Origin of the sequence: Thermogutta terrifontis, from assembly GCF_002277955.1 — a bacterium.
Taxonomy (GTDB): Bacteria; Planctomycetota; Planctomycetia; order Pirellulales; family Thermoguttaceae; genus Thermogutta; species Thermogutta terrifontis.
Genome location: NZ_CP018477.1, coordinates 1,845,490 through 1,903,160 on the forward strand (window position 1 = coordinate 1,845,490; position 57,671 = coordinate 1,903,160).

General features: G+C 57.2%; 42 protein-coding genes and 1 pseudogene (2 of these 43 only partly in view). 16 read left to right on the forward strand and 27 right to left on the reverse strand.

Translation table 11 applies throughout. The features are described from left to right. From THTE_RS06955 to THTE_RS06975, 5 genes are all read right to left on the reverse strand, one after another. On the reverse strand, positions 1-1,437 hold the 5' portion of the coding sequence (locus THTE_RS06955; protein WP_095414749.1) for a glycosyl hydrolase. Its footprint begins 1,272 nt before the window's first position; 1,437 of the gene's 2,709 nt are visible here — the first part of the coding sequence; the start codon lies at positions 1,435-1,437; its stop codon lies off the left edge, out of view. Between the two features lie 123 nt (positions 1,438-1,560). Then, positions 1,561-2,523, reverse strand: a complete 963-nt coding sequence (locus THTE_RS18380) for a protein-L-isoaspartate(D-aspartate) O-methyltransferase (RefSeq protein WP_237260223.1) — start codon at positions 2,521-2,523, stop codon at positions 1,561-1,563. A gap of 168 nt (positions 2,524-2,691) precedes the next feature. After that, positions 2,692-4,200: a Gfo/Idh/MocA family protein gene (locus THTE_RS06965; protein ID WP_095414750.1), complete on the reverse strand. Its 1,509-nt coding sequence runs from the start codon at positions 4,198-4,200 to the stop codon at positions 2,692-2,694. Positions 4,201-4,386: 186 nt separating this feature from the next. Beyond that, positions 4,387-5,448, reverse strand: a complete 1,062-nt coding sequence (holA, locus tag THTE_RS06970) for a DNA polymerase III subunit delta (protein ID WP_095414751.1) — start codon at positions 5,446-5,448, stop codon at positions 4,387-4,389. A gap of 107 nt (positions 5,449-5,555) precedes the next feature. Then, positions 5,556-6,212: a bifunctional 4-hydroxy-2-oxoglutarate aldolase/2-dehydro-3-deoxy-phosphogluconate aldolase gene (locus tag THTE_RS06975; protein WP_095414752.1), complete on the reverse strand. Its 657-nt coding sequence runs from the start codon at positions 6,210-6,212 to the stop codon at positions 5,556-5,558. A 375-nt stretch (positions 6,213-6,587) separates the two neighbouring features. Between THTE_RS06975 and THTE_RS06980 the strand changes: the two genes are divergently transcribed. Together THTE_RS06980 and clpX are read left to right on the forward strand one after the other, a co-directional pair. After that, entirely contained in the window at positions 6,588-6,845 is a 258-nt protein-coding gene (locus THTE_RS06980; protein ID WP_095414753.1) for a hypothetical protein, read from the forward strand. Between the two features lie 284 nt (positions 6,846-7,129). Further along, positions 7,130-8,431 (forward strand): ATP-dependent Clp protease ATP-binding subunit ClpX, encoded by a 1,302-nt coding sequence (clpX, locus tag THTE_RS06985; RefSeq protein ID WP_095414754.1) that lies wholly within the window; start codon positions 7,130-7,132, stop codon positions 8,429-8,431. A 79-nt stretch (positions 8,432-8,510) separates the two neighbouring features. Here clpX and THTE_RS06990 read toward each other — a convergent pair whose 3' ends face one another. The 5 genes from THTE_RS06990 to pdxA all read right to left on the reverse strand — a co-directional run bounded on the left by THTE_RS06990 (position 8,511) and on the right by pdxA (position 15,317). Then, positions 8,511-9,626, reverse strand: coding sequence for a pyridoxal phosphate-dependent aminotransferase (locus THTE_RS06990; protein ID WP_095414755.1), 1,116 nt, complete (start codon positions 9,624-9,626; stop codon positions 8,511-8,513). A gap of 360 nt (positions 9,627-9,986) precedes the next feature. After that, positions 9,987-11,285 carry a DUF11 domain-containing protein gene (locus tag THTE_RS06995; RefSeq protein WP_157731868.1) on the reverse strand — a complete coding sequence of 433 codons (1,299 nt, stop codon included), beginning with the start codon at positions 11,283-11,285 and terminating at the stop codon, positions 9,987-9,989. A gap of 35 nt (positions 11,286-11,320) precedes the next feature. Further along, positions 11,321-12,142 (reverse strand): hypothetical protein, encoded by an 822-nt coding sequence (locus tag THTE_RS07000; protein ID WP_157731869.1) that lies wholly within the window; start codon positions 12,140-12,142, stop codon positions 11,321-11,323. A gap of 517 nt (positions 12,143-12,659) precedes the next feature. Then, on the reverse strand, positions 12,660-13,814 hold the full coding sequence (locus THTE_RS07005; RefSeq protein ID WP_207651800.1) for a hypothetical protein: 1,155 nt from the start codon (positions 13,812-13,814) through the stop codon (positions 12,660-12,662). A gap of 441 nt (positions 13,815-14,255) precedes the next feature. Further along, on the reverse strand, positions 14,256-15,317 hold the full coding sequence (gene pdxA / locus THTE_RS07010; protein ID WP_095416806.1) for a 4-hydroxythreonine-4-phosphate dehydrogenase PdxA: 1,062 nt from the start codon (positions 15,315-15,317) through the stop codon (positions 14,256-14,258). A 348-nt stretch (positions 15,318-15,665) separates the two neighbouring features. Between pdxA and dtd the strand changes: the two genes are divergently transcribed. Next, a complete protein-coding gene (gene dtd / locus THTE_RS07015; protein WP_095414758.1) occupies positions 15,666-16,148 on the forward strand; it encodes a D-aminoacyl-tRNA deacylase in 483 nt (160 codons plus the stop codon). A gap of 49 nt (positions 16,149-16,197) precedes the next feature. Further along, positions 16,198-16,749, forward strand: coding sequence for a CvpA family protein (locus tag THTE_RS07020; protein ID WP_095414759.1), 552 nt, complete (start codon positions 16,198-16,200; stop codon positions 16,747-16,749). A gap of 572 nt (positions 16,750-17,321) precedes the next feature. Here THTE_RS07020 and THTE_RS07025 read toward each other — a convergent pair. From THTE_RS07025 to THTE_RS07060, 7 genes and pseudogenes are all read right to left on the reverse strand, one after another. Then, a pseudogene (locus tag THTE_RS07025) lies at positions 17,322-18,272 on the reverse strand (acetyl-CoA carboxylase carboxyltransferase subunit alpha); the annotation flags it as partial. Positions 18,273-18,438: 166 nt separating this feature from the next. Further along, entirely contained in the window at positions 18,439-19,314 is an 876-nt protein-coding gene (locus tag THTE_RS07030) for a serine/threonine protein kinase (protein WP_157731871.1), read from the reverse strand. 214 nt (positions 19,315-19,528) lie between these two features. Beyond that, positions 19,529-20,740, reverse strand: coding sequence for a glycosyltransferase family 4 protein (locus THTE_RS07035; RefSeq protein ID WP_338064587.1), 1,212 nt, complete (start codon positions 20,738-20,740; stop codon positions 19,529-19,531). Between the two features lie 97 nt (positions 20,741-20,837). Continuing rightward, positions 20,838-21,704 carry a tRNA pseudouridine(38-40) synthase TruA gene (truA, locus tag THTE_RS07040; protein ID WP_207651801.1) on the reverse strand — a complete coding sequence of 289 codons (867 nt, stop codon included), beginning with the start codon at positions 21,702-21,704 and terminating at the stop codon, positions 20,838-20,840. A 75-nt stretch (positions 21,705-21,779) separates the two neighbouring features. Beyond that, entirely contained in the window at positions 21,780-22,790 is a 1,011-nt protein-coding gene (locus THTE_RS07045; RefSeq protein ID WP_095414762.1) for an aspartate-semialdehyde dehydrogenase, read from the reverse strand. 597 nt (positions 22,791-23,387) lie between these two features. Further along, positions 23,388-24,209, reverse strand: a complete 822-nt coding sequence (locus THTE_RS18565; protein WP_157731873.1) for a TIGR03000 domain-containing protein — start codon at positions 24,207-24,209, stop codon at positions 23,388-23,390. A 282-nt stretch (positions 24,210-24,491) separates the two neighbouring features. Then, entirely contained in the window at positions 24,492-25,778 is a 1,287-nt protein-coding gene (locus THTE_RS07060) for a protein-L-isoaspartate(D-aspartate) O-methyltransferase (protein WP_207651802.1), read from the reverse strand. Positions 25,779-26,127: 349 nt separating this feature from the next. Between THTE_RS07060 and THTE_RS07065 the strand changes: the two genes are divergently transcribed. From THTE_RS07065 to THTE_RS07085, 5 genes are all read left to right on the forward strand, one after another. Then, positions 26,128-27,930 carry a TIGR03960 family B12-binding radical SAM protein gene (locus tag THTE_RS07065; RefSeq protein ID WP_095416810.1) on the forward strand — a complete coding sequence of 601 codons (1,803 nt, stop codon included), beginning with the start codon at positions 26,128-26,130 and terminating at the stop codon, positions 27,928-27,930. Positions 27,931-28,203: 273 nt separating this feature from the next. Beyond that, positions 28,204-29,091, forward strand: coding sequence for an HAD family hydrolase (locus THTE_RS07070; protein ID WP_157731875.1), 888 nt, complete (start codon positions 28,204-28,206; stop codon positions 29,089-29,091). A gap of 61 nt (positions 29,092-29,152) precedes the next feature. After that, positions 29,153-29,506, forward strand: coding sequence for a MazG nucleotide pyrophosphohydrolase domain-containing protein (locus tag THTE_RS07075; RefSeq protein WP_095416811.1), 354 nt, complete (start codon positions 29,153-29,155; stop codon positions 29,504-29,506). A gap of 105 nt (positions 29,507-29,611) precedes the next feature. Further along, entirely contained in the window at positions 29,612-31,957 is a 2,346-nt protein-coding gene (locus THTE_RS07080) for a hypothetical protein (protein WP_157731877.1), read from the forward strand. A 48-nt stretch (positions 31,958-32,005) separates the two neighbouring features. Further along, on the forward strand, positions 32,006-33,022 hold the full coding sequence (locus THTE_RS07085) for an ABC transporter ATP-binding protein (protein WP_237260224.1): 1,017 nt from the start codon (positions 32,006-32,008) through the stop codon (positions 33,020-33,022). 90 nt (positions 33,023-33,112) lie between these two features. Here the strand turns inward: THTE_RS07085 and THTE_RS07090 are convergent, their stop codons facing one another. Continuing rightward, positions 33,113-33,895, reverse strand: a complete 783-nt coding sequence (locus tag THTE_RS07090; protein WP_095414768.1) for an HpcH/HpaI aldolase family protein — start codon at positions 33,893-33,895, stop codon at positions 33,113-33,115. A gap of 295 nt (positions 33,896-34,190) precedes the next feature. Here THTE_RS07090 and THTE_RS07095 point away from each other — a divergent pair, with 295 nt between their 5' ends. After that, positions 34,191-34,562, forward strand: coding sequence for a Rieske (2Fe-2S) protein (locus tag THTE_RS07095; RefSeq protein ID WP_157731879.1), 372 nt, complete (start codon positions 34,191-34,193; stop codon positions 34,560-34,562). 189 nt (positions 34,563-34,751) lie between these two features. On the opposite strand, the gene THTE_RS07100 is transcribed toward THTE_RS07095, so the two are convergent. The 3 genes from THTE_RS07100 to THTE_RS07110 form a co-directional block, all read right to left on the reverse strand. Beyond that, positions 34,752-35,438: a metal-dependent hydrolase gene (locus tag THTE_RS07100; RefSeq protein WP_095414770.1), complete on the reverse strand. Its 687-nt coding sequence runs from the start codon at positions 35,436-35,438 to the stop codon at positions 34,752-34,754. A gap of 324 nt (positions 35,439-35,762) precedes the next feature. Continuing rightward, the gene (locus tag THTE_RS07105; protein WP_095414771.1) at positions 35,763-37,178 is read right to left on the reverse strand and encodes a glucose-6-phosphate isomerase; all 1,416 of its coding nucleotides are present in this window, start codon (positions 37,176-37,178) and stop codon (positions 35,763-35,765) included. Between the two features lie 284 nt (positions 37,179-37,462). Beyond that, the gene (locus THTE_RS07110; protein ID WP_095414772.1) at positions 37,463-38,476 is read right to left on the reverse strand and encodes a hypothetical protein; all 1,014 of its coding nucleotides are present in this window, start codon (positions 38,474-38,476) and stop codon (positions 37,463-37,465) included. Positions 38,477-38,797: 321 nt separating this feature from the next. Here THTE_RS07110 and THTE_RS07115 point away from each other — a divergent pair, with 321 nt between their 5' ends. Together THTE_RS07115 and THTE_RS07120 are read left to right on the forward strand one after the other, a co-directional pair. After that, a complete protein-coding gene (locus THTE_RS07115) occupies positions 38,798-39,019 on the forward strand; it encodes a hypothetical protein (protein WP_095414773.1) in 222 nt (73 codons plus the stop codon). A gap of 448 nt (positions 39,020-39,467) precedes the next feature. Next, positions 39,468-40,307 (forward strand): TrmH family RNA methyltransferase, encoded by an 840-nt coding sequence (locus THTE_RS07120; protein ID WP_095414774.1) that lies wholly within the window; start codon positions 39,468-39,470, stop codon positions 40,305-40,307. 83 nt (positions 40,308-40,390) lie between these two features. On the opposite strand, the gene THTE_RS07125 is transcribed toward THTE_RS07120, so the two are convergent. Beyond that, on the reverse strand, positions 40,391-44,386 hold the full coding sequence (locus THTE_RS07125) for a hypothetical protein (RefSeq protein WP_095414775.1): 3,996 nt from the start codon (positions 44,384-44,386) through the stop codon (positions 40,391-40,393). Positions 44,387-44,402: 16 nt separating this feature from the next. Between THTE_RS07125 and THTE_RS07130 the strand changes: the two genes are divergently transcribed. Continuing rightward, positions 44,403-44,588 carry a hypothetical protein gene (locus THTE_RS07130; protein ID WP_095414776.1) on the forward strand — a complete coding sequence of 62 codons (186 nt, stop codon included), beginning with the start codon at positions 44,403-44,405 and terminating at the stop codon, positions 44,586-44,588. A gap of 368 nt (positions 44,589-44,956) precedes the next feature. Further along, positions 44,957-46,612 (forward strand): outer membrane protein assembly factor BamB family protein, encoded by a 1,656-nt coding sequence (locus THTE_RS07135; protein WP_168175805.1) that lies wholly within the window; start codon positions 44,957-44,959, stop codon positions 46,610-46,612. A gap of 178 nt (positions 46,613-46,790) precedes the next feature. Here THTE_RS07135 and THTE_RS07140 read toward each other — a convergent pair whose 3' ends face one another. The 3 genes from THTE_RS07140 to THTE_RS07150 all read right to left on the reverse strand — a co-directional run bounded on the left by THTE_RS07140 (position 46,791) and on the right by THTE_RS07150 (position 52,441). Further along, the gene (locus THTE_RS07140) at positions 46,791-47,441 is read right to left on the reverse strand and encodes a hypothetical protein (protein ID WP_157731881.1); all 651 of its coding nucleotides are present in this window, start codon (positions 47,439-47,441) and stop codon (positions 46,791-46,793) included. Positions 47,442-47,669: 228 nt separating this feature from the next. Further along, positions 47,670-48,977 (reverse strand): nickel-dependent putative hexonate epimerase, encoded by a 1,308-nt coding sequence (locus THTE_RS07145; protein WP_095414779.1) that lies wholly within the window; start codon positions 48,975-48,977, stop codon positions 47,670-47,672. A 395-nt stretch (positions 48,978-49,372) separates the two neighbouring features. Then, a complete protein-coding gene (locus THTE_RS07150; RefSeq protein WP_095414780.1) occupies positions 49,373-52,441 on the reverse strand; it encodes a hypothetical protein in 3,069 nt (1,022 codons plus the stop codon). Positions 52,442-52,903: 462 nt separating this feature from the next. On the opposite strand from THTE_RS07150, the gene THTE_RS07155 reads away from it, so the two are divergent. Further along, positions 52,904-54,664 (forward strand): NADPH-dependent assimilatory sulfite reductase hemoprotein subunit, encoded by a 1,761-nt coding sequence (locus THTE_RS07155; protein ID WP_095414781.1) that lies wholly within the window; start codon positions 52,904-52,906, stop codon positions 54,662-54,664. A 109-nt stretch (positions 54,665-54,773) separates the two neighbouring features. Here THTE_RS07155 and THTE_RS07160 read toward each other — a convergent pair whose 3' ends face one another. Then, positions 54,774-55,304, reverse strand: coding sequence for a helix-turn-helix domain-containing protein (locus THTE_RS07160; RefSeq protein ID WP_157731883.1), 531 nt, complete (start codon positions 55,302-55,304; stop codon positions 54,774-54,776). A gap of 342 nt (positions 55,305-55,646) precedes the next feature. Between THTE_RS07160 and THTE_RS07165 the strand changes: the two genes are divergently transcribed. Continuing rightward, positions 55,647-56,201, forward strand: a complete 555-nt coding sequence (locus tag THTE_RS07165; protein WP_095414783.1) for a hypothetical protein — start codon at positions 55,647-55,649, stop codon at positions 56,199-56,201. Positions 56,202-56,227: 26 nt separating this feature from the next. Here THTE_RS07165 and THTE_RS07170 read toward each other — a convergent pair whose 3' ends face one another. Continuing rightward, a protein-coding gene (locus tag THTE_RS07170) for an ATP-binding protein (RefSeq protein ID WP_095414784.1) crosses the window boundary here: on the reverse strand, positions 56,228-57,671 show its 3' portion. It continues 317 nt past the right edge of the window; only the last 1,444 of its 1,761 coding nucleotides appear in the window; its start codon lies beyond the right edge, outside the window; its stop codon occupies positions 56,228-56,230.

The following is a 57,671-nucleotide window of genomic DNA, read 5'->3' on the forward strand; positions in this document are numbered from 1 at the left end:
CGGCTGCCAGGTGATGCGGTAGAAGCCCTTCTTACCGACGAGGAGGCCATCGAAGACCTTTTCCACGCGTGTGTCGGGTGGGATTTCCACAGCCACGGTTTCCGTGTGAACTGTTCGGTCGCGGTAATCATCGATCAAGAGCTTTCCGCGCAGTTGCTGAGTTTTTGAATCGGCATTGTAGGCCCGCAGCCGAAGGGTCAAACCTCGGTCGGGGGCTGTGAAAATGTTACCCGGCTGATCGGTCACCATGCACGACTCGACCAGTCGAGCGGGGGCATAGGGGAGCGAACTTTCTTGAGAAGACAGGCATCGGAATTGAACGGCATCAATCCAGAGAGTTGTATCCTCGTCAGAATTGCTCGCATCCAGCCCAATGGCGCCATAGGCGAACGCGCCTTCGGCTGTAAAGCGGACACTCAACCGTTGCCATTCACTTCCCGCTTGAAGATTCCACGTTCTTGTGCGCTCATCCTGTTTGATCTGCAGTATAACGGGAACGGCGGAGCGGTTTGCCTTGACCGCTGCCGAGAACTCGTAGGTTTTCCCGGGTTCGAGTGGCACCCAGCCTTCATGGGCGACGAGAATGCGTCGAAGTTCCGTGACCGAGGGATCAAAATAGTCGAAGTAGGTGAGCAAACGGTTCTCGCGGGAAACCGTCAGCTTCCAGCTTCGGCGCCCGTGATATGCCTGTGATTCGTCAAGCTCACCTTCCAGACGAAAAAGATTTGCTGCCCAGGATGTTCTGCCCTGGCCGAGACTTCCCCAACCGAAACCTCCCAGTTCAAAACTGCTGTTGGGAAGGAAATTCTGATCGACGCTCGCAGCAAGCTGCGGAAGTCTCCGCGGTCGGAAATCTGGAACCGGAGTCAACTCCACATCGTCCAACCAGAGTGTGCCGGTGCTTTGAAAGTAAATTTGAAACCGACTCTCCTCGGCCGGGAGGTCGGTTGTGGCGCGAAAATAGAACTCGAACGATTCCCACTCGCTCGTGGGCGAAAAGATTTCCTGCAGGCCGGTGGGAGTCCAGTTGCGATAGTTGACCAGTGCGACGGAGACACTTCCCGCGACAAGCTCCTCAGCCCTGGCCCGCAGCCGCAGCCGGTACCATTGTCCACGTTTCACCGATACGACATTGAGCTGGCAAAGCATGGCGTGGCTGTCGGGGAAGCCGCCTTCGAATTTTGTGCACGTGAGTCGCGCCACGTAACCGCCCTCAGACAAGGGTACCCGTTCCAAGCGCTGAACAATCGTCCCTCGGCCGGCCGTTCTCCATCCGTCTGGAACGCCGTCACCATCGCTATCCTGTTCGAAAGAGCCGTTGAATACGCTCTCCATTGCCAGAAGCGAAGACGCTTGCCAGCCTGCAAGTCCGACAAGGATCACCAGGACGTACCATGTCCGGAAGGTCGAAGCTCGGTCACGATGCCGCGCCACCATGAGTACCCTCCGTTTTCTTCGTGTGCTGACGGGCAATTGTCGCGAACCCGAGAGTCCGGCAAGGTGTGAGAGTTTGTTCCCAAGAACCTATGGGTCCACGCACCGGGAAGGCACGGAAAACGATCATCGCGGCCGCCGCTGGGCTTCGCCCGTCATGGGGACAAACAGGACCGGTGCCACGCTCTCGCGACGAATGGAACCATCCGGCTGTTTCTCGATCACGAGGAGCTGTTGTTCAACACGACCCACGGGAATCACGAGCCGTCCGCCCACCGCAAGCTGGTCCAAGAGGGGTTGCGGTACATGATCAGGCGCCGCTGCCACGATGATGACATCGAACGGAGCCTTTTCCGGCCAGCCGCGGTAACCGTCACCGGTCTTGACGACCACATTCGTGTAGCCGAGACGTTTGAGACGCTCGGCCGCCTCCCTGGCCAGTGGTTCCACAATTTCGATGCTGTACACTTCCCGACACAATTCAGCGAGAATCGCCGCCTGATAACCTGAGCCCGTTCCAATGTCCAAAGCTCGGTGGTGCGACTGGGGTCGCGCCAACTGCGTCATGAGTGCGACGATATACGGCTGAGAAATGGTTTGATGGTAGCCGATGGGCAGGGGATGGTCGTCGTAGGCCTCTACGATGACGTCCTCCGGTACAAACTCGTGCCGCGGAATGCGGCCCATCACATGGAGAACCCGCGGGTCGCTGATGTCACGGGAACGCAGTTGAAATTGGACCATTTTCTGCCGAGCCAGGCGAAAAGCCTCCGGTTCAGGCGGAAAAACGGGATGGCACGGTCCCGGCTTCAGCTCGGATGTTTCCTTCTGGCCGCCCGCGGTGGAGCTTTTCCCGTGTGTCGCCGATTGGTGCGGATGGGATTCCGCAGGTTGTTCCGATGCTCCTCCCGAGGAGTCATGACTTGCATCCATCCAGGTCATTGCCGGCTCAGAATCTGACACTAATTCAATTTGTTCAATTTGCTGCGGTGGAAAGAAAACGGCTCTCAGGACACCCCCCGCCGTCAGGATGATTCCTGCGATCACGACGCCATATACGGTAAATCGCCCGACCGATCTGTCCAGCATGGCGATCCTCCCAGCTGGACTTGGAAGCCACCACCCACCACTTTTCGAAGCATCACCTGGCCCCGCCGTGGCTTTCGCATTCACCCGGCTAACGTGGTCGCCAAATACCCTTCACCGCGACGGGGCCCCGGATCGCATTTCGGGCAGAACGCGGTTCTGCCAAGTGCTTCACACTTTGTCCGCTGTAGGACAAACGAAGGGTGGTCGATATTCCCGCGTCGTCAGCGCCGTCGCTTCCGGTGAATCCGGGAAGATTTCCTTCTCGGGGTCGAACTTTAACAGCGGTCCCATGGAGATGGGATACTTCTTCAAATCGACGCCGTTGTCCACGAGATGTCGGAGCGTCCGTTCCAGCGTCGCAATATTGTCATCCAGGCTTTTGACGTTGGCCAGCACGCGTTTGGCTTCCTCGGGTGAAACCTTGTTGTTTTCACCCAGGTAGTACGAGATGTTGCCCAGATGACTGATGGCCGCCGAAAGGTGCCCCTCCCACGCGTCGGAATTGAGATCTTTGGGGTTGCGGCTGAGGCAGGCGTCGATAAAGTTGGCGAAGTGATTGCCGGCTCCTTTGAATTCCTTGATCGGCTTCTTGTTTTTGTCATAGGCCACGCAGTGGGTGTACGTCCGCTGGACGAGATATCCATCGGACCCATAAAAGATTACGCCGATCTTGTTCTCGGCAATTCCCTGGAAGAAGAAGTTGATTTCTTCGTCGGCAGAGTTGGCCACTGACAGACCACGAGTTTCAAAGACGATGCACTTGTCGCCGTAGTCGTAAATGGAGACCTCGGTGTTGGCGGTATCGCCAGCATCGACGTAGTTATCGTCGTTCCGCTCCGCCTGGTACCCCAGACGGCCCCCGTAGGAAATCACGCTGATTGGATGACTGTTAATTCCGAGTCCCCAGCGCGCGATGTCCGTCTGGTGAGGCCCCTGGTTGCCCAGATCGCCGTTACCGTACAATCGCTGCCAGTGCCAATCATAATGGAAATTCGGTCGCGTGCACCGCGGGGTGGTGTAAGGCGCTGGACCGCTCCAGAGATTGAAGTCCACTTCAGGTGGGATAGGATAATCCCCTTTCGGACCGATGGATTTCCGCCGCTTGTAGCACAGCCCGCGAGCAAATTTCACCTCTCCTATGCCCCCGGAGTGAAGAAATGCCATCGCTTCCCGAATTGCCGGATTCGAGCGGCACTGCGTCCCTACCTGGCAAATCCGCTTGTACTTTTTCGCCGCTGCTACCAGCGCTGCACCCTCTGCGATGTCATGGCAAATGGGTTTTTCGATGTAAGCATCCTTCCCGGCCTGCATCGCCCATACTCCGCAGAGGGCATGCCAGTGGTTCGGCGTGGCCGTGCTGATGGCATCGACCGCCTTATCGTCCAGGGCTTCACGAAGGTCGCGCACGAATTTGGGACGGAAACCCTTGGCCTTGAAGATCTGCTCGACGCGGCCCTGACCGACTTTCTCATCGGCGTCCACGATGTACAGGATTCGCACACGTGGATCGCTGAGGAAAGCGTCGATGTGCTCACCTCCCCGACCGCGAACCCCAATGATGGCGAGCCCGATTTTTTCGTTGGCTCCTTCAGCTCTCACAAATGTGGGAACAGCCCAGGCCGAAGCAAGTGCCCCCAACGAGGTCCCAATAAACGCACGACGAGTCACACGGTTCATAGCGCTGATCCTTCCTCGATCACAACCGATCAAAACATTTCTGGGGGAGCGACGAACGTATCGCGACGCCTTGGCATTCCGGATGCCTTTTCTAAAAGCTCAAGTCTACTCGTTTTGAGGGCCTGTGTCTAGAAAGCGACACCCTGAAATAACTCCACGAGGAGACCGCGTGGGGCTGACTCCGCGTCACACGGGAGCTGCCCGGCCGTCCGCGGTTTCGGGATGTCCCAATACAACAATGAGCCGTTCCAGCACGATCCTGGGGTCAGTTGCAAGACCCCCTTTCATGGCGGCATCTGCCATGCGGAGCCAATGGACAAGCCGCGCGGCACGGTGGCGGCCCAACCGACGGAGCCGCATTTCTTCATCTTTCAAGGCAAATGCAGGCACGCCTGATTCCGAGAGCGCCCCCTGAAGTGTCACGCGAGGTTGACCGGGGACGGGATGCAGATAGCGATGGGTGGCCAGGGTGTAGCGTCGGAGCGTGCCGGCCATCATTCCCAGAATCCCCAGAGGTGTTTCTCCGGCTTCGAGCAGCCGGTGGACCTCGGTCAGTGCGGCAGCTGTCTTTCCCTCCAGCGCTGCGTGAATGATTTCCCACACCGTCTTCGTCCGCCACGTGCCCGTCAGTTCCCGCACCATCTCTGTGGTGATGGTTTTCTTTCCCAACCCGGCCAATTTCCGCAATTCCTGGTCAACCAGACCGGAGACGGGCCCCACCGATTCCAGGAGGAGTTCCGCAGCCTCGGACTCTAATGTCAGCCCATATTGCTGCCTCCCCCATTTCCTGATCCACGCTACGAGTTCCGGACGCTTTTTCTTGCTGAAAGAGCACTCGACGGCCACGCCCTTTTCCGCAACGAGCTTGGCGAGTCGCGTTTGTGGCGACCACTGGTGCACAGAGATCGCAAGGATGTTTCGGCGGGAACTCTCGCTCACCCATTTTTCGAGTTCCGCCCGGTGCCGAGTCACAAAATTATCAGCCTGAGTAACGATCACCACGCGGGGATGCGTGGTGAACATGCTGACCGTGACCAGTTCACGATAGACGTCTGCCCAGGTTACGTCATCTCCACAAAACTCTGAAAGATTGAGCTCATCCTCTGGTTGGGGCAGCCAGACCTTCCGAAGCTTTTGCAGGGTGAGTGTATGGAGATATTCATCATCTCCGTAAGTCACCCAGATAAAGCTCTCCGGGACGTTCTCCTGCAGGAGAAATTCGAGGGCAGAGAGAACTGAGGGTCGCATATGCAATCGTTCAAGTAGTCAAGAACGGGTATCTGCTGGTCTGGCCAAGTTCAGCTTAGGCCCACGGTTTCGTAAAGAATTGTTCTGCAGACGCAGAGCAGATCCATTTATCCTCGTTGCGCGCTCTCGCTGCGGGCCTGTCTCACAATCTCCACGAACTGTCGCGCCAGCGACTCAATTTCTCCCAGATTGCCCGCGCGAACGAGTTGGGGGCGAACGAGAGCGGTCCCCACCCCCAAAGCGCAGGCTCCCGCCCGAATGAAATCAGCGGCCGTATCCAGGTCCACACCCCCGGTCGGCATGAGTCGAATGGAAGGGAGAGGACCATGAATCGCCTTGAAATACGCTGGCCCGCCCACGTCCGCGGGAAAGACTTTCACGATGTCTGCCCCCGCCTGCCAGGCGGTCAAAATCTCTGTGGGAGTGAATGCCCCAGGGAAAACAAGTTTCCCATAGCGCTTACACATTTCAATCACTGCCACGTTGAGTGTTGGACTGACGATGAATTCCGCCCCCGAAAGAATTGCGATGCGGGCGGTTTCAGGATCAAGGACCGTTCCAGCGCCAAGCACGATCCGATCCCCCAACCGGCTCGCGACCGATTCCAGCACTCGGTGTGCCTGGGGCACGGTGAAGGTCACCTCTATAGCGATGACACCGCCGGCGGCTAACCGTTCCGCCACGTCCGCCAGGACGTCCCCGCGATCAGATCGCATCACTGCCACCACGCCGCAATCGAGAATTCGCGTCAGCACCGCCGACATATATGGCTCCTTATCATCCGTTGTACTCGTCTGTACTCAGCCCTATTCGACTTAGGCCGTGTCTCCAATGATCGTTGAGCATAGCCCTTGTTGAGCATCCATGTCAACAAGCCGCGTTTTGGCACGGGGACAAGCCGAAGTGGTGGGCAACTAACGCACACGACGCCGAGAATCTCGTCTTGGTGTGAAACCGCTCGCGCAGCACCTGACACGCTGGCAGCCTGAAATACGGTACAATTCAGATGAGGCTCGTAATGGCCCCGATTTACCGTGATCCTGGTGGGAGGGAAGCAGGCGAGGCGCCCACCGCTGCGAACCGGCGCTCCATGAGCTGCAGCAGGCATTCCGAATATTTTGCCCAATTTGGTGTTGCTTATGCTTCAGACCTTTCAACTCATTGTGACTCTTTTGCCGTGGCTGGCGGCGCTCGTTGCCTTGATCGCGGTGGGGATCTACGTTCTGCAAAAACTTCGGCGGGAAGTGACCGGCGACGACGTGTTGGACCGTGGGGATACACTTCTCGACTTGGAACGCTTGAAAAGAGAGGGCCGATTGAGCGATGCCGAATACCGGGCAATTGCGGAAAGGTTGAAGAATTCGGTCCAAGGCCGGGGAAAAGTGGTTCAGAAATGAAACTCATAAATTGGTCACCCTGCTCATAGGGGGGATGAGATCAACATTAAGTGTGTGAATATTTTCGGGGAGTGCCCGACGTTCTGATTAGTCAAATAACATCCATTGTCCGCCTTGCGTACCCGATTTGGCGACCGGATAGCCGATGACCAATGAATGTCAGGGGGACACCTGGAGCGTTGGGCCCGGCACAGAACAATCGGAGGAGCGGTGTCCTGTCGCGAGTGGTGCGAGGTCGGGTCTGGAGTCCATAAGAATTGCCGTAATCACCGGGGATCATGAGCATGCCAACAGGACGGGACTTCACCTCGGGTCGACGAAATGCCAGTGCGAGCAAAAAGAGCGCGTTCTGTTCCTTTTGCCGCAAAAGCTATCGGGACGTCGGCCCCCTCGTGGAGGGGCCCGGTGATGTCTACATCTGTGGCGACTGTATCGATCTTTGCCAGTCGATCCTGGAGCAGGAGCGGCGCCGCACCGGGACAGCGCGGCCTCTTTTTGCCCGGGTCCCCACACCGCGCGAAATCGTGGCCAAGCTCGATGAGTTTGTCGTTGGGCAGGAGGAAGCGAAAAAAGTCCTTGCGGTGGCGGTGTACACGCACTACCGCCGACTGATGCATCGCGGGACGTCGGACGTAATGATTGATAAGTCCAACATTCTCCTCATCGGTCCGACGGGATCAGGGAAAACACTCCTCGCGCAAACGCTGGCCAAGCTCCTCGATGTTCCCTTCGCCATCGGGGACGCGACGACGCTTACCGAAGCAGGTTATGTGGGAGAGGACGTGGAAAATTTGCTCCTCAAGTTGCTTCACGCGGCAGATTTTGACATTGAGGCGGCTCAGCGGGGAATCGTATACATCGACGAAATCGACAAAATCCGCAAAACCAGCCACAACCTTTCAATCACGCGTGACGTGTCAGGGGAGGGAGTGCAGCAGGCCCTGCTCAAGATGCTGGAAGGGACGATCTCCAATGTGCCCCCGCAAGGCGGCCGCAAGCATCCCGAACAGCAGTACATCCAGGTCGATACGACAAATATTCTTTTCATCTGCGGTGGCACATTTGTAGGGCTGGAAGAAATCATCGCCCGCCGGCTGGGGAAACGATCCATCGGATTTGCCTCCGGAGTCCCGGGCCAGCAGGGGGGATTGTCGGAAGACGAGCTCCGGCGCGAATATCTCCTGTCACACGTAACAAGCGAAGACCTGGTGGAGTTCGGAATGATTCCGGAATTCATCGGTCGGCTACCGGTGGTGACGGCTCTTCGTCCGCTGGATGTTCCGGCCATGGTCCGGGTGCTGACCGAACCGAAAAACGCCCTCGTCAAGCAGTATCAGGAGCTTTTCGCCATGGAGAACGCCGAGCTGGAGTTCACCGACGAAGCCCTCCAGCTCATTGCCAAGAAAGCCTACGAGAAGGGTACCGGCGCCCGCGGTTTACGCTCGATCGTCGAAGGCATCATGCTGGATGCCTTGTACTCTCTTCCCGATCAGCCGCCCGGCTACCGCTACATTGTGGACGTCGACGTCGTGGAGGGGCGGAAGCCACTTCTGGGACATCCCGTGGCAAGGCAGAAGACGGCCTGAGAACGCCGTCAGGTTGGTCGCCGCTTTTTAACTGGTGGGCCGCTGTCTGGCGTAACGAAGGCTATCCTCTCTTGACGGTTTAAACCTGCCTGACCATTCGACGCAGGACCTCAATGCCGCGCTCAATGACCTCATCTGGTGCGGCATAGGAAATGCGGAAGTGGGTATCACGCCGGCTGAACACTTTACCGGGGATGATCAGCAGGTGGTGTTTTTCTATTGCTTCCATGACGAATTCTGTAGCAGTTCCCCGGGGCGCTTTTGGAAAGGCATAGAAGGCCCCGCGAGGTGTAACCAGTTCATAGAGGTCGCGGAGCCCCTCAACGACCAGATCGCGCTTTCGCCGATAGGCGGCAAAATAGGCCGACATATCCACATCCAAAGCCGTTAAAGCCGCCCACTGAAATGGTTGCGGCGCACAGACGAAGCTGTACTGCTGGAGCTTGAGCATTTGCTGGATGATCGCGCTTGGCCCATGCGCGACTCCTACCCGCCACCCCGGCATTCCGTGGCTTTTACTGAACCCTTCCACGACGATCGTGGAGGGATTGAACTGGGCGGGGGAAACGAACGGCTGGTCATAGCAGAAATCGCGATAAATCTCGTCACTCAAGAGCACGATCCCACGCCTCTGCGTCAAATCGGCGAGATCTCGAAGCTCTTGCTCGCTTGCCACAACGCCGGTTGGATTGGCCGGACTATTCACGATAACCATTTTTGTCCGCGGGGATAGAGCGGCTTCTACTCGGCTGACGTCGATCCGAAAATCCGGATATGTGTCCACCACCACAGGCACTCCTCCCGCGATGTGGATGAGCGCCTCGTACATAACAAAATACGGGTCAAAGATGATGACCTCTTCGCCTGGGTTCACCAGCGATAGGATGGCCAGCACCAGACCACCGCTGGTCCCACTTGTCACGAACACCTCGCGGTCCGGATGTCCATAGCGCCGAGCGATGAGCTCCTGCAACTTCTCCCGCAGGGGTTCGATCCCCTGGGTTACCGAATACCCGTTTTTTCCCGTTCGAATGGCTTCAATCGCAGCCTGCTTGACCGTCTCGGGGACATCGAAGTCGGGCTGTCCAATTGAGAGATTGATAGGATTCTTCAAACGAGCGCCCAGTTCAAAAACCTTACGAATCCCGGACGCATCAAACTGACGCATACGGTGGGCGATCCAGGAGTCGAGCATAAGCCGTGCCTCTATCCACCAAAAGGGAAAACCCGGTTGACATGCAAACTCTGTATGTTACCACCACGCAGCTTGGCTCACTACGCTCCCCGTGTGGCAATTTCTATTTGGACGTAGGGGCGATTTATGAGTTGCCCTTGCGACACATTAGCGGCGTGACGTCTCCCAGGCGTTTATAAAAGCTCGGGATAGGTCGGCTTGCGTTACCCTATTCGGAGCGGGTGAGTGTCGATCAGTGTTGGAAAAAAAACGATGCGACGGGCCAACTCATTGGCATCGCTAGGAGTGGCGGTCAGCTGTCTCGCGTGGCTGACAGTCTCAAGTTTCTGTGCGGGAAGGTGTTCGGGAGAAGCGGGTGGACTATCTCACCCGGCACTGGAACCGAATGATGCCGCCTTCTCCGGGTGGCAGTGGTTCGGTCAAACGCCACTGGAGGGTCAACGAACCTGCCTCGTTGGGCTGGACGGAGAATTCCACCGCCTTGCTCGCCTGCGACGATCCATCGACGTACTCCAATCGCGTGGAGAGATTGTCGATGATGAGGAGGTCTGTAATCGGGACTGTGCCCACGTTGTCGAATCGGAGCGTGAAATCAACCGTCTCGCCAGGGAGCGCGGTTGCCGTCGATGCGACTTTGACCAGTCGCAGTTTGCTTTCGCCATAACGGCTCTGCACCCGATAGAGGCTGTGCACCCGGCTCACGCCGACTTCCTCAGACGCGGCACGGCCGTCCACCACCACCTGGACCTGGGAATCGGCGGTCCAAGCGACGGCGGCCTGGACACTCTGGGCCAGTGTGGGCATTTCGTCGGCCACCATCTGGCCTTTGACGATCAAGCTGAAATTCTCGTAAGGCTTGAAAGCGTCGGAGAAGCCACGCGGTCCCAGTGCCTGAGAGACGGCTCCATCGCGCTGGCCACTCTGGAAGATCGCCAGACCGCGACGTTGCACCTCTGCCCGGGCCTGGTAGTTTTGCGTTCCCATTCCCACGGATTGGACTTCTTCGATACGAGCCATGTGGGTCGGGGTGGAAACCCCCATCACTTTTTCTGCCTGTTCATCCGCCCGCAGGCCCACCACCTGGCGGACCGAAGCGAAACGTGGGCTGTAAATGAACACCCGATTAAAGGGCTGGACGCGGCTTTTGCCGTCAGCCGTTTGAAACCTTGCCACGGTATCCTCGGGGTTAATTCCGGTCACACCGTTCTCGGCGAGTCCGGCAAACGGGGGTAAGTCGCCCCCATCTGCCAGAAACTCGTCCTGCGGCCAGGGACCAGCAATACCGGGGGGAGTCCACGCACCGGTTACCACACCCGGTGGTGTCCCACGAGGAAGCACATTTCCTTGCGCATCCACGTAAATCGGTCCCTGGATTGGGGGAGGAACCGACGGCGCAGCCACCGTCAGCGGGGAACCTCGGTCAGAAGCTTCCGCAGCTCCTACCGTCGACGAATTTGCGGAGCCGACATCTCCGCCAGAATAGGCCACCTGCTGGACTGGATTGAAAACCGAATTTGCGGCGAGTTGGGCCGTCTTGGCGTCGGGGGAGGGCAGGGGAGGACGTCCAGCAACCTGAGCGGTGTCTTGCGACACGGTTCTGCAAGAGCAGAAAATGAGCGTGCAAATCGCGATTAACAGTAATCGTAGCCAAGGCGACATGCCTGTCTCCCCGTCAGTCCGATTGACGCTCCCATTCATGGACGACGGCCCTCCGGTGTCGGCTGTGGTAGCGTGGCCGGGGAATTCCGCGATGGAGGACCAGGCAACACCTTCACCTTGGGTGGGAAAACAACCAGGGGCGGTGAGCCAAACAAAAAGGCCGGGTCGGATTCCTCTTCCGGAAGCGGAATGCGACCGCCCAGCCGTACAATCACCAGCGGACGCCCCAGCGCATCTGCCACCGCCAGAGGATCCTGGTCGGGACGTACTTCGAACCAGAGTTGGCCGCTGTTTCCCTCCGCTACGGGAAGTGCCTGCTGCGGATCCTCCAAATAGATAACTCGGGTGACATATTTCCCCGCCGTGGCCAGCCGCAAGTCGTCGGGATGCAGCTCCACGATGATCGGAAAATGACGTTCCTGCCCCGGTGGCGGATAGAGCCGATCAATCACCTCCAGGGAAGGGAAAAGTTCAACGCCCTCAGCCTGAGGAATGCCTGCGACCTTTAACCGGTAAACGCGACCGACCAGCAACCCCACGGTGACGGGGAGATTGTGGAACTCGGTGAAGCCGTTCCTATCCGCGAAGGCGATTTGTAAGCCGTGTGGACCGCGAATTTCCACCGGCTGAAAATAATTGGCCACCGGCCCGGGCCCTGCCGCTCGGGTGGCCCCCACCAGCCCCGGCGGCGCTTGAATTGAAAAAACTGGTTGCGAGCCGGTCGTCTGAGCGGAGGCGACGCCCCAGAATGGGGCAATTACCAGGCAGCAGACCCACCCCATCACCAGGAGAGCGACGATAGTCGGGCTCCGGTGGCTGAACCGGGGGGGACGTGTGCCTGTATGAACCGCCTGCACGGTCAGACCTCTCCGTTGTTGGACATTCGCGGCAGAACTGTTTTGACCGGATTCACCCTTAAAGTCGGCAAAAGTGGAGCCTTTCCATCAACAAATTTGCGTCCATCGCGAGTGTCCTCTCATCTCGTCCAATTGCCATGCGTCTTGAAAAGTTCCGGTTGTTCAACCTCAGAAGCACCTGAGTCATCACCACCTGTGTGCTCCTAGAAACAGGCACGGACCTGGACAGCGCCTTGGGCAGGGGCGAGTTTCAGCCCGGAGGCCGGAGGGACCTGCTTGTCAGGTCCGCCTGTCAACGTTGGATGCTCCATTCCGTGTCGGTGGGCACGACGAGCGTGCCCCTCCGGTTCGACGGACGCCGGGGAAGGCGCCACCGACAGGCCCAAGTTTCACGCCAAGCGAGCGTCCGGGTGGCATCCGACTGCCAACAAAAAACCCGTCGTGCCGGACGGGCACGACGGGCTGGTGCTTCCCGTCGGAGGATAATCAAAGGGTGTGCGTGAAGGGCTGTGCCGGGTTACTGCTGAGGGGGGCTGCTCGCCGTGGAGCCGTTCGCGTCTACGCCGGGATCGACGTACATGGGCTGATCAACCGGTTGCCCCGTGGCATCGATCACCTCATGCCCATAAGAGTGCGGTTGCCGGAAAATGGTCATACCCGGTGTTGTCTGTTCATGGATATAGGCGTGATTGGCGGGTTTCGGGTAGTTAATTCCCGGAGACTGCTTGACATCAATCCGCACTTTTTGGGTAGGATGCGGGATGTGGACGAATGTGTGATTCCGCATCACGTGTTTCTGGAGACCGGCTGGACCTCCCAGCGGCACATGGGGTGGTCCTGGTAGACCGATGGGTGTGCCACTCATGGGCATGCCGTATTGAGGCCCCGTCACGCCCGAAATGTAGTTCATCGGGACTGTGCCGCCCCCGGCCATTGCAGGACCAGCGGCGAACGGGGTCCCCTGGAGGCCCATTCCGTTGGCCTGACCACCCGCAGGAACGACGTCCTGTCCGACGCTTGCCACATCCCCGGGCACCTGAAGGTCGCGGTTTCCCATGCGGATGATCGCAAGGATCGACCCGCGGCGATCGGCCTCGACGATCGGGTCCACTCCTGGATCCAACCGGGTGCTCACAAGGGTTTCTGCCCCTGCAACGGCAAGCTCCTGATAGTTGGGATCAGGGAGGTAAACCACCTTGGTGACAAAATTCCCGCTCAGGACCTGATCGAAGTCCTCATCCGTGAACTGCACGGGAATCGCATTGTGGGCGATGAATGCCTCGGTCCGCGGCATTGCGGGGGCCACTTCCAACGTGGGATACAACTCAACGCCCGGCCGACCGGGAATATTTGTCAACTTCAACCGATAAATGGCGCCTTGCGGAAAGTTGTACCGCCCCGGGCAAACCAGGGGTTCCGAGTCAAATGCGCCGGGTGCAGAAACGTCCCAGGTGACCTGCATTCCTTCTGGACCAATAAAGTTAATCTGTGAGACCGGCACTTGCGCCGGCATCAGCATAGGGGCGTACGGTGGCTGGACGCCAGGACCCGGGCCTCCCACCCCAGGACCCATTTCCATAAGTTGCTGGGTAGGCGGAAGGTTTTGTTGGAACGGGCCCTTGCAACCTGCAACGACCGCTAACACCACACAAAGGGCAGCTCCGCATCTCATCGGGTTATCCCCCTCACACACCAGGATGTCGGTGATCCCGTAACTGCTCGTTCCTCTCGATGGTGACCCGCGCTGAGCGACAATAATTGACGACTCTCCGCATTCGGTAGGGCCACGCAGGGTCCACAGCCGGATGCTTTCAACGCGGTCTTCCTGAGGGTATTCTTCGACAGCCCCGCGCGGTTCTCTTTGGTAAATCCGGCAAATGCGTCACATTGCGCATACCAGAGCCGATGCGCAGCATGTATACTTTGGCCAAATTTGCTCACTTAACGACACATTAGCCAGATTATCGCCCTTGTCGTTTCGCAGCTCCGACGGGAGGAGCCCGCATAACAACAGTCGATTGGGGAAGCGAGAAGCTGACGGAATCGGATTGGAGTCATCCGGTTCGCGCACGCGCGGCCAGGTTCCACCGGGCGAGGAATTGCGACATCCTTTTTATGCTGTGCCGGAGGGCGATCTACTCTGACGCCGGTGCCGTGCGAGAAGGGCGGCCACGCGAATGGCCTCGATCAGGCTTCCCGGGTTGGCTTTCCCTTGCCCGGCGATGTCGAATGCCGTCCCGTGCGCCACACTGGTCCGGATGATGGGGAGTCCCGCCGTGATGTTGACTGCCCGGTGCATGCCCAACAATTTGAGCGTAATATGGCCCTGATCGTGATACATGGCCACCACCCCGTCGAACCGGCCATCACGCGCCTGCACCATCAGGGCGTCGGCGGCGACCGGACCTTCCACGGGAAGTCCCTCGTCCTGGGCACGACGCACCGCGGGTGTAATGAGGAGGTTTTCTTCATTGCCGAATAGACCGTTTTCGCCAGCATGGGGATTGAGAGCACACACTCCAATCCGTGGCGCGCCGTTTTTCAGACACCGGGTCAAATCGTAGATGAGGCGGATCTTGTTGAGGATGGCCTCAGCCGTAAGATGGCGAAAGATTTCCTTCATCGCCATGTGCAGGGTGACGTGCACGATTGCCAGCCCAGCCGGCCCCTTCAGCGGTGCCCCTGGCCCGAGGTAGAGCACCATCCCTACCTGACTGACGCCGCACAGCTCGGCGAGAAGCTCGGTATGTCCTGGATAGCGATGCCCCGCTGCGTGAAGGGCCTCCTTGTTGATCGGAGCCGTCACGAGAGCATCGACCTTCTCGGCGAGCGCCAGTTCTGTGCCAAGCAAGATCGCTTCGTAGGCGGCCTGACCGGCTTTAGGATCGATGCGACCCATTTGCACAGCCGGTGCCCGATCGCTGCCCGGTGGAATACAAACCAGAGTTTCCGGTGAGGGTTGGGCTCGCGCGGGTTCGTCACAGCAGGTGATTTGAAGCTGCAAGCGTCGCAGTGCCGCTGCCCGTCGGAGAAACTCCGAATACCCGACCACCACCGGCCGACACACTTCGTGAACGGTCGGATCGGACCACGCAGCCGCGACAATTTCCGGACCGATGCCAGCCGGATCCCCCGTCGTGATGGCGATGATCGGTCGTTCGTCAATCGGGCTCATGATACCCTCCCCCGGCTCCTCGATGCCGGACAGCCTCTCATGGCGATCTTCCCACATTTCTGCCCCTCATTTTATCATGGCAAGTAGCAAAGAGTGATCAAAGGGCGGCAACACAGGATGAAAAATCGGTCAAAAAACCCGCGGTGATTGGCGACCACTGAGAAAACGGGGCTATTTCCGACTCCCTGAAAGCGCGTGCCTCTGACCAAGACAGTATTTCCCTATATTGGCGGTGCCGTCTTCTGTTTTTGGCTGATGTTTTTAGCTGGGTATTTTTGGTTGAAACAGAAAGCATTGACCACCGCCCTGCTTTCTCCTGATTGAGTTCTTTAGCGGAGGATTGATGCCATGAGAGCGTGTATCCAGCGCGTCCAGTGGGCGCGAGTAAAAGTCAATACGGAAATTGTGGGCGAAATAAAGAAAGGGATCCTTGTACTTTTAGGTGTTGCCGTCGGAGACACCGAAAAAGAAACAAAACTGATTGCTGACAAAGTGGCTCAATTACGAATATTTGAGGATGCACAAGGCAAAATGAATCGGTCCCTGGCCGAGGTGGGAGGGGCCGTTCTTGTAGTCAGCCAGTTCACACTGCTGGCGGATTGCCGCAAAGGACGTCGTCCCAGTTTCACAAAGGCCGCGCCGCCCGAGGATGCCGAAAAACTGGTGGATCAGTTTGTGCAGATCCTGCGGGAGTATGGCCTGCCGGTCGCGACTGGACGCTTTCGCGAACACATGGAGGTGGAACTGCTCAATGATGGTCCCGTGACAATCCTCCTGGATAGCGATGAATTGAGCCGTCCCCGAAGGGCCGGGCCGGGTGTGGTAGAATGACTGAGAGGGCTGAAGCGAATCGCTTCACGGTTAAAGGAGGGAAGAAGCGGTGATAGGCGGGATTCCTATTTATGATCTGGTGATTGGCCTCATTCTTTTATGGACGACGGTCTACGGAGCAATACGCGGATTCGCCTGGCAGGTGGCCTCGTTGAGCTCACTTGTCGTCAGCGCCTGGGCAGCCGTGCGATGGAGTCCCTCCGTTGCGCCCCATCTCAGCCGCCAGGAACCATGGAATCGTTATCTCGCGATGTTGCTCATTTTCGTCGTGTGCTCGCTGATCATCTGGCTTGTGTTCCGTTATGTGGCCAAGTGGATTCAGCGGGTGCGATTGGAGGGGTTTGACCGGCAAATGGGGGCTTTGCTGGGGTTAGCAAAAGGGATTCTTTTGTGTTTTGTGTTGACCTTCTTTGCGATCACACTGTCGGAGGGAACGAAGCGGCTGGTGCTGGAGTCGCACTCCGGACCCTGGGTGGCGGCCTTGTTGCCGCGTGCGGTGCGAATTCTTCCGCCGGAGGTGCGGAACTCGGTAGGGGAGACCATTCACAAATTCAAGGAACAGTTTTCAGAGCCGCCGGCGTTCCCGCCCACCGTACCGTGAAAAACTTCTGGCTTGTCGTCACACTCTGATCGAGATCGCTGAATTGTTCAGGCGAATCGGGAGCGGTTTGGCCGCAGAATCGGCACCGAACAGCCTCTTGTTCAGCGGGACGCGTTAAGCCGAGGACTTTTAATGGGCGACGGTCCAAAAAGCTTACAAAGTGGCCGAAAAACGGCCTATCTGACCGAACATAAGAAACATTATCGGACGTTGTAAAGCCGGTGTTGTGACGGTCTTCGGCTGTTTCTCCTGGCCATAAGTTTCCCTCCGATCGCCCGCCAGTCACGGCTCTTGCGAGGACACCAATGATCCAACGTGGAAAAGCCGGCTCTGACAGGTGGCACCCAAGTTATGTTCAGAGGAGCACGACTGTCGTGCCCGTTCAATGCACGGGCACGTTTCCGGGGTTCCGGCTAGGTTTGTCGGATCCGCGCCAGCCCAGTCTTGGCTTTTGCGTTGGTCCGGGGTCACGCGTCGCCTGCTGCTCCCTCGTCGGCAATTTCCTGCGCAGGAGAATACGCGTCGCTGTTCGCGGCGGCTGGTTGCATCGCGGTACTGACCGCCTCACCACCTTCGAGATAGACGCCCATGCGGCGAAACTTCTGGTAGCGGGCTTCCAGAAGTTCGGGGATCGGTATGGCGGTCAGTTCCTTCAGGGTGTTTCGCAGGTAAAGTTTCAGCCGCGAGGCCATCTGGAAGGGATCGCGGTGAGCCCCGCCGAGCGGTTCCGGAATGACGTCGTCGATCAATCCGAGCTGAATGAGGTCCTTGGAGGTCATTTTCAGCGCCCGCGCGGCTTCCTCTTTGTACTGCCGGTCCTTCCAGAGGATGCCGGCACATCCTTCGGGGCTGATGACCGAGTAATAGGCGTGTTCGAGCATGGCCACGCGGTCGCCCACCCCTATGGCAAGCGCTCCCCCGGAGCCGCCTTCGCCGATCACGACGCAGACGATCGGCGTCGGCAATTTGGACATCAGAAACATCGACTCCGCGATCACCTGGGCCTGGCCACGTTCTTCGGCGCCAATGCCAGGATATGCTCCCGGTGTATCAATCAGGCATACGATGGGCAGCCGAAACTTAGCCGCCAGCTTCATCTTGTGCATCGCTTTACGGTAACCTTCAGGATGGGCGCAGCCGTAATTGCACGCCAGGCGTTCCTTGGTGTTTTTGCCCTTTTCGTGACCGATGACCATCACCTTAAACGTGTCGAGTTTGGCCCAGCCCGTGCGAATGGCTCGATCGTCGCCAAAACACTTGTCCCCGTGAAGTTCTACAAACTCGTCGAAGGTGAGCTGGAGATAGTCGCTCGTCTTAGGCCGGTCGGGATGCCGAGCAACCTCCACAACTTCCCATGGTTTCAAGTTGGAATATATTTGGACCATCAGATCGATGAGTTCCTTGCGTTTCTGCTGAAGTTCTTCCCGCGCCGCGGGGTCCGTTTGAGCAAGCCGTTCCAGTTTTTCCAGACGAGCTTCCAGTTCGTAAATTGGACGTTCAAAAGCCAGTCGATATTCGCTCATAGAACAACTCTTCCTTTTCAAATTGGGGTTAAAGCTATCAATTTAATACTGAACAATCTGGACTGCTGTTAAATCGTCACTGGTTTGCCATGTCCGAACAAACAGACGCGACTCTTATTCCCCAACGAAAAAACTTCCGACAAATATGCATGCGGAATACTCTTTTCTAAACACTGACCATCTCCGGCGTTACTTCCCCCACCGGTGGTTCTTTGAAAATCTGGACGTCGTAAAGTGCGCCGGCGAACTCCCCTATCGTTTTGAACCGGTCCGCCGGTCTCTTCGCAAGGGCCTTTTGCAAAATTCGCGAGAACTCCGGGGTCAGATTGGGGTTATACGCCTCCGGTGGCGGCGGCGCGGCCTTGAGGTGCTTGTTCAGCAACTCGGTTTGATTCTGTCCGGTAAACGGGGGCTTCCCGCACACCAGCTCAAAGATGGTACAAGCCAGGCTGTACAGATCTGCCCGTCCATCGAGCGGTTTGTTGAGAATCTGTTCCGGCGACATGTAGCTGCACGTGCCCTGAATTTTGGCCTTCGGCCGAAGATACCACAGAATCCGGGGAGCCATTTTGCGGCACAAAGCAAAATCGATGAGCTTCACATCGCCCTGGTTGGATACGAGAAAATTCTCGGGTTTGATGTCCCGATGCACATACCCCTGGCGGTGAAGGTAGGAGACGCCCTCAATGCACTGGAAAATGATTTTGCGGACCAGATGGGCGTATTCGGGCAACCCGCGGCGGATGAGAGATTTCATGTTCCCCCCGCTGAACCATTCCATGGCGAGGTACGGGATGCCTTTATCGATGTTGAATTCGTAGATCTTGATGATTCGCTCGTCGTCGAACTGGCTCGCGACCTGGTACTCCCACCGCAACGACCGAATTTGCTCCCGATCGGTGCGGAATTTTTCCTGGAGGAATTTCAGCGCGATGTATCGATGGGTGGCGTCGTGGTAAGCCTGCCACAGTTGGGTCGTTGCCCCAAAATAGACGGGATTGATCAGCCGGTAAGGCCCGATGAAGGTAGCTGCCGAAGTCACGGGATGACCTGAAACTGTTGCTGTAACAATACCCTGCTCGTTTGGCCCGATTGTCAACACCCGGTTGCTGGCTGCGGGGCGCGGCTGCCCGGGAAACCCCTGCAACTTACCATCCGCATCATCTTAACGGCTTTTTCCGAAAGAAACAATGACGAAAGATAGGCAACGCCGGCACATTTTTTCTGGTCTGTCTGTTCTAAGTATCATGCCCGACCTACTGATCTTGCCGATTTTTTAGGACATCCTCGTATACCTTTCTGATTTGCGCGGTCATCCGCTCATGGGAAAAACGCTCCATGCACAAGCGTCGTCCCCTCTCTGCGAACTGGGACCCCAGCGCTGGAGTTTCGATCAGTTGCGCGATCGCGTGGGCCATGCCCACCCAGTCGCGAGCTGGGACAAGGAAACCAGTTTCTCCAGTCTGCACAACCTCTCGTGCACCATCCACGTCGTAGCTGACGACCGGCTTTCCGGCAAGAAGCGCCTGGGGCAAAACGCGCGCGAGACCCTCCCGCAGGCTGGGATGAACCACCGCATCCATGGCTGCCAGATATTCCGGTAGCTTCTCAGGAGGGACAAGACCCACCAGACGGACGTAACTACTCCAGCCCGCCTGGCGAATCTGGCGTTCCAGCCGAGCTCGCAACAGGCCATCGCCTACCCAAAGAAAGCGGACCTGGGGAAAACGCGGGATGAGGTACCCGGCCGCCCGCAGGATGTCCTCGTGTCCTTTGAGATGGAAAAGCCGGGCAATGGTGCCCACGACAAAGTGAGTCTCGCTGTAACCGAGTTGTTCACGCATCCTATGGCGGTGTTCCCCGGCCTGGAGAAAGGGCTCGACTTCCATCCCGCTGTAGATTGTCACGAATTTTTCACGGGGAGCGACTCCCGCGCTAACAAGCAATTCCGTCATGGCATCGGCAACACTGATGAGGCGGTGGCACCGCCGGGCCGCCCACCGCTCGCAGGCCGCGATGAATAACCTCGCCAGTCGCGGCTGATAGGGATGGAAAGGAGCACCGTGCACCGTGTGGACGATCGCGGGGACGTGTTGCCTCCAGGCAGCAGCCCGTCCCAGTATGCCCGCTTTAGCGCTATGGGTGTGGACGACGTCCGGGCGAAATTCGCGAATGATGCGAAAAATTGCCCGGTACGCACGGATGTCATGGACGGGGTTAATCGCCCGACGCAATGAGGGCACAACGACCGTGGGGACTTCCCCTGCCCTTGCCCGCTCCAGAAGGCTCCCCTCTGGACCGAGTGGCGGGCCTGTGACCAGCAGGACATCATCCCCGTACGTTCGGATAAGGTCTTCACAAGTTAAAAGGGTGTTTTCCTGGGCCCCGCCGAGGATCAATCGCGTAATGATGTGAAGGATGCGCACCGTATCTTCGAACCGACGGCTAAGGAGTGCAGACTGGTTCAAGCTTCCGTTTTGACCTTACTTCCATTGTGATTATCCAACCGAAAAAACGCGATTGGTAAGCAGGGGGCGATTTCAGTAGTGGCTGAAGCTGAAATGATCAGTCGCACGATGCAGAGCTGTGCCCGCGCGTGGTGAAAAGGTCCCAGGGATCAGGACTCGAGGCAACAGGGGTGTCGCTGTACGAGACGCCGACAAGGAACAGGCCGCTGCCGGGGGCTGTTGGTCCGGCTAGCCGCCGATCCTTGCGAAGCAGGACCTGTTGCATCCAAGCTGGGGCGTATGCTCCCCGGCCAACCTCAACCAGGCTCCCTACAATGTTCCGAACCATGTTATAGAGGAACCCGTTGGCTTCGATCTCCACGGTGATAAGGTTCGGGAGTCCAGGATGGCGGCGGGTGACAGTGAGTTCGTACACGGTTCTGACGCTGGTTTTCCTTTTTGCTCCGCCTGTTTCAAACGCGGAAAAATCGTGCTCTCCCAGGAGGTAAGCCGCCGCTGCGACCATGGCCTGCACATCGAGAGGTTTTCCAAGAAACCATACATACTGGCGAAGGAAGACCGGCTTGAGCGGCGAGTCCCAGATGAGGTAGCGATAACGTTTGCGGCGGGCGTCGCGGATTGGATGAAACGAGAGGGGGACCTCTTCAACCGAGAGTACAACGATATCCGATGGCAGCAGGGCGTTGAGGGCCCGCTGGATGACCGGACAGCCCAGACGGCTTTTGGTGCGAAAGGCAGCGACCTGTCCCAGGGCGTGAACACCAACGTCAGTCCGACCGCTTGCCAGCACCCGGGTCGGAGCGCCGGTCAGTTGCTGGAGGGCCTCTTCCAGAACGCCCTGGATGGTTTTTCCCTGGGGCTGCTTTTGCCAGCCCAGATAGTGCGAGCCATCATACGCAAGGGTGAGCCTGATGCAACGTACCGCGTCGTCCGCGCCCTGCACTGTGCTGTCTTGGTGCACCACGTGATTCGTCAAACCTACATCGACCGCCGGCCTGCTATGACAACAGGATAGTGCCGCCTCTGTTGCCCAGGGCTGTCAGTTGGGCCTACCGCGAATCAGCAGCTCAACGATTTGCACGGCGTTGGTGGCCGCACCTTTGCGGAGGTTATCGCTCACACACCAGAACACCAATCCGTTTGGTGAACTGAGATCTTCCCGAATTCGCCCCACGAAGACTTCATCACGACCAGTGCAGTCCATTGGCATGGGATATTTCTTGTTGGGCAAATCGTCCACGACGACGATTCCTGGGAAGCTGGCAAAAAGTTCCCTCGCCTTTTCTACCGTGATCTTCTTTTCTGTTTCCACGAGGATGGTTTCACTGTGGGAGTTGGCAACCGGAACCCGAACACAGGTGGCGCAAATTTGGATGCTCTCATCCTCCATAATCTTGCGGGTTTCCAGCACCATTTTCATCTCTTCTGAAGTATATCCCGCATGTTTGGGGGAGCCGATCTGGGGAATGAGATTGAAAGCAAGGGGATGCGCAAACGTGGTGTACTGATAAGGACGATCTTCCAGGTAGGCTCGAGTACCCTCGATAAGATCTTTTGTCCCCCCTACCCCGGCACCGCTTGCCGCTTGATAGGTACTCACCACGACTCGCTTGACACGTCCATAATCGTGCAGCGGCTTGAGTGCCACGACCATCTGCGTGGTCGAACAGTTGGGGCTGGCAATAATCCCCTTGTGGCGGAACGCTGCGTGGGGATTGACCTCTGGTATGACCAGAGGCACCTCGGGATCCATTCGCCAGGCGGCGCTCTCGTCCACTACCACGCAACCACGCTTGACGGCTTCCGGGATGAACTCTCGCGCCACCTCGTCAGGGGTGCTGCTGACAGCCAGGTCGACGCCGTCGAAGGCCTCCGGCCGGAGTTCCTCGACCGAGTACTCGCGTCCCCGGAACGTGAGCGTCTTGCCCACCGAGCGCTTGGAGGCTAAAAACTTGATATTCTCAAATTGAAGCGCGCTCTTTTCCAATAATTCGACCATAATTCGGCCAACAGCGCCGGTGGCACCTACGACGGCCAGCGAACGAAACATGGATCCTCCTTCCTCTTTCACGGTACGGCTCGTGTGTTTCCAGTTCACCAATGTCCCTGCCACCACCTGACACCACGAGTGGGGCAATTGTTCGCTCAGTTCGTGCGGTAAAAGTCAGATTTTCACGTGGGATCCGACAAACACTGTCGGCTCGTTCCGATCGGGTGTCTTTTAGAGGGCCTCATTTTCGAAGACCGGATCCACAAAACTTTTCCATTTTACGCGAAGGTTTGATCGCTATGGAGGCGGGGAACAATTGGCACATCCCCACTTTTCCTTCGCCAATAGGAACCCGAAGGCCCACGCGGGCATGATGGGAGCGGAACTTTGCCCGGAGGAACGGGTTGCCTGGACCACAGCCCAACGCTGGGATGACCCAATTCATCGGCTGCATCCCAACTGCTGGGTGCAGTGGCTGGTCAAAATGGCTGCGGCAATTCACGAATTGCCCCAACGAAACTCTGCGCCCGCGGGATTTCGTAGCTTTTACAAAAGTGGGGATGGTTCAGGAGACACAAAGCAAAAAGGCACCAGACGTCTCTGGTGCCATGGGAAATTCGTTTAGCCGAGCAAAGTCCGGCCAAGTTCAGTGAGGCGTCACAGGCGGTCGCCACTGGTGATTCCTGCCAGGTTTTCCGACGGAAATTGGAAGGAGAAAGCGACGCCTTTTTTCGACCCGGCCGTAAGAATCACTTCCCGAGTTTCTTCGTAAACTTTTCCATCCCGTTCTACCTGGGCCGTGATGGTGTACTTGTACTGAAGCCCCTCGGCGAGACCGTAGGAGACATATTCGCGGCGGGTTCCTGTACTTTTTGTCACCATCCCGTTGATGATGACCTTGGCCTCGGCGGGGACGTACACGGTAATCAGTCCGCTGTCCGCCCGGCTAGGAGTGGGGCTTGCCAGCGGCACGGAGTAACTTGTCGGATTGATCGCCGATGGCGACATGGGTGGCTCACCGGGGGAGACTCCCGGGGCGGGACCGGGAGTGGCCGGAGCCGGTTGAGGCGCTGGTGAGACACCAGGAGTCGGCTGCGGCGCCGGTTGAGGTGTCGGCGTCGGAGTGGAAGGCATGGTCAAAACTTGCGCTTCGCACTCGCACGGGGCAACACCACAAACCGCGCACGCCCCACCTACTACCGGATACCATCGGTAAGGACCGAAGAGAAGCCGTCGGATCGGGCCTGGACGAACTCCCAGCACCCATTCCACATCACAGCACGGATCCACACAAACATCGCACGGCGGACACAGGTCGTAAGCGCTCCAACACGGTGTCCATGCGCTGACCACCGCCAGCGGGCCAGGATACCAAACTCGGTGGCCGCAGCATCCCCAACACGCCTGAGCTGTGTTGGGCACAACTGCCAATCCCAGAAGCATTGTCCCCAGCAACGCACTTGCACTGATCCGTGACATTTCCAGGGTTCCTTTCATGAAAGTAACCGCTCACCGCAGATGTAAACCTCTCGAGCCGAATCCAGCGAGGCCTGTGCGCCTTGCACTTCTCCTAAGATAGTCTGGAAGGCTTGCGAAATTCAAGCAGGTCGCGCAAAATTTGCCAATCGTCACGCCTGCACGGCTTGTGAGCTGCGCCTTTTAAAACAGCTTGTGGTGCGGTCGCACAGTTCGCGCGTCCTTCTTTGTTTCGGTGATAGTCCCATAAGGGCTTTCGGCGTTTTACGAACAGCGGTGTAACCGCTACCTCTGGCGAGTGGCGAGTGGCTGGAGTTCCAGGGCGTCGAAAGCCACTGTCCCGACTGCCCCCGTCATTCCGATAGCAAGGATGGCTTCCCGCGCTTCCGAGGGCACCGGAATGCGGTGGCTTTCTTTTCGCCAGGGGAAGCTCCCCAGGAATGGTCCGATGGCCTTTTCCCCGACCGGTGCCCTGCTTTCTCCAAAAAACGTGATCACCACACCCGCCGATTCCTGCAAACTTCGCCCAGGACGTATATTTTCACCACGGACCCAGAAGGTTAGCATCAGTTCCCGGACTTCCCGGCCATCCACGGCGAACCCCTGGAGTGCGCGGGCGGGTCGGCCCGGCTGCTGATTGCGGAAGGCAATGTAAGCCTGACCTGAGGGCGCACCCCCTCCCCTGCGAACCTCGAATTCCTTGCAGTAATACCAACCCGGCGGGGATTCGAGTTCATCCAACTCCTCTTCGAAATCTCCATTAACAAGCCGCGGATTTGCAGGATCAGGCTGGATCTGGCGTTGGGCCTCGGCCTGGCCCGTCATGGGCACGAACAGCGTTGGTTGGAGTGCTTCCTTGACGAGTTTGCCGTTCTCCTTTCGCAGAAGGTACAGAATCTGCTGGTAGCGTTCCCCCACCGGGATGACCATTTTCCCACCCTCTTTAAGCTGATCGATCAGCGGCTGAGGAATGTTTTCAGGGGAGCAGGTCACGATGATTTTGTCGAAAGGTGCGTGTTCTGGCCAGCCCAGGTAGCCGTCTCCCGCTTTCACGAAGACGTTGGAATAGCCCAGTCGTTTGAGGGTGCCGGCTGCCCGTTGTGCCAAAGGTTCGACGATCTCAATCGTGTACACTTCTTTGACCAGTCCGCTCAAGATAGCGGCCTGGTAGCCGCTTCCGGTGCCTATTTCAAGGACCCGATCCGTGGGTTGGGGATCGAGTTTCTCCGTCATGAAGGCCACGACGTAGGGCGGCGAAATTGTTTGCCCGTAACCGATGGGTAGCGCCATATCCATGTAAGCCAGCCGCCGTTGGTCCGGTGGGACAAATTCATGTCGAGGGACGCGAAGCATGGCCTCGATGACGCGGGGATTCGTGATGCCGCCGCCAATGATGTCCCGTTTGACCATCTCCTGGCGAAGACGGTCAAAAAGGACTGCTCCGCGAGGCCCCCCCTGCCCTGCCGCCGGACCGTCAACAAGGCAAATCGAAAGGCCGAGAATTGCCAGACCGGCTATCCATGGATTGAGAACTTTCCCTGTCATCGAGCACCAGCGGATATGACTTCCCATACATAACGCTTCCCAAAAACTTTGATTCACGGTCACAGCCGCTGCTCCAGCCCGAGCTTGTCTATTGAGCAGGGACCATACCGGAATCCGCAGATCACTTTTTAGTGTACACACCAGATTTGGGAGAAGCACCAATGACGGGTCGTGTCGATCCAGGTGCGGCGGGTTTCCCGTTTACTGGAGCGATCTCCTTTGGTTCCGTTCGCCTTGTTTTATTCCTGCATGGCCTAACAATGAAAGAGTAGTTCCAAATGAGGAGGGGATGCGTGGAGGCAGTGCCCAAGTTCCCCGTCGGTCACTGCTCTCTTGCACACATACACTTTTCAAACGGATAGATGAGGGGATGTCCATGGCAATAAACCAGGAACTAAAAACTCTTGTGGCCCAGAGGATTTTGCCGAATGTTCAGACTCCCGCCCAGTATCTGGGGGGCGAACTGAACGCCGTGGTTAAAGACCACCGGACAGTCCGCGGCAAGGTATGCCTGTGCCTGCCGGATATGTATTCCATTGGGATGAGTCACCACGGTCTGCAAGTTCTCTACGATGCGATGAATCGACGGAGCGATTGGGCGTGCGAGAGAGTGTTCGCTCCGGCACGGGATATGGAGCAGAAATTGCGAGAGCTGGGCGTGCCCCTTTACTCGCTGGAGACGTTCACGCCGCTTTCGCATTTTGACGTGGTAGGGTTTTCGCTCCAGTATGAACTTTCCTACACCAATGTTTTGACGGTGCTCGATCTGGGCGGGATTCCTCTCCGCGCGGAGGACCGCGATCTGGAGGATCCTCTGGTCATCGCGGGAGGCCCGTGCGCCCAGAATCCTGAACCCATGAGCAGGTTCATTGACCTCTTCGTTCTGGGAGATGGTGAAGAGAGCCTGCCGGCAGTGTGCGACGCCTGGTTGGAAGCCCGGTCCACGGCATGTTCCCGCGAAGAAGCCCTTTTGCTTTTAGCGCGGCGATTTCCCTGGGCCTATGTTCCGCGCCTGTATCGCCGGGAGATCCAACCCTCCACAGGGTTGGCCGCTGTTTTCCCGCGTGAAGACACTGTTCCGGGACTGATTGTTCCCGCGATCTTAACAGAGTTTGCGGAGTACCCCTTGCCGCGGGCCCCAATTGTCCCCTATGTGGAGGTCGTTCAGGATCGCATTTCGCTGGAAATTATGCGGGGCTGTCCCTGGCGATGCCGATTTTGCCAAAGCACCACGATCAAACGCCCTCTGCGTTATAGGCCTGTGGAAAAACTGGTCGAGGCCGCCTGGGAGGCGTACCGCAATACAGGCACGAGTGAGATTGCACTGCTGTCGCTGTCCTCCAGCGACTATCCCCTGTTCGATCAGCTCGTCCGGGAACTCAAAAGAGTGTTTGATCCTGTGCGCGTGGCTATTTCGGTTCCCAGCCTTCGGGTGAATGAACAGTTGAGAGTTGTAACTGAACTCCTGTCGCCGGAAAGGCATTCGGGCTTGACACTGGCACCGGAGGTGGCACTGGATGACATGCGTCAGCAGATCGGCAAACCGATCCGGAATGAGGACCTTATTGAGGGGTGCAAACGGGCTTTCCAGAAAGGATTTCAAAGGGTTAAGCTGTACTTTTTGTGTGGCCTTCCTGGGGAGCGCGAGGCGGATTTGGCGGGAATTGTGGACCTGGCGGAGGAGATTTCCAGATTGGCCCGGCCATATTTGGGCCGCCCCGCCACAGTGGTGGCCAACGTATCGAACTTCGTCCCCAAGCCACACACACCCTACCAGTGGCAGGCGATGCAGCGTCGTGAGTATTTCGCCGCCGCGCACCAGTTTCTGCGCCGTCGGTGTCGGATGCGGAGCTTGGAAATCAAATGCCACTCCATCGAGAGCAGCCTCGTAGAAGGAATGTTAACTCGCGGAGATTGGCGGATGGGCCAAGCCATCGAGCTGGCGTGGCACCGGGGAGCACGATTTGACGGCTGGACAGACCAATTTAACCCCCAGATTTGGTGGGAAGTCTTTCACGAGCTGGGTCTTTCACCCGAAGAATACATCCACCGGCGTTGGGACACGGATGCCCTGCTGCCGTGGGATCACATTGCCATTCGGCAGGGGCGAGCTTATCTGGAACGGGAACATCAGCGATCCGCCGCGCAACTGGTCCAATTGGTCGGCACGCAAGCATAGGCACTGGCGAGCTCCGAAAACGCTCTGTCAAGGCCTTTCTTCGAAACGGGTCAACGGGTACTGAGCCGCTCGACCTTGACCGTTCCGGTGTAGTTTTGCAAGGGGCGCGGTAAGATGGAATTTACGGATTAGCCCTCGCTATGGGTCGGGCCAACTGTTGATCAATGCCCCCCTTCTGGGAGTAAGGGCTCGAAATACCAATCGGTGGACTCTCCGCGGAAATGCTGGAACGAGACTTCCGACGATTCGCGTGAGCAGATTACAGGAATACCCGTGCAGAACGAGTTTGAGACCAAATCGGTGCGAGCAAAGTTGCGGCTGCTGGCCATCGATATTGATGGGACCCTCGTCAACAGCACCGACGATGTAAGCGAACGGACCCGGCAGGCCATTCAAGCGGCCATGAGCGCGGGGATGGTGGTGGTGCTGGCTTCGGGCCGGCGTTACAGCCGGGTTGTACCCGTTGCCCGGGAGTTGGGGTTGTCCACGCCGGTTATCAGCTCCAGTGGAGCGCTGATCAAGGAGACCGAGAGCCACAGGACGCTGTGGCGGGCCGATTTTCCCCCTCAGCTTTTGCGCAGGGTGGTCCAGGCTGTCCGCAGGGCGGGGTTTCCCCTGGCACTTTTGGGTGACACGTTCACCGACGGCTTCGACTACTACGTGGAGTCCCGCGGGCCCAGAAATGGGTATTTGGACCGCTACCTGGAGCTTAATCCTGGGTGTCATCGCGTGTGGAATGACTTCCAAAAGGATCCCCCGCCCGATGTCTTTGCTGCCTTTGCTCTGGGAACGCGAGAGGAGATGGAGGGCTTGGCGGCGGAGTTGCACCGCACGCTGCCAGGCCTGCTGACCACCAACGTCCTCAAAAGCCCCCGCTACGAAGGGTTTTTCTGCGAAATGATGCCCAGCGGAACAACCAAGTGGTCGGCAGTTTGTCGGGTGGCCGATCAGTGGGGAATAACACCTGGCGAAATTTGTGCAGTGGGCGATGATGTCAACGATTTGGCGATGATTTCTGGGGCGGGCCTGGGTATTGCGATGGGAAACGCGTGTGAAGAGGTCAAGGCTGCCGCCCACTGGGTAGCCCCATCCCACGAGGAAGACGGTCTGGCCCATGCCATCACCCTGATTCTGGAGGGACGCGTGCCGCAAACCGCCTGAGTATCCTTAGAAGCCATACCCATGCACGTGGCCCCGTTTGGGAAATCTGGACAAAATCGCGATGACTGAAGATCACGTGCCGAGTCGAACACCCGAACCGACTCCGTCGGCGGAGATTACCATTTCCGATTTTCAGCGTCTTATTCGTAACATGTATCATGAGAAGGACGTTGCGCGGGGGATCGAAGGAACCTTCATGTGGCTCGTCGCGGAGATAGGTGAGCTCGCGGAGGCCCTCCGCAACGGGACACGGGAGCAACGGGCGGAGGAATTCGCCGACGTCATCGCCTGGTTGACGACCATCGCCAACGTGGCGGAGGTGGACCTCACGGAGGCCCTTCGGCATAAATATGGGCAGGGATGTCCTGGATGTGGGAAGTTTGTATGCGTATGCCCCGATTCAGGAAAACCATAACACGGCCATTCCCGAACTCAGATTCGGCCAAAATCTTTCAGCGTGATTGAAAGAGACTGAAAAACATCCGTGGGCTTTTCCCGTTCGTTCCGGATCATTTTGACGATGGCACAGCGATTTAGCAGTGGGCGCTACCGCACTATTTATGAAACATCTCCTCGGCTGAAGTGTATGCCAGGATTCCTCTTGGCACTCTTGCTATTTGGCGTCCCAGCCCTTGCGGACGAGGCTCCTGAGAACATCCCGACAAATCGTGCGGCGGGGCAGCAGCTCGAGGAGGCCTCGGTGGAGATTGTGGCGTGTCGAGTGGGCGTCGGCGGGGTGTACAAACTCGGGCTATGGACGCCGGTAAAGATCACGCTCCGCAGCCCGCGAGAGATAACCGGCCGACTGGCCGTCGTCGTGCCCGACGGATTTGGAAATCTGTGCTCCTACGAACTGACGAAGGTCTCATTACGAGGGAGAGGCGAGGAAGAGGTGGAGGTGCTCGTCCAGATCGGGCAGACTCTCACCTCCCTGGAAGTCCGATGGAAAGGGGAGGATGGCTCAAACGCCGCTGTGACCTTTCGCGGCAAGGCGATGGGGAATGGAGAGGTCCCGCTCGTTGTGCCTGCCCATGTGCCGCTTTTTCTGTGGATTGGGCCGGGCGACTTGGGGCGGTTTTTCCGGGATTGGACACGGCGGGGCAATTACTGGTGCCAAGTGACCGAGGTCGGACGGCTCCCGCGGAACTGGCTTGCGTATCAGAGCTTTCGTGCGGTCGTCCTGTGCACCGGAGATGATGCACGTTTCATCCAGGAACTGGCCGACTCTCCTCAGATTGTGTCGGCACTGCGCCATTGGGTGGAAGCGGGCGGAAAAATTGTTTTTTCTGGCGGAACGATGGTCCGTCCGCTGCTGGAGAAGGAAGGACTGCTATCCTGGGTTGCGCCGGGACCTGTCGTTGGCGCAATCACCTTGCGCAGGACCACGGGATTGGAAAGCCTGGTGAAAGCCACTCGACCGGTGATCCTCCGCCGTAGTGACGCGCCGCTGGTGGCTCAGCAATTCGAGCTTGAGGACGGCCTGATCACCGTACGGGAAGGAAACGTGCCGCTTGTCATTCGACATGGCCTGGGCCTGGGCACTGTTGTCGCAGTAACGATCGACGTGAGCCATCGGGCCCTTGTGGACTGGCCTCAATGGGATCGCTTCATCGCTTGGCTGGTGGGTAACGAAGAGGCCTCGCGGGAAGAGGAGGCCAGCGTGGCCCAATCACGAACCCTGATGCACTATGGTTACACAGATTTGGCGGGGCAACTGCGGGCCGCTTTGGAAGTGTTTCCTGGCGTTCCCTTCGTGCCTTTTGCCTGGGTCGCCGGTTTGACGGTCCTCTACTTGGCGATCATTGGCCCTTTAGATTACTGGCTTTGCGGGCTCCTTGGCAAACATCGGCGGTGGACGTGGGTGACTTTTCCCACGCTGATTCTTTTGGCGGGATTGGTGGGGATGGCTTTGGCTTCCCACAAAGGAAATGTTCCACATGTCCGCCAACTTGTGTGCGTGGACATTGACCTGAAGGACGGTCAGCTTCGCGGAAATTGCTGGGCCAATATGTACTCACCGCGGCCGGCGGCATACCGAGCACAATTGCGGACTGATATTCCCGCGAATATCAGCATGCACGATGTGAAGTTCGGTTGGTTGGGCATTCCCGGTCATGGCCTGGGTGGGATGGAAAGTCCTGCCAACGTCATGCTGTTGCCGGGTGCGTACGTCAATGAAGATGGCCATGTTTTTCAGGGGCTGCCCGTAGGACAATGGGTGACGCGGGGACTGTGGGCCATCTGGACGGGAAAGCTCCGTGACCTGCCGCTCGACTGGCAGTTGAGAGACCGTGATGGTACGCTCCGCGGGCGGATCATCAATCGCTCAGCTATCACACTGGAGGATTGCGTTATCGTGTACGGTAACTGGGCATATCCCGTCGGTACGCTGGAACCAGGCCAGGTCTGGGAAGCGGGAATCGGCGAGGACCGCCGGGAATTACGCTCGTGGCTCAACGGGCAACATGTTCTCTTCGAGGGGAAAGGCCCCCATCTGCAGACACACCAGCAAGTGCAGCCTTACGATCAAGCATCCCGTGATGTCGGCTACATCATGCGAATGATGGGGCTTTATCAGGCGGCCGGGGGGAAAGCCTACACGCAGCTCTCTCACGAGTACTGGCCCAGCCTGGATCTGACGGATGCCGTTCTGAATGGACGGGCCGTGTTGGTCGGGCGGATGCGTCCACCAGGAGAGGCAGAAGCCCCATGGCCCGAGTTTGGAGTTACACTGGACAATGGTGAAAATCCCGTTTCCATGAGGTGGAGCAACGACGTATTCTGGCGATTTATCTTGCCCGTGCTTCGTTCCCCGGGCGAAACTTCGGCGATGCAAACGGCCAGTCCCGAAAAAAATAACAGTTAGAAAAAACAGGACGTCCTTCAGTTTTAGAACACGCGTAGTGTGATGACAATGGTCCGAGAAACATCTTCCCCCGTGACGACCACTTCCCCAACGTCGATGAGTGTCGAAAAGTCGTCGGACACCAACGATCGCCCCGTCGCTGTTAAAACGGTTGGTCTTACGAAGATTTACGGCCAGATTCGGGCTGTGGATCATCTGACGCTCGAATTAAGGCAGGGGGATTTGTTCGGGTTTATCGGGCCGAACGGTTCGGGCAAGACAACCACAATGAGAATTCTGGCGACGCTCCTTCAGCCGAGTTGGGGCGAGGCCTACGTTTGCGATCATTCCATTTATACGCACCCAAAAGAGATTCGCCGGTTGATTGGCTACATGCCAGATTTCTTCGGCGTGTACGATGACATGAAGGTCATCGAATACTTGGAATTCTTCGCCGCCGCTTACCGTATCAATGGGCCGAAGCGTCGCCGTGTGTGTGAGGAAATGCTCGAGCTCGTCGAGCTGGGCTACAAGCGGGATGCATTGGTGACAAGTCTCTCTCGTGGCATGACGCAGCGTCTGGGACTTGCCCGCGTGCTGCTCCACGATCCCCAGGTCCTCATCCTCGATGAGCCGGCGAGTGGTTTGGATCCCCGCGCCCGCATCGAAATCCGGCAGCTCCTCAAACGACTCCGGCAAATGGGCAAGACGATCATGGTTTCCAGCCACATCCTGCCCGAGTTGGCTGACATCTGCAACAAAGTGGGGATCATCGAGCAGGGCGTTCTCAAGGTCTGCGGAGAGCTTGAGGAAGTGATGCGGCGAATTCGGGAGAAGATCACTCTGTGCATCGAATTGTGGGATCAGCCGGACGGAGCCGCCCGTCTTCTCGACTCACACGAACTGGTGGAAAGCGTGGACGTTCGTCAAAACCGGTTGTATGTGACTCTCAAAAAAGGTGTGGAAGACTATCGGGAACTGCCCCGTCTTTTGCTCGAAGGGGGCTACGCGATCAAACTGTTCAAGGAAGAGGAAATCAATCTGGAGACCGCGTTTATGATGCTCACCAAGGGCATGACCTCCTGAACGGTCACAGAAATACACGTATTCCGAAGGAGGGGTTCGTAGAAAGCCACGTGAGTGGCGCTTCGCTTATGTAGCACGAGTGGCGCGCAATTAACCAGCGGGGAGCGAGTTTGAAAGTGCGGCGATGTACTCGCGGGCTCGTTCTGTGAGCATGGTGATGTCCGTTCCCACCGCGATCAGCCGCATGCCCTGCCGTGCCCAAAATTGGGCTTCTTCGGGACTTCTCGCGTGAATGCCTGTGACCCGACCGAAACGTTGTCCCGCGATAATGACCTGCTGGACGTGCTCTGCAAAGGCCCGAGTGATCTCGCTCCCAGGCGATTCCGCCCGCAGACGCGTCTCCAGATCGAGGGGACCCACCAGCAGCGCATCACATCCGATGACGGAAGCAATGGCTGGGGAATTCTGGACGCCGCGGGGACTTTCGATTTGAAGAACCAGCATGATTTCCTGATTTGCTTGGGCTAAATATTCTTCCAAAGTGGCTGCCCAGTGGAGGAAATGGAGAGTTCCTCCAGCGCTGCGGTCGCCATCGGGCGGGAACCGCGTTCCCCGAACGATCCGCTGTGCTTCTTCCGGTGTTTCCACCATCGGCACGATGATCCCAAATGCTCCTGTGTCGAGGGCACGCTTGAGATAAAATGGAGTGCCCTCCGGAATCCGGATAAACGGGACGACGTTGTTGTCGGCAATGGCTCCCACCAGACGAGCGACATCCGACCAATCCACGGCGGCATGTTCCATGTCGATTGTCAACCAGTCAAAACCAAGCGGCAAAAGAGCACGCGTTACATGGTAGTTTGCCGACGTGATCCACGTTCCCCACGCGACCTGGCCTTGGAGAATCTTGCGCTTGACAGCGTTGGTTCGCATCGAGATCGCTCCCCGGGGTGATTTTGAGAAATTCGCCTTTATGTCTGTAACCTTCGTCTCGAACAAGAGGCGAAAAACATTTGCTTGTCAAAGACACTAAAATTAAACGATACACCGCCAGATCGGGCTCATTCTAGTGGAGAGTCATTGCTCGCACGAGGGTGACGCCTGAAATGGCATCAATTGACAGGACAATGTTTGGGCCTTCGGCACCCGATCATTCCGGCCAAGCCGACGGAGAAAACCAGACTGACTGATTCAATTTGGAAAAACCAGTTCAATCACGGAGTTGACTGTGGCGAATAGAAGTTTCGAGTGGCACGATGAGGAGTGGTGGCGAGCAGTCGAATTCAGCTCCCTGAAAGAGGGAGCAGGATTCCTTTTTTCGGCAGACGGCCATGACATTGCCCTTTTTCGTGTGGGAGAGGAAGTCTTCGCAGTGAACGATTATTGCCCGCACATGGGCGACTCACTCTCTGCCGGACAGATTTATCAGGGGGCGGTCATCTGCCCTCGGCATATGTGGGCGTTTCGCCTGACCGACGGACAGTGTCTGGATGTGGCTTCTCTTCGCGTGCGAACTTACCAGGTGGCCATCCGCGACGGGTGGGTTTTTGTCAAGAAACCCACTGACCATAATGACAAGCAGTCAGCCGCTCAACAGTAAGCATGGTCCTTCCCGGCAGTGCTGGCAGATCCGTGCGGGGTTGCATGGCGACGGTGTACCCCAGGTCTGAACTTCCCAGAAGTGGTGGGCGCGGAAAAGTACTCTTTCTTTCGGTCAACACTTGACGCGCACCGCCGTCGTCAACTTGTTAATTCGCGCGACCGCGCACAACCTGTTACCGGGAATGTGCTATTGGAGCGTCAAAGATTCGCCAGGTTCCAGCACAACAGCCTTGACGGCGGTCTCCTTATACACGCGTTCCGCCCAGGCGTGCACGTCCTGCGCGATGAGGGGCCAGGTATTGGCGTGAACTGGGACCACCATTTTGGGGTGCAGGAATTTAACGGCCTGGAGTGCATCTTCGGGCCCCATCGTGAAATTGTCGCCGATGGGGAGTGCCGCGAGAGTTAACCCTTCCTGCCCGATCAGTTGCATATCCAGGAAAAGGCCCGTATCGCAGGCGAAATAGACCTTTCCCTCTGGCAAGGTGAGAAGAAACCCCGCCGCCACACCTCCGTAGCTGCCATCCGGAAGCATCGAGGTATGCACCGCGGGAGTCATTTTCACACGGCCAAAGGGGAAGGTGTAACTGCCTCCGATGTTCATACCGTGGGTCTTTTCCACTCCCCGCTTGGCCAGCCATTCGCAGATTTCGTAAGTGGAAATGACGGTTGCCTGATTCGCCTTGGCGATCTTCTCGGCATCGGCAATGTGGTCAAAGTGTCCGTGCGACACGAGAACATACTCGGCCTGTACCTGATGCGATTTCACGGGAGCTACCGGTGAATCATCCAGGAAGGGATCGAGCACAATCCGCGTCCCATTCGTTTGGATCAGCCAACTGCCGTGACCTAGCCATTGCAATTCTGTGGCCATTCGATCAGCACCTCCTCGATGTTGGTCAGCGGACTTGTCGTTCGATCACCAAAGCGTCTCGCCCGTTATTTTAGACCTACGTGCGATGTTCTATTATACAGGCGTCGGAAACTCCTGCAGAATCTCCCACGGGCGACTTCCCTGCCACTCTTCCACGCCAGGGGATCGCGTGTTGATTTGAGCGCAAAACACCCTCAAGCGAGAGGGCGGACCAGCTTGAGTGCAAAGGGTGAGGGTTTTTGCAGGCCTTGGTGATTGCTCTCCTCGGCTCGCGGTGGGAAAGTAGTCCCCCTCCCCTGCCCTGCCCCGTCGGGAAAAACCCCGTCAGGTTTTCCGCAAGTACTGCCGCATATGCCGTTTATACGCCTCCACGCCCGGCTGGCCATAGGGATTGATTCCAATCAGATAGCCTTCCGTAACAGTCGCCAGCATGAGGAATTGAAATACGGCCCCTAGCGTGCGTTCGTCGATTTGGGGAATCACTATCTCCGCTGTTCTTCGCAAAGCCTCCGCGTATGCCTGATTGGTACCTTGCCGAGCGGCGTTGAGAAGTTCGTGGACCGTTCGGCCGGCGTACTCGTTCAACCCATCCTCGTCGGTATCCCAGCGGGGAATGCGAAGAGTGGGAAGCCGCTCTTGGGTAGGCCAGACGTTTGTGAACAATTTGTCCCGGCGTCCCTCCTGATGCTGTTGGCCCCGCGAGTGTAAATCACGGGTGTTGACAACCGTCAGTGGTGTGGCTCCCTGCCCGTTTTTTCCCAGGCTTTCCGAGAGGAGCTGATCATACCACAGGCCGAGGGCCTCCAGACGCTTGCCCCAGGTGGCAAGTACGCGGATGGAAGCGCCCCGCTGCATTTCCATGAGATGGCAGATCGCCACGTATTTCAGGATAAGGTTCTCAGCCGGATCATTCTTCCGAAACGCCTCATTGGCTGCCACGGCTCCTTCCAGAAGCCTCTTTACATCAAGACCAACGACGGCACTGGGGATCAGTCCAACCGCACTGAGGACGGAGAACCGGCCCCCAACATCGTTGGGGAATGCGAACATGTTAGCTTCTGGAACACCCAGGGACTGACATAATCGCCACAGATTGCTTCCTTCCTGACTCACCACCAAAATATGCTCCCCAAGGGACAGCTCCTTCTTTTGGCAGTGGCGCCGGAGGGCCTCCACGAATATCCGAAAGGCGACGGCCGTCTCGATCGTGGACCCGCTTTTGCTGATGACGACGATGCCCCATTTTTCATCCGGGCGATTCTCTAGCAGCTCGATAAGCCCAGCCATCGTGTCGTTGTCCAGGTTGTTTCCCTCAAAGTAGAGCCGGGGATGCCCTCCCCGTTGTTCCCGCGGGAGTTCATTGTGGTGGGGATGGCAGCACCCTTCAAACAGTGCCCGCGCACCCATGTAAGAGCCCCCAATACCCAGCACTACGACGGAATCATTTTTCTGTCCGAAATTGCGCGCGACTTCCACCATTCGCTCAACTTCGGAGCGCGATGTCGTCAGGAGCTCCTCTGGAAGGTCCAAGAACCGTGAATCCACAGGCTCCGGGAAAATCGGGGACGGCCGACGATTTTTCTTGTTTTCAACATCCGCAAGCACCTGATCGCGGCATGAGAGCAACCTCGGCCATAACCAAGCAATGTCCTCGGGCAAAACGCCGGTTTCCTTCTCAATAGCAGTTGCCTGGTGCGAGACTTCGACCAGCGATGTGGTGTATTCGATGGGCAATTTCATACGAGGATCCTTTCCATCACTTCGTCGTGATCGACGTCCAGTATGCCGCAGCGGCTAAGATGCCCTTCAAATCGGCACAGGGCGAGTGGTTTCAAGTCCATCTCTGCGGAATATGATGCCGATTATCTCTCACCCCACACAAGGATTTGCTAAACCTCTCATTTTGTCGCACTTTCGCCGGTGAACGTAGGGGGCGTGACAAGAAGTCAAGGAAATGGTTAGATTTTTGATCATTCTGCCCCTTGATCATGTCACGGTCCCCCCAGCGATCCAGAGATGGCCCGCTATTGGGTTGGCATCAGACGCCACTGCGGCACGGACTCATCCACCTCAATCGCGCGAGCGCCGGCGTAACGATCGTAGGTCATAATCATCTCTCCGATTGTGTCGAAATACCCGACAATAAACGCAGCACTGAAGGTCTGGCCTGCCTTGATCGGATAGCCACCAATTTCTTCAATCATGCACACGTATCCTCGCTGGTGGCACCAGGCGTCGTACACCACGGCGGGATCGAGCGTCATTCCCGCCAACCACGGCCCTTGGGCACCCGTCTCGGGGTCGCGCAGTCGGTAGGCGCGGATGAAGCGATCAGGTAGCGGTTGCTCTCCACGGAAGTATCGGAAACGAGCATCCGGTGGAAAGTCCTCAAAGAATTCTTTCGCAGGAATAAAACCGAAGTAACTCAAGTAAATAAGGTCGAATGTATCACCGTTCTTGTGTCGGATGTGGCCGGGCATATCAATGCGGAGGAATAACGCGGGACTATTGTTGACAGTTTCCACACTATCCATAGTAAACACGTACCTGGTATCACAGGGTATAACAATCCACTGACGCCATAGAGAACCCGCGTTTTTCCCTGGTGCCGCCAAATAGTATTGGAATTCCTGCTGGATCGCGACAAAGTCCTTCCCGCGAACAACCCGAGGATGCAGCTCTCCGGCTTTCGTGCAAATTTGCGGACCTTCGATAGATCGCTTGGGAATTTGACCATGATAGAGATTATTAAACTGATAGACCAAGTCGGGCGGCAGCGTGTTTCGGTATGACTCATCCGAGCCGGGCTCCATGAGCCAGTCCACGATATCCAAACCGAAGCCGGCGTCCCTGAATCCCGTCTTTCGATCCACAAACGACTGTGCGGCGATCCCACTCACGTACCCTCTTTTTTGAATGGCCAACTCCAAATGGGGCGTCACCACAGTGATTCGGTCGTCGGTTTCCGTCACGCTGTACCGGGGTTGCTGCTCGCCCAGAACAAAGCGGTTGACGTTCGCCACTAAAACCACGAACATGAGGACACTGAATCGTTGATACGCCGCCACGAAGAAAGGTCTGGATTTGCAGGGGCGTTTTGAGGTGGACACCGCAGGAACAGCGGATTGTGATTGGCGGCGCGCTAGAAAAATCTTATTCCTCGCCATGGCGGTTCCCCACTACTTGGGTTTTCAGGGATATTGGCACACTGGTTTTGTGACCTATTATAACAACTTGTCGCCCCGGGGAAGTTTCGCGCAATTGACTTGGCGAATCGCCTAAATCGCTGCATCGTATCTTGTCGCCTTTTGGCAGCCGATTGCGACTGGGTCCCGGACCAGGATCACGGAGCTGTGCTGATGATCACGGTGCTGAGTATGGTGCTTCAGGAAGATGAGGACAGGTTACCGGCCTCGCCGCAGGATTGGAACGTGCGGTCTCGATTGCACACGCCCTCTCGCCCGGCCATCACTGGCGAATTTAGAGATGAACAACTGGTGTATTTAGACGTCAATCCGGCGGATCGCGGAAACGATGTGGTTTTCTGCGTGCCGCGAGGATCGGTGTCGGGGGCATATTAGCCCGTGGGTTTGCCAACGTTGAACGTCGCTACGTGTGAATATGACCGGCAGGCCTTCCCACCAGTCTGCCAAAATGGAGGCGAATACCCTCGATGGTCACCCGGGTACGTTGAGCCCAGGCGTCTTAAAGCACTGCCACGGCAACGAACCATTCAGGATACTGCGCGGCAAGATTGCGCTATTCGGTGTGATCGGCTCCCGTGTCATAGAGTTCCCAGGGTTCGCCCGCAGGGCACAAAGACGTTTCGTCCCTATGTGGTTGGGATTGCATCCTGTGAATGGGAATTCATACAGTGGAAGGGGTGTGGTGGAGATTGCGAAGGAGACTGACAGCTCTTGTTAATAAACGAAGGACTCAAGTATTTCGAATTGGCGCCGCATTTGGAAATGGCAGGATGCGAAATACTGTCGATTGTTGTTAAATTCGGACATCAGTGTGTGAATAAAGATGCCAAATCATATGTGGTTGCGGATTGAGAGTTTTCAAAACCGTCGTGTGAAAGAGGCCATCGCCCTTCGCAAATCGGACGAGCGACGCAACACGGGCCGTATCATCATCGATGGCGTACGCGAAATCGAGCGGGCCTGTGAGGCGGGGGTGCTCATCGAGGAGGTGTTTTACTCCCCGACTCTCGCCCCCGAAAAAGCGCGGCAACTCGTCGAGATGCTTGCCGGACGGAACGTCACGATCCTGGAGGTGCCAAAACGCCTCTTCGAAAAAATTGCGTATGGTGAGCGAGAGGAAGGAATCGTCGCTATTGCGAGGTCTCCCACGTTTTCCCTGAAGGAGCTCACGCTCAAGAGTGGTCCAGAAGCGCCCCTTGTCCTCGTAGTGGAAGGGATCGAAAAGCCGGGGAACCTTGGGGCGATGATTCGCACGGCCGACGGCGCGGGGGTTGCCGCAGTTGTGGCGGCAGATATACGGTGTGATATGTACAATCCCGCCGCCATTCGCGCGAGCTTGGGGACCATCTTTTGCTTGCCGGTTGTGGCGGCCAGCAGTGCCGAAGTTCTGGAGTTTTTACAACAACATGCATTGAAATGCGTGGCCGCTCGGGTAGATGGAGCCGTTGCCTACTTTGAGGAAGACCTCACCGGCCCCACAGCAGTTGTTCTGGGCAGCGAGGCGGAAGGCCTAAGCCCGATATGGCGCCAGGGTTGGGTAAAATCTGTCCGCATTCCGATGCTCGGGCGAGCAGACAGCCTTAATGTCTCCGTAGCGGCAGCCGTCCTCCTTTATGAAGCCCGTCGTCAGAGAATGGTTTCAGGGGTATCAGCTCAGGTGTAAAGTCACCAGATTGTTGAGAGAGGGCCGTGTCCGTTTGCTTGGCCAGAATTTCAGAGTAACGTATCCTTGGCGGCCAGCGGAATTCATTCTTCATCTCGCGGGAAGGAGAAGAGGACGCGGAATCCACGACGAATCGCCCGTCCCCAGTCGGTGACCTGCTTGACGATTTCGTCCGATTTTGCGACCGGAAAAGCTCCCGCCTGCCACGCTGGCCTTGCCCACTCCCAGGGGCGTTCAAGCACCTCCAGATCGATTTCCGCCCGGTCGATTGCCTGTTCAAGGTCTTCCATCCAGTCCGGCCGTCTGTAACCGAATGGAATGTGAAACGACCCTAGTTTTTCAGCACGTTGCGTGAATTGTTCAAAATGTTGGCCTGGTTGTCCGATAGAAAGCTCCCGCATGGCCGGACGGACGAGTGCCGCGATATGGGCCTCCTGCAGTGGTCGCAGACAGCCACCTTTCAAAAGTTCATGCAAGCCGGCTAGATGAATACCATGCATTTTGCGCAGCCGCTCGTACTTTTTAAGGAAGACCTCATCCCAGCCACGGAACTGGGTTGCCAGTTCATTTTCCCACGCTTCGGCGAGCTCCCATTGTTCATGGAGGAGCAGGACACGATGGGCAACAATAAAGGGTTTGAGCATCCACTGACGCCGCAGGAACTCTGCCTTGACTTTAAGAAACTCCAGAAGAATGTAAAGATTTTGACCATAGTCGGACTGGACGGTCATGCTGTTATAGTCAAGATAGTCCTCGTAATTCTCTAAAACGCTCTCGATAATCAGGCGAAGGTATTCGCCAGCCTTGGCCAGCGGGAGTTCTCCCGACCGCACATCGTCGCACAGCTTCTGAAACTGAGGTTCGTCGGATTCAATCGCCGCTTCGAGCCAGCGTATTGGGCCGGTGGTCAGGACACCGCGCAGGTTCGCCTGGGCCATGAACGTGGGAGTAAATATGGCCTGGCCATAGTCCATGATAAACTTGCGAAGGTCTCGCCACTGTTTTTGAAACGGCGTGGTTTCTAAAGTGGAAAGGTAAATTTCCTGAGACAGGGCCATCCAGAAATCGGCAAGCACCTGTGCGACGGTAATCAAATTCTCGAGAATGCGATGCCGGTGTTCTTCGGCGGAGATTCTTGGATTTTGAGGTGCAGCCACCAGTGCTGCCATAATGCCCTCGGCGAGGGCCTCAAACAGCCGTTCGATTTCCGAAACTTTTCCACCACTTTCCACCTGGGATTGCTCGGCACTTTTGACAAAACTGACAACGCTGAGCGCCGGTAGAACCCAACCTGCCCGGGATGCCAGGTAAACCAACAATCCGAGAGAACGATGGAGAACGCGGGCTTCGAAATAAGTTTTTGGTGACCCACCGCGGGTGATGGGCTGATAGAGCACCGGTCTTTCGTTGACCAGGGCAGGAATTTTTTCGAGACTCTCCTCAAAGATTTCGGGCTGTGAGAAGAGGACGGAGCGAAGAAGACCAGAATACACGTCCTCCCATTCGTCGCGGACCGTTGGTTCGGTCGGGAAACGATCTCCCATGGCGGCCCTGATCAGAAATCTCAGGTTCGCAATGTCCAGCGCTGCATGGAGGGCACGTTCCAGAAGCGTTTCGCGAATGTTCCTCCGGCGTTCAAATTCAATCATGCTGTCCAACGAGGTGCCCGGAGGAGGTACCGGAAACCGCCGCAAATCCTCAGCCAGTTGAAGAAGGTCCTGTTGCACGCGATAGCTGTGGCGATACCAGTTGATCAGAGTTTCGCCGGTGAATTCATCCTCGGGGAGTTGATAGAGAGTTCCGAGGAGTGAATCAAAGCGGATCAGCATTATGGCGCTGAGAAAATTACAGCGGTCAAAAATTTCGTTGTGGACAGCGGCCAGGCCAAAGTCGGTGGGAATGTCGTCATCCACGATCGAGCCTTCATGGCCGTCATCGGCACTATCGCGGAATACGACGCCCTCGTAAGCCGCTTCAAAGAGGTCTTCCATTCCGCCCTCGGGCTCCTCTTCTCCGGGGAGGGCAGCGGCCTGGCGTTCCGTCCGTCCGAGCAGTTCAGAGAGTTTCGGCACGCGAAAAAAGTCTTCCGCATTGGCTTCCAGAAAGTCCAAGAATTTCCGGGTTTGATCCCATCGATGGTGGGGGTTTTTCTCCTGTTTCCAAAAAGCCTGAAACCACCGCAGGACAATGACCTGGAACGATATCTCGCCGCTTCCCAATCCGACTTCGTGTGCCCGGGAGGCCCAATGCACCAGAAGAGCCATCGCAGCTCTCAGATCGCCGTGCTGGACAAGGGTATCGACGAGGAGCCCGTAGCTGATCGCCGATCGGAGCGATTCGGCATGTTCGCGCCAGAACGCGAGATTGTGGGCTTGACCCGGTTGCTGTCGCCAGTCGTGAATAACGCCCGCCACCTGCTCGGAAGCTTCGCATTCTTCATGCGCCACAAAACTGTTAATATCCGAGATGGCGGTGGTTCCGAATTGGTCCCACCATTCCGCCAGCGCTCTTGCCTGTTGGGCGATCCGGGCGTCCAGTTCGAGATCACCGGAAGCGGCAGCCTCTCGCCGCAGTGCAGCAAACTGCTGGAACAGTTCCTTCATGAGACCGATCAACTGGTCCACACGATGGTCGTAAATCGAATCCCGGGTATGTTCGAAAATGGGAAACAGGCCACCGAATCCCAGAATGCACCAGGGATCAATCACTGCTCCACAGGCGATAGCGCGGTGAAGCAGATCGACTGCCTCAGCCAAACGAGTAGCCGATTCCTTAATTCGCCCGCGTCGCAGAAGCCACTCGCATTCGCTGAGCTGACATCGAATTTCACAGCGGATGCGGGCGGCACCTGAGTGGATTCGGTGCATCCAACGGCGGGCCTCCTGGATTGCCCCCATTCGCGCGAAGCAGTATGCCCACGCAGCGGCACATAACTCCTGGGATCGATACGCCGACAATCGTTGGTTCAGCGCCTGCCGGGTTCCACCAAAAGGCTGTCGAAGCTGGCGTGCCTCTTCCTCCAATCGGGTCCGCCTTGCTCCGCTGCAGCGGTTCAACAGATCCACGTAAAACTGATCACGAAGCCTGGCGATACCCTGCAGCCAGCGGTCGATTTGCACGGTCGAAAGGATGCCGCCTGGCCGGTCACCGCAGATACCGGAGGCCATGAGAGTGGTCCCGGCAAGGACGGCCGCCGCTTCGAACAGGCGCTCTTCACGATCCGCCGGGTCCGCTTCTGCGACGCGTGATAAAACACTTTCGAGGTGGGCGTCATGGAGCACGAACCGGCAGTAGTAGCCCCGCCTGTTGAGCTTGTGAGGGTCCCACAATCCATAGAGGTAATTCGGCCGCTGTTGGACCGGGTGATCCATATCATACCCGCGAGGATCAAGCACGATTTCCTCGAGTTGTTCCAGGTCGAAAAGCGCTGCCCGCCGCAACTCTTCAGGAGTTTCTCGCAGGATATTGAGGGCCGTTTCGATCAGCGCCTGATACCGCCCCACGGCAGCCCCGGCTCCCCTCACCCAAAGCGGGACCGCACAGACATACTCATGATCGTAAGGTTTGCACCGACGGTCACCTTCGAGAACGGCTACCGGCCGGTACCCCAGATAATCGTTAAGTTGCTTGAGGGTGGCCTTCACCAGGGTGTCAGAAACGCAGGGTTCACCCTCCGTGCTGGCGAGGGTTGCCAGAATCCCCTCGCAGAATCGCGCAAGCAGAAACGGATGACAATAATCGTCGGCACTCCAGTGGCTTAACAGATCCCGGTGAAAATCACGGTACGCCGGCATGACCGTGTCAAAAAGAAAATTGAGCACGAATTGAGCTCGGGTCAGGTCGGAAAATGCGGCGTTCTGTTCCGCGAGTTCCTCACTGCTGCGAACGAGGTGTTCCCGGAGTTTCTCAAGTCGCGGTGGTTGGCTGTCGGCTTCCCTGTTGGCCGATTCTGTCAGGCCCAGTGAAAGAAAAAGCGCATTCCATGCCTGAAAAAACTGGGGATCCCGAACACCATCCGAGAAGTTGAGATACCCCAGGATGATTTCTTCAGGGGACTTGAACTTCCGCGGGTCTGTCATAGCGCGAAACTCCGGTATGGCTGATCCTCCTTTAGCCGACCAACTGGCCCCCATTGTGGCGGGTAAGTCGGGAATCCGCTCCAAGGTCCGGAAGAGCGTCGACTATCTGGCATTCTACCGCAGAGGCTCATCTTTTATAACCGATGCACGAAAACCTGGAACAGCCGGCGAGTTTCGTTTTGTGGCGGGCCATCAGGTGTGAAGGTCGGCCAGGGTGTCGCAACATTTGGGTCAGGCTGGGGGCACTTCGTGAATTGCCCCTGCCCAAACCATTTGGCTATATCGGACGTGTGGTGGGCACAATTCGTGAATCGTCCCTCTGTGAATCTCGGTACGCTCAGGTTCGGCGTGGTCTCGGGGGCCGGACAACCAGCGCATTTTGCACGCCGGGCCCAAACTCGTGCCCAAGGGCTCTGTCAAAAGTGAATAAACTTTGGGAACAAAGTACATTCAGGGCGCGGGCCAACAGCTGTCAAAAAGTATCCCAGAAAAAGAGCGTTTCTTTTCCAAACCACCTAATTATCATGGATAATAGCCGGACAGGCGATGCATTCCGCACGGATTGCTGGTATGCGGGCTCCCGCTTTGCTCTCCTGGGATAGCGAACGCCGTCAGCGGGGAGCGGGCGGGGTGTGGCAGCTTTTCGGTTGTCGTAAGGACGCACCTGACGTTGAACGCCAGATCGACATACGAGGCAGAGAGATGACGCAACGCGCGATGAAACGTGCCCGACTGTGCCTGATGATGGCAGCTCTTCTGCTGGGAAGTTTTTCCGGTCCCCGAAACTCCGAGGCGGTGGCGCCGGATCTCATTCGGCCCCAGCAACTGGCACCGTACGGTTTGGAACTCGCCTGGTTCAACCAGGTGCAGATGGATCCCAGTGTCGGTAGGATGACGAGCTGGCTATTGGATCGAGGGACACTGTTTGTCGTGACCGACACAGCCGTGCTCCAGGCGTTCGACGCCGAGACCGGTCGTTCCTTGTGGGCAACAACTGTCGGGAGTCCCGATTTGCTCACCTTGAAACCGACGGCTAGTGAACATCTGGTCGCGGTGGTGAATGGGAGTACGATCTATATCCTGAACAGACACACCGGGGTCATTCTCTGGAAACGCCAGACCGAAGGTGCTGTAGGAGCGGGGCCGGCCTTGAGTCCGACTCGGGTGTTTGTGCCGCTTATTCGCGGAAAGATCGAGTCTTACCGATTTGAATGGGCCACGCCTGAGATGGCAGCGGCTACTGGCACACCGCTTGTGGAAACAGCTACCTTTGGGCAAACGGGCAGCAGCCAGCCGACGAGCAACAATCGGGGAACCGGCGGTCAGGGCGCTCAGCAGACTTCCCCACAAGCCGAAACGGAAACACTTCCACCTGAAGCTACCGTGACCGCCCAACCGGTGGGAAAAGAGGAACTCCGCCTTTCCACGAAACAGAGACCGGGGTTATTTGTGATGTCCTGGGGGCACGCTCTTGTGGAGCCTCGGCTCACCTATGCGGATTCCAATCGGGAACGGGTGGCCTGGCCGACTGACCAGGGATTGCTTTTCGTGGCGGAATTGGATGTCCGTGCAGAATTGCGATTCCAGGTTCAGTACTTTTTGCAGACCAACGGAGATATCGTCGCGCCTCCCTGTATCCGTCCCGGTGATCCGACGCTCTCCAACGATCCCAACCGGATGTTATTTGTGGCCACCACCAACGGATTCATCCACGCCTTAAGGGAATACGACGGCAAGGTTTTGTGGCGTTTTTCCACGGGCGAGCCCATTAATCAATCACCAGCCCTTGTGGGGGATGACCTCTACTTTACGACACAAACCGGTGGGCTTTATCGCGTCAAGGCCACCACCGGGGAACTGGTTTGGTTCAGTCGCGGAATCAGACAGTTTGTGGCTGCGAGCGACCAGCGCGTTTACGGAATCGACGGGATCAACCAGTTGGTCATCATGGATATCCAAACTGGTTCCCGGCAGGGACAGTTTGATGTGACACGTTACCCGCTTCGATACATGAATTCGCAGACCGACCGAATCTATCTCGCCAACGAACAGGGCCTGATTCAGTGCCTGCGAGAAAGCAGATTGACCCAGCCCATCAAACATATGGTGCCTGTTACCCAACCCCCCAAACAGCCGCCTAAGCCAGCGCAGGCTCAGCCGCAGGCCCTGCCGCAACCCGCAACTCCAGCTCCGACTCCTCCGGTGGGAGAAAACCCATTTCAATGATGCGATCTAGCGGGTGGTCTATGGTTTTGTTACTCCCTCGGTAACTGTCTGGCTTCGGTCAAGCGCCGCGACGGACACGTCTGGCGAAAGCAGAAGCGACTCACAATTTGGAAGATCGCTGCGAAACGGCGGGAATCAGGTTGCGTGTCTGGGGGATCGGCAAAGAAGACCGACGAGGTTAGGGACTGGATTCGGACTCGCCCCCACCTTTGGAAATGGCCCGTTCGGCAAGGGAGAAATTTTCGATGCGGGCGGTTTTCAGCACAGGTTGCCCGAGCAGGCGGTTGATCCGGGTGACGACTTTTCTCGCCAAATAGTCCACCTCCTGGAGTTCAGAGGGACTGGTTGCCCGAACGGTCACGAGGACCTCGTCTCGGATGACTTGGCCGAAGGACTGGATAAATCGGCCAAAACTGTCGGGATCGTCGAAGGTGGTCACTACCCGGAATTGAAAGCTGGCTTCGCGAATCAGGCCGCTGGCTGGATCGTAAACGCGGACGCAAAAGTCCCCAAAATCGGCTTCGCCATTGCCCAGCCATTTGGCGGCCGGGGCTGGGCGGGAGTGTGACGCCCCCCAGGCTTCGCCCATTCCCAGCTTCTCAAGCCACTGGCTCCAGTGCGTATGGGAACTTGCGAGGAGGCCGATAAAAAAGGCAGGGAGAATTCCCAGAAAAACGGCCAGCACTTCCACCCAGACCAGCCTGCGACGCGGTGCGACGGCAGAAGGGGTGCGCGCTCCAGCCGGCGGGATCGGGTGCGTGCCCCGCGAAACACCGTTCCCTTTATCTGGTGAAGACGAGCGCATTGAGGACTTTTCGCCGTGCGCCACAAGCAAACCTCGCTGGAAAATGGCTCGAACCTGAAAAGACGAAGGCGGTTTAGTTGCGCCGCATAGGTTTTCTGTGAAGAGTATAGCATATTTTCCGGCCGTAACCCGACGCCATGCGAGCTTTGCCCACAAAATAGATCACGGCGGGTTACCATAGATCCCGAAAAATCAATTGCTGAATCGGAGCGTATCCCCGCTCGAAAGCCCGGGACCGGCACCGCCTCGCGGTCAGCATTCGAATCCGGGCGGCCGTTCGTAAAGTTTCTTGCGAGTGGCCCAAAGACCGGCAGAAGGTGTAGGAATGTAATAAATCGTCTCGCCGTCTGGGGTTGTATTCCACCCCTCGCGGAGCTTGTCAATCGGATAGCGGCGAAGCGTCTCTTGGAGATCCGCGTACTTGAAATTCACCCCCTCGATTTCTTCGCGCGTCAAATGGCCGGGGGCATAGGTGATGGTGAAACGGCCCTCCGAGGAACCATGAATGAGGTGGGCCGCGGCATGGGCAAGGTCCTGGAGATCCGCGTTCGTTCGATACAGCTCCATAATCCGCTTGGTTCCGACGTACCCATATTTTCGGATTAATCGATCCACCTCTTCCTGTTCACCAAATCGTTTTAGGCCCGGGGCGATGATAATGAGTTCGCCGCCATCGGCCATGACCATCCGGGTACGATAGATCGCCTTGTTCGCCACCCAGGTGCTGACGAATTCGTCCTCCTGCATGTAGCACACAACTTTGTGAAGCGGTTCTTCAAACACCTTGATGTTCTCTTCGCGGGACTGCCGCGCCGCCATCAAATAGGTGTCCAAATCATCGCCCACGTAGATGCCCGTGTGAACAAGCTGATCCTCTGGATTGCGGGCCATGACAATTTGGATGTAAAAGTCCGGCAGCGAACCGAGGAAATCTTCCTCTGCTTTGTTAAAACACGCCCGAACCGGCGTGATGAGCGTCCCCAGATTGTTTTCTATTCCACAACAGGCCGCCGCAATGTGCGAGGCACAAATGGTCCGCTTTCCCGCCAGACCAATGAAATAGTTCTTGTTGTGATTGGCGAATCCCAACACTTCGTGGGGAACGACGTGCCCAATGTTGATGATTAAATCCCACTTTTCCCGCATGAGCATCGTGTTCAGATCGATGGGAATCGCCCAGTCTGCCGCACCTCGGCTGACCTCCTTAACAAATTCGGCAGGGACCTCGCCCACGGGGACGACGGTGTCAATCCAATGATGGGCGTGAATCCGTTCATGGGGGATGCTTCCAAACATGCGGGCGTTCTGTTCGCGACTGTGCGGCTCATGCTGGCCCAATGTGGGGATGACATGCACGTCGGCGTCCTTGGCCAGCATTTGATAGAGCATCTCGGTCATTTTGCCCGCACCGGAGTGCATGCGTGTGATGTCGGGCGGAAGAAGGAGAACTCGCCTGGGAGAGCGGCAAATTCTCGCCCGGGCCTCATCCAACGCCCGTTCCATCAGTTCGCGAATACGGGGCCACTCAATCTGCGAAGCTCGCTCATAAAACCAGGGCATGGGTGATTGTTTTCTCCTGCTGCGGTGTTGATCCGATGCCAATCTATGCCAGCGTAATTGATCTATTATGACGCGCGAGAGGCAGACTGGGGAGCCCGCGACGCAGCTGGTCTCCGCATACCCGTTGGGCAAAATTTGCGTTCCGGATAAAAGGATCGGCCGATTTGCGTGGCCAGCCGGTCGAACAGGCCCGTGACGTTGCTGGCTGAGCGTGAGAAAGGTTCAACAGGAACCTGACAAAGTGATACGGATTGCTGCGTTTCTCAGCCAACCACGGTAGGGGCGATTCATGAATCGCCCGTCCAGCCCGTCAAGCATCACCCGACGATTTCAGTACGACCAATTCATGAATTGCCCCGCCCACTGAGCAACACCGCCCCCACGGCGGACGAACTTCATTGCGACCGCGTGCTGTCGCTTCGTCTGATGGGAGGCGTTACCGCGGCCGTGGCTGCCAAAATGGCCAGAAGCAGGAGGCAGAGCCCTCCCAAAATACCACCTTTCCAAGGCGACTGATACGAAACCCGCACCTCACGAGTTCCCGCGGGAACGGAGACCACAGTTCGTCCCCACGAGTCCGACCCAATTGGCAGGGAATGGCCGTCGGCTGTTGCCACCAATCCCTTCCGCCAAAGATAATTGAGCACGAGTCGTCCACCTTCCGGTTTATCCTCACAGTCCACCACAAGGACCGCACCACTCGGGCAACGAAATTTGGCTGGCCGCCGGCGCGGATGTACATTGTGCACACGGTTCTTTTCCGTTGCGACCGCCCGAGTGAGCCGCGCAGATTGTGAGCAGACGGCAGCCTGCTCCAGCCCAGGCTCTTCCCAAAAGGCCGGGGGATCGGCATCTTCCACCGGGAACACGGCTACGAATTCATCGAAATATGCCGGTCGTTGGCTGCGGCACCACGCACGGATGCGGAAGTCGTCGAACAAACTTTGCGTTTCGGCCCAGCGGGCGTCCCAACTTGGGCTGCGAACCGGCTGAGCGGCCGTTCGATGAAGCACAACATACTGCACGCCGTATTTCTGAAACGTCTGCAAAGGCGCGGTGGTCAAACCGTCAAGTACGCGGCGGTACTCATTCGTCTGGCGGACGAATTCGCTGTAGCCGTCAAGGGACTCTACGCCGTAGACCATCGGAAAGTCCAGGCCCAATCCCCATACGAAGTTCTCGGCCGGGGAGCGGAACGGCGTTATGGGGGCGATTCGGGCTGCGCAGTCGCCTGGGGCCAAAAGCTCTGCCAGTCGCGGCGGAAGAGGACGATAGTCTCTGTCGCCATACTGGTAAAAACACGTGTCGACAAGGAACACGTGCCACACAAGCAAGACAAGTGTCATGCCTATCGTGATCCACAGCGCTTGACGCTGTTCCGGCGAGGTGTTGCTGAGTGTGCAGGGTCTCTGGCCATTTCGCTCGATGAAAATGTGCTGCCAGAACTTCGCCCCTACCACAAGCGCTCCCAGGTGGAAGAAGGGAAGATACTTGAACGGGTGGTATGCCTGCCCGATGATCGGAAAACGCGACTGAAGCCACCATAACCCGCCGACATTCCCCAGGGCAAGTACCAAAGCGAGGACGGCGATCAACTGCCAAAACGATGCGAGGAAAGAAGCGGCCTTGCGGACATGAAGACCATACCAGGTGACACATCCCAGCCACAGGAGCGTGAATAGACCGCCGGCAAAATAAAACTGTCCGTGATGGGGATTAGTAGGATCGGCCCAATTGCAGGGGCTCGGCGCCCGCGCTAGCGGATACGGAAGAACGAGACACAACAGGCCGTCGAAAATGCCTTCGTGAGGACCCGGGGGACGTTGCACCTGCGAAACCACAAGGAGTTGCGGAACGAGAAGCGGAGCCGCCACGGCGCTCGCGACGAGTGCGGCTGAGACCAATATCGCCCAGCGGCGAACAGACCACCGGCACACCACACCCCGCACAAGAATCGCCGCACCCAGCAACTGGATTGTGTACAGCCACATTTGGGCATTTCCCGCATGATAGAAAAGTCCTGCAAGAACACCCGTGGCGAGAATCCATCTCCAGATTTGGAGTTTGGAATGGGCAAACGGCTCCTGAACGCTTTCCAGTTTGCGAAGTTGAAGGGCCAGCAATGGGACGAAGAGGAACACTGGGGACATGTAATACCAGGAACGACAAGCGATCAGGGCGTATCCACACAGGGACCAGCAGGCCGATGCACACATGCCAAGAGGGGGAATGACCGCTTCCTGCCGCAACAGCCAGAAGAAAGCCCAGTATCCCAGGAAAAGGTGGGACCAGCAAAACACATCGACAAACCAGGTGGGATCCCCTAACACGTCCCGAGAAAAAAAGTACGCCAGATACGTGGGAGGATACGTGAGTGCAAAGGTTCCCAGTTCCGCCAGGGGCATGCCCAGAAACTGGTGAGTTGCCCACTGAGGAAATTGACCGACGGCCGCGATTTCGCACGCCCGGCTGATGACGGGGTAGAAGATGGCAAAGTTGTCGTCCTGAAGGAAATAGCGAGGGTCGCGCGTCTCAAGATACGTGGCAGCCAGCACGACCAGGAGAAACCCTCCTGCTCCCCATGGCAGGCCCCCGCGCACGGAATCAGATATTAGAGTGGCATTTTCGGCCAGAAAGCCCACGTCTGGCGTATTTCTGCCTTTCCTCACGTAAAGCCCACCCAGGGCTATGATCCCCCAAAGGACAAAGAACCACGTGCTCGGATGCTGCGCAAAGTTTGCGAAAATGTGGCGTATCAGGCCGAAGTCGCCGGGGTAATTCCAAAGACCGCTGAACCGCGGCAGGATGGAACGTGAGCAATCCGCCCCCCAGGGCAAGTTGCACGTGAAGAACTCCTGGTGAGCCGGTGGGTCGTGCCCGACAATCGGTTCGGCAACGTTGTTTCGCTCCCATGTGAGTTTATTTCCCGGAATTCGAAGTGACGTGCTCCCGCAAACAATGAGTACGCTCTCAATGTCTCGATGAGATCCCGCTAATACCTGTAAGCGGAGTGATCGGACCCAGGATCCCTTAATCGTCCACTGCCACTCCTGCTCACTCATTGCTGGTGCGGTCCACCAGGCCGGGATGGTGGTTTTGTCCGGTACCCCTTTTAAGCTGACCGGTTCATTGGTAGACGGCAAAGAGCTTTCCAAACCATCGAGGGCAAAGTTTTGGAAAGCCTGTTGGCCGAACGCATTGGATGGACGAATTGCGTCTTGGTGATCTCGCGAATGCCGGGGAAATTCGAGACACACCGGGATGACCGCGTTACTGCGGGTAATCTGGAAAAGTTCGATGATCCCGCGCTCGAGAGGTTTCCGGCAGGAGACCGTCACCAGAACGGGCAGACTCGCATCACCTTTTAACGCCTGGTAGGTATGGATCGCGAGGAGCCAGCAAAGGATGCCGAGCCCGAGTGCGACAAGTCGGAGCTGAATCGCACGTCTATCGCTGCTGAGCATGGAAAGTCGGTTAACCGGCTACCAAACGCTTCGTCCTTGGTGTCTCGTCTGGGAACGATGACTCTCGAAGAACTCGTAAAATACATTCTCTGATTCTCCCCGCCGCAAAAAAGAAATGCCACAACGTCGGATGGGCAGAGCTTCATTCCTGCCGACCGATTTCGGGGGTGTTTTGTTAGTCCGACGTTCCTTAGGAAGTATTTCATTCCTATAACGGTGTCAGGGAGGGCAGAATTTGGCACTCCATTGTCGCCCTTGACAGTGAGGTAATGGCAAAAAGTAACAAATTAGGTAAATTTTCTCTGGTGGAGCCCCTGCGATTTTGGGATTGCCCCGCTCGTCAGGCTGGATATATAATGATGCAGTAAATTGCTCATATTAGTGACGATTTGAGTTGGGAATGAGCCAACGGCGAATTTGACACTAAATCTCATTTGCAGGTCAAGCAAGGATCCACGTGGTATGAGTGATTCTCCCCAGCAAAAGCCCGAGCGGAAACGGAGCGGTGTTGAGGAAGTCAAGGAAGCCAGTCAGTTTCTCTACCGCATACTGGCCGAGGAAGTTTTCAACGATCAACCCGCATTCAGCGAGAAAGCAGTCCAGGTCCTCAAACACCATGGGACCTATCAGCAGGACGACCGCGACAGACGGCGGGAAGGGAAAACGTACATCATGATGGTGCGCGTGAAGGTGCCGGGTGGTGTGCTTACCTGGCAACAATTGCTCGCGCAACTCGATCTGTGCGACGAGCTGGGCAACGCCACGGCGCGAATCACGGACCGCCAGGACCTGCAACTGCATGGGGTTTTGAAGCGGAATCTGCGGGAGGCGATCCAACGGATCAATGAGGTCCAGATGACCACGCTGGGCGCCTGCGGGGACGTGGTTCGGAACGTCATCTGCTGTCCCGCCCCCTTGCGACACGATGGGGTTCGCGAGGAACTCCAGGAGTTGGCACGGGCTGTGACCCGACACTTGCTGCCTCGAACCCCAGCGTACCACCAGATTTGGCTGACCGATCCCGAGACTCAGGAGAAACAACTTGTCGGCGGCCAGGCCGATCCGGAGGAAGTTGAGCCGATTTATGGTAAGACCTATCTTCCTCGCAAATTTAAGATAGCGTTGGGACTGCTGGATGATAACTGTGTCGATGTTTACGCGAATGACCTCGGCTTCGTGGCGATCGTGGAGGACGGCCGGATTGCCGGCTTCAACGTCTTGGCCGGGGGATCCCTTGGAGTAACCCCCAGTAACAAGAATACTTTTCCGGCCCTTGCCAAACCGGTGGGTTTCATCAGTAAGGACGAGGTTATTCCGATTGCCGAAGCAGTGGTGAAGATCTTCCGCGATTTCGGCGAGCGGGGAGACCGGAAGCGGGCACGCCTCAAGTACTTGATTGCCGACCGTGGCATCGATTGGTTCCGACAGACCCTGGAACAGTATTACGGTCGGTCCATCCGAGATCCGCTGCCGGTAAGTGTTCGCGGATTTGACGATCACATCGGGTGGCATGACCAGGGCGACGGCAAGTGGTTTTACGGATTGAATGTGGAGAATGGGCGGATTCTGGATCGCGACGGCTTTCGATTGAAGAGTGCGATTCGCGAAATCTGCCAGAGATTCCAGCCAGGGATTCGGTTTACAGCCCATCAAAGCATTCTGTTTTGCGACCTGCCGGAAAACGTTCGGCCGGAATTGGAAGGAATTCTCCGCGAACACGGCGTACCTTTGAGCGAAGAAATCTCGCAGGTCAGACGCTGGTCAATGGCCTGTGTGGCCCTTCCGACTTGTCCGCTGGCGGTCACCGAGAGCGAGCGCGTTCTGCCGGGGCTGATCGACCAACTCGAGGTTGAACTAGCGCGGCTAGGGCTAGAAAACGAGCGGTTCACCGTGCGGATGACCGGCTGCCCCAATGGATGCGCCCGGCCGTACAACGCCGATATCGGGTTGGTTGGACGAACGGTTAACAAATATGCGATTTATTTAGGTGGGCGATTACTAGGCGATCGGCTCGGCGAGTTGTACCTGGACACCGTGCCGTTGGGGGAAATTATCCCTACCCTTAGGCCAGTACTGACGCTATTTGCCCAGCACCGGCAGAACGGCGAGACGCTGGGGGATTTCTGTCACCGAATAGGGATCCAGAAACTTCGCGAACTGTGCGCCGCAAATGGCGGGCAAGGGGTCGCAATCGCCGAAGGAATGGAAAGCGAAACGTGCTGACATGTGGTTTCACGCGGAACAGACGGCAGCCGCGTGATCAGTGCTTTATCGAATGGGTGTGCTCTGAAAAAGTCCCCGTCCACCCAGTCAATCGGCGAGGGGAATCACGCTAGATGCGTTGGCTGGGTGATGATCCCGCAGTTGATGGGGGATGGGCACGCACCTTTTCGTAGAGCAGATTGATGATCCCCTCGATGACCTCAGCCTGGTTGGTTTCCAGGAGAATGGCCAGCTTTCGCTCGAGGTCGCGTCGTCGGTTCGTTTTCTTGGCTACGGCGATGACCCCTTCCTCGGTGAGTGCGCCACCAGTGCCGAACCGGCTGTAAAGCTCTTCGAATTCAGCGGTTGTCCAATCCTGAAACAGCTCTGGATGGGCCTGGATGACGCGCTCCACAATGGGATTTGTTTGACGATCGAAACGGCGATAGAGAAGGCGCGTGGGGTCGATAAACAGTTCGTCCACGGGGACCCCCAGCCCCTGTGCCAGTTGGCCGATCGTCCGAGGATGGGGCCGTTTGCTTCCCTCGAGAATTCCCCGGATTGTCCGTTTGTCCAATTTGGTGCGTTCCGCCACCTCATTGATGGTGAGCCCGAGCTGAGACATGAGGCGCCGCAGGTTGTCACCGAGTAGATTGTCCATCTCTACAACTCCTCCCACAGACGCTGCGCCCCGCCTGAATGTGCTGTAAGGATCTGCACTACCATGGTAATTCTTCTCACCTGCATGTCGCAACATACAGAAAAATGTGAACGCTTTGGTGCCACCTTGCTTTCAATGAGTGCGACGGCTTGGACACAGGCCAAAGTGTGTACCGAACGATGTCAACAATTTATACTCGATTAAAGACGCAATTTTGACGTGGGTCCTCCCGGCCGCACGAGACAGGTCCGGCCAGTTCGCAAAAGGTCTGTTGAAAAGTATACGTTCTCCCACGCATCTTTCCTAGAATTATGACAATTTCCCCCGGAAAAATATAGGGCCATGAACAGACAGTACGAAATTGCTTGCGAGTGCGGACGGAAAGTCTCTGTTTCCGCGGGCCAGTCGGGAACCACCCTTGTCTGCCAGTGCGGCCGTCAGGTGACCGTGCCTTCTTGGGGGGAACTCTTACGACAGGAAACCCGGGTCGCAGTCGCTGGAACTAGCGAACAGGCCTCCTACAGTCCTCTGGCAGGCTGGGTCACCGGTTTTCGATGGCTGGGCCTGGGACTCATCTTGCTGGCCGTGCTGGGTATGCTCTATCTGTATAGAACCATGCCCTCACTGCCCGATCTGCACAGGGTTCCCCCCGCGGTAGTCTATAATTATTTTCGCGTCCTCCGCACGGGAGTCGATGGGCCGATGCCGCGATTTGAGAGAGACTTTATCGAACACGAAAGAATCTGGCGGGGACTGTGGGACTTGGTGATCCTCGTGGCCATTGTGGGCGCGATCCTCGTGGCGGGAATCACCGTTGCAGAATGGTGGGAACAGCGGCACCAGAAGAGGGTGGCCGAGGCCGAGGACGGGGATGAGGAAAAAACTCCCCCCGAGTAATGCTCGATCGGGATTTCTGCCGCGGCTCATTTCGGCAGGTGGATGGTGAAGGTGCTTCCTCGGCCAACTTCGCTTGTGACCGTCACGTATCCTCCGTGCACCTGCGCCACGTGTTTGACGATGGAGAGGCCCAGCCCTGTCCCGCCGAGTTCGCGGCTTCTCCCGGGGTCCACACAGTAAAAACGCTCGAAGATGCGGGGAAGGTGCCGGCTTTCAATGCCCCATCCCTCATCAATCACGGAAAAGAGAATCTCTTTATCTTGCATTTCTACCCGAACTGTGATCGTTTTTCCGGGATCGCTGTACTTGATCGCATTGTCGATCAGATTGACAATCGCCATCTGGAACAGGCGGGGATTAACATCGAGGTCGGGATCTGTCACAATCTCCGCTTTCAAGGTCATGTTCTTTCTTTCCGCGGCAAGCTGGCACTGCTCAATTGCCCCTTGTATCAGGGCGCTGGCCTTAACCTGCTGGCGTTCAAGAGGCTGATCCGTTGCACTGTCCAGTCGTGTGAGCACCAGAAGATCGTCCACAATTCGTTCCAGTCGCTCGGTTTGTTCGAAGACGATCTGCGTGAAGTGTCGGGCTTGGTCCGGCTCTTCAATCGCACCGTCGAGCAATGTTTCGAGAAAACCTTTCATGGTGGTGAGTGGAGTTTTCAATTCGTGACTGACATTGGCGACGAAGTCTCGGCGCACCCGGTCAAGCACTTCGGTTCGCGTAACATCCCGAACGACCACCAGAAAGTGCACATCCCCGGTGTCATCAAAGCGAAGCGGCACGGCTCTTAGTTCGAGGTGTTGTTCAGGAAATTCGTGAGTAAGCCGAAGCGGTGGCGAAGCCTCGCCGGAAAGGACCCGTTGCCACCACGGTGGAAAGGCCGGGTGTCGAATTCGCTCGGAGAGGATGAGTTGGCCGGGAGACAGATGGGGTGGGAAACGAAGGAGCTGAGCCGCCTGCTGGTTCCACTTCTGTCCCCTTCCCTCTCGATCCAGGATGAGGATTCCGTCGGCAAGATGTTCCAGAACGGCCTCCAACTCAGCCTGAATTTGGCGAAGCCTTTTACGCTCATTTTCACGCTGAACCGTGTAGTCCCGCCACTGTTGCGCCAGTTGCACAATTTCCTGCGGGTACCATCGTGGCACGGATGGCCCACGCTCCTTGACCAGCTTTTCGGGCGAGAGCCCAGCAAGGACTCTGTCGACCCAGAGGCCTACGACCAACCATCCCATAGCACCCAGGAGGCTCCCCCAACCGATACTTCGCAAGCCGCTCCAGAGAATCGTGCCCGACAGATTTGCCGAACTCAAAGGAATCTCTTGCTCGAGCCATAGCACGGCGGGCGCGGAAAGCGCGGTTACGGGAAAAGCCGCCACGCAGCGGAGATGGCCGCCCGACCGAACCTCCTGCCACCGAAACACCGGGCGTCCCGAGTTCCGGCACAGTTGGACCTCCGACGGCTCCGTG

Excerpts from the sequence above, each read along its gene's own strand:
- THTE_RS07100 (WP_095414770.1), bottom strand. The coding sequence starts at position 35,438 with ATGGCCACAGAATTGCAATGGCTAGGTCACGGCAGTTGGCTGATCCAA.
- THTE_RS07060 (WP_207651802.1), bottom strand. The coding sequence starts at position 25,778 with ATGGGAAGTCATATCCGCTGGTGCTCGATGACAGGGAAAGTTCTCAAT.
- THTE_RS06975 (WP_095414752.1), bottom strand. The coding sequence starts at position 6,212 with ATGTCGGCGGTGCTGACGCGAATTCTCGATTGCGGCGTGGTGGCAGTG.
- THTE_RS07045 (WP_095414762.1), bottom strand. The coding sequence starts at position 22,790 with ATGTTTCGTTCGCTGGCCGTCGTAGGTGCCACCGGCGCTGTTGGCCGA.
- THTE_RS07115 (WP_095414773.1), top strand. The coding sequence starts at position 38,798 with ATGATCACGGTGCTGAGTATGGTGCTTCAGGAAGATGAGGACAGGTTA.
- THTE_RS07125 (WP_095414775.1), bottom strand. The coding sequence starts at position 44,386 with ATGACAGACCCGCGGAAGTTCAAGTCCCCTGAAGAAATCATCCTGGGG.
- THTE_RS07155 (WP_095414781.1), top strand. The coding sequence starts at position 52,904 with ATGAGTGATTCTCCCCAGCAAAAGCCCGAGCGGAAACGGAGCGGTGTT.
- THTE_RS18380 (WP_237260223.1), bottom strand. The coding sequence starts at position 2,523 with ATGCTGGACAGATCGGTCGGGCGATTTACCGTATATGGCGTCGTGATC.
- THTE_RS06980 (WP_095414753.1), top strand. The coding sequence starts at position 6,588 with ATGCTTCAGACCTTTCAACTCATTGTGACTCTTTTGCCGTGGCTGGCG.
- THTE_RS07090 (WP_095414768.1), bottom strand. The coding sequence starts at position 33,895 with ATGCGAACCAACGCTGTCAAGCGCAAGATTCTCCAAGGCCAGGTCGCG.
- THTE_RS07110 (WP_095414772.1), bottom strand. The coding sequence starts at position 38,476 with ATGTTCGTGGTTTTAGTGGCGAACGTCAACCGCTTTGTTCTGGGCGAG.
- THTE_RS07075 (WP_095416811.1), top strand. The coding sequence starts at position 29,153 with ATGACTGAAGATCACGTGCCGAGTCGAACACCCGAACCGACTCCGTCG.
- THTE_RS07165 (WP_095414783.1), top strand. The coding sequence starts at position 55,647 with ATGAACAGACAGTACGAAATTGCTTGCGAGTGCGGACGGAAAGTCTCT.
- THTE_RS07160 (WP_157731883.1), bottom strand. The coding sequence starts at position 55,304 with ATGGACAATCTACTCGGTGACAACCTGCGGCGCCTCATGTCTCAGCTC.
- THTE_RS07135 (WP_168175805.1), top strand. The coding sequence starts at position 44,957 with ATGCGGGCTCCCGCTTTGCTCTCCTGGGATAGCGAACGCCGTCAGCGG.
- pdxA (WP_095416806.1), bottom strand. The coding sequence starts at position 15,317 with ATGAGCCCGATTGACGAACGACCGATCATCGCCATCACGACGGGGGAT.
- THTE_RS06990 (WP_095414755.1), bottom strand. The coding sequence starts at position 9,626 with ATGCTCGACTCCTGGATCGCCCACCGTATGCGTCAGTTTGATGCGTCC.
- THTE_RS07105 (WP_095414771.1), bottom strand. The coding sequence starts at position 37,178 with ATGAAATTGCCCATCGAATACACCACATCGCTGGTCGAAGTCTCGCAC.
- THTE_RS07120 (WP_095414774.1), top strand. The coding sequence starts at position 39,468 with ATGCCAAATCATATGTGGTTGCGGATTGAGAGTTTTCAAAACCGTCGT.
- THTE_RS07145 (WP_095414779.1), bottom strand. The coding sequence starts at position 48,977 with ATGCCCTGGTTTTATGAGCGAGCTTCGCAGATTGAGTGGCCCCGTATT.
- clpX (WP_095414754.1), top strand. The coding sequence starts at position 7,130 with ATGCCAACAGGACGGGACTTCACCTCGGGTCGACGAAATGCCAGTGCG.
- THTE_RS18565 (WP_157731873.1), bottom strand. The coding sequence starts at position 24,209 with ATGTCACGGATCAGTGCAAGTGCGTTGCTGGGGACAATGCTTCTGGGA.
- THTE_RS07085 (WP_237260224.1), top strand. The coding sequence starts at position 32,006 with ATGGTCCGAGAAACATCTTCCCCCGTGACGACCACTTCCCCAACGTCG.
- THTE_RS07150 (WP_095414780.1), bottom strand. The coding sequence starts at position 52,441 with ATGCTCAGCAGCGATAGACGTGCGATTCAGCTCCGACTTGTCGCACTC.
- dtd (WP_095414758.1), top strand. The coding sequence starts at position 15,666 with ATGAGAGCGTGTATCCAGCGCGTCCAGTGGGCGCGAGTAAAAGTCAAT.
- THTE_RS07130 (WP_095414776.1), top strand. The coding sequence starts at position 44,403 with ATGGCTGATCCTCCTTTAGCCGACCAACTGGCCCCCATTGTGGCGGGT.
- THTE_RS06965 (WP_095414750.1), bottom strand. The coding sequence starts at position 4,200 with ATGAACCGTGTGACTCGTCGTGCGTTTATTGGGACCTCGTTGGGGGCA.
- holA (WP_095414751.1), bottom strand. The coding sequence starts at position 5,448 with ATGCGACCCTCAGTTCTCTCTGCCCTCGAATTTCTCCTGCAGGAGAAC.
- THTE_RS07080 (WP_157731877.1), top strand. The coding sequence starts at position 29,612 with ATGGCACAGCGATTTAGCAGTGGGCGCTACCGCACTATTTATGAAACA.
- THTE_RS07065 (WP_095416810.1), top strand. The coding sequence starts at position 26,128 with ATGGCAATAAACCAGGAACTAAAAACTCTTGTGGCCCAGAGGATTTTG.
- THTE_RS07005 (WP_207651800.1), bottom strand. The coding sequence starts at position 13,814 with ATGAGATGCGGAGCTGCCCTTTGTGTGGTGTTAGCGGTCGTTGCAGGT.
- THTE_RS06995 (WP_157731868.1), bottom strand. The coding sequence starts at position 11,285 with ATGTCGCCTTGGCTACGATTACTGTTAATCGCGATTTGCACGCTCATT.